Origin of the sequence: Aquiflexum lacus, from assembly GCF_015476655.1 — a bacterium.
GTDB classification, from domain to species: Bacteria; Bacteroidota; Bacteroidia; order Cytophagales; family Cyclobacteriaceae; genus Aquiflexum; species Aquiflexum lacus.
Genome location: NZ_JABFHF010000017.1, coordinates 57,672 through 115,342, shown reverse-complemented (window position 1 = coordinate 115,342; position 57,671 = coordinate 57,672). Strand labels below are relative to the sequence as shown.

At 38.4% G+C, this 57,671-nt stretch carries 51 protein-coding genes and 2 tRNA genes (2 of these 53 cut by a window edge); 26 read left to right on the top strand and 27 right to left on the bottom strand.

All coding sequences use genetic code 11. The annotated features are described in order from the left end of the window. The 4 genes from HMJ38_RS15715 to HMJ38_RS15700 form a co-directional block, all read left to right on the top strand. Positions 1–134, top strand: partial view of a ChbG/HpnK family deacetylase gene (locus HMJ38_RS15715; protein ID WP_194975368.1) — the end only. Its footprint begins 1,723 nt before the window's first position; the window shows 134 of its 1,857 coding nt (coding positions 1,724–1,857); its start codon lies off the left edge, out of view; the stop codon is at positions 132–134. 247 nt (positions 135–381) lie between these two features. After that, a complete protein-coding gene (locus tag HMJ38_RS15710) occupies positions 382–1,065 on the top strand; it encodes a response regulator transcription factor (protein WP_194975367.1) in 684 nt (227 codons plus the stop codon). Next, entirely contained in the window at positions 1,062–2,315 is a 1,254-nt protein-coding gene (locus HMJ38_RS15705; protein ID WP_194975366.1) for a sensor histidine kinase, read from the top strand. The genes HMJ38_RS15710 and HMJ38_RS15705 overlap by 4 nt, the downstream gene beginning before the upstream one ends. Before the next feature lie 70 nt (positions 2,316–2,385). Beyond that, the gene (locus tag HMJ38_RS15700; RefSeq protein ID WP_194975365.1) at positions 2,386–4,722 is read left to right on the top strand and encodes an outer membrane beta-barrel family protein; all 2,337 of its coding nucleotides are present in this window, start codon (positions 2,386–2,388) and stop codon (positions 4,720–4,722) included. Positions 4,723–4,914: 192 nt separating this feature from the next. Here HMJ38_RS15700 and HMJ38_RS15695 read toward each other — a convergent pair whose 3' ends face one another. The 5 genes from HMJ38_RS15695 to HMJ38_RS15675 form a co-directional block, all read right to left on the bottom strand. Next, positions 4,915–8,064 (bottom strand): AsmA family protein, encoded by a 3,150-nt coding sequence (locus tag HMJ38_RS15695; protein ID WP_194975364.1) that lies wholly within the window; start codon positions 8,062–8,064, stop codon positions 4,915–4,917. 78 nt (positions 8,065–8,142) lie between these two features. Then, the gene (locus tag HMJ38_RS15690) at positions 8,143–9,567 is read right to left on the bottom strand and encodes a sulfatase family protein (RefSeq protein ID WP_194975363.1); all 1,425 of its coding nucleotides are present in this window, start codon (positions 9,565–9,567) and stop codon (positions 8,143–8,145) included. Between the two features lie 58 nt (positions 9,568–9,625). After that, positions 9,626–10,195, bottom strand: a complete 570-nt coding sequence (locus HMJ38_RS15685; protein WP_194975362.1) for an NADPH-dependent FMN reductase — start codon at positions 10,193–10,195, stop codon at positions 9,626–9,628. A gap of 139 nt (positions 10,196–10,334) precedes the next feature. Then, positions 10,335–10,778, bottom strand: coding sequence for a DUF1572 family protein (locus tag HMJ38_RS15680; protein WP_194975361.1), 444 nt, complete (start codon positions 10,776–10,778; stop codon positions 10,335–10,337). A gap of 11 nt (positions 10,779–10,789) precedes the next feature. Beyond that, a complete protein-coding gene (locus HMJ38_RS15675; RefSeq protein ID WP_194975360.1) occupies positions 10,790–11,881 on the bottom strand; it encodes a 6-phosphofructokinase in 1,092 nt (363 codons plus the stop codon). A gap of 179 nt (positions 11,882–12,060) precedes the next feature. Here HMJ38_RS15675 and HMJ38_RS15670 point away from each other — a divergent pair, with 179 nt between their 5' ends. The 4 genes from HMJ38_RS15670 (at position 12,061) to mnmA (ending at position 14,838) form a co-directional block, all read left to right on the top strand. Next, positions 12,061–12,465, top strand: coding sequence for a HEPN domain-containing protein (locus HMJ38_RS15670; RefSeq protein ID WP_194975359.1), 405 nt, complete (start codon positions 12,061–12,063; stop codon positions 12,463–12,465). Continuing rightward, positions 12,444–12,761, top strand: a complete 318-nt coding sequence (locus HMJ38_RS15665; protein ID WP_194975358.1) for a nucleotidyltransferase domain-containing protein — start codon at positions 12,444–12,446, stop codon at positions 12,759–12,761. Before HMJ38_RS15670 ends, HMJ38_RS15665 begins: the two co-directional genes overlap by 22 nt. Before the next feature lie 33 nt (positions 12,762–12,794). Further along, on the top strand, positions 12,795–13,532 hold the full coding sequence (locus tag HMJ38_RS15660) for an NYN domain-containing protein (protein ID WP_194975357.1): 738 nt from the start codon (positions 12,795–12,797) through the stop codon (positions 13,530–13,532). A 94-nt stretch (positions 13,533–13,626) separates the two neighbouring features. Continuing rightward, positions 13,627–14,838 carry a tRNA 2-thiouridine(34) synthase MnmA gene (gene mnmA, locus HMJ38_RS15655; RefSeq protein ID WP_194975356.1) on the top strand — a complete coding sequence of 404 codons (1,212 nt, stop codon included), beginning with the start codon at positions 13,627–13,629 and terminating at the stop codon, positions 14,836–14,838. Positions 14,839–15,088: 250 nt separating this feature from the next. On the opposite strand, the gene HMJ38_RS15650 is transcribed toward mnmA, so the two are convergent. Continuing rightward, positions 15,089–16,198: a site-2 protease family protein gene (locus HMJ38_RS15650; RefSeq protein ID WP_194975355.1), complete on the bottom strand. Its 1,110-nt coding sequence runs from the start codon at positions 16,196–16,198 to the stop codon at positions 15,089–15,091. After that, positions 16,188–16,820: an HAD family hydrolase gene (locus HMJ38_RS15645; RefSeq protein ID WP_194975354.1), complete on the bottom strand. Its 633-nt coding sequence runs from the start codon at positions 16,818–16,820 to the stop codon at positions 16,188–16,190. The genes HMJ38_RS15650 and HMJ38_RS15645 overlap by 11 nt, the downstream gene beginning before the upstream one ends. An 88-nt stretch (positions 16,821–16,908) precedes the next feature. Here HMJ38_RS15645 and HMJ38_RS15640 point away from each other — a divergent pair. Next, positions 16,909–16,982, top strand: a tRNA-Ile gene (locus tag HMJ38_RS15640). 99 nt (positions 16,983–17,081) lie between these two features. Here HMJ38_RS15640 and HMJ38_RS15635 read toward each other — a convergent pair. The 3 genes from HMJ38_RS15635 to HMJ38_RS15625 all read right to left on the bottom strand — a co-directional run bounded on the left by HMJ38_RS15635 (position 17,082) and on the right by HMJ38_RS15625 (position 19,553). Continuing rightward, entirely contained in the window at positions 17,082–17,534 is a 453-nt protein-coding gene (locus HMJ38_RS15635) for a phage tail protein (protein ID WP_194975353.1), read from the bottom strand. Between the two features lie 71 nt (positions 17,535–17,605). Further along, positions 17,606–19,189: a phage tail sheath family protein gene (locus tag HMJ38_RS15630; RefSeq protein WP_194975352.1), complete on the bottom strand. Its 1,584-nt coding sequence runs from the start codon at positions 19,187–19,189 to the stop codon at positions 17,606–17,608. A 290-nt stretch (positions 19,190–19,479) separates the two neighbouring features. Next, positions 19,480–19,553 (bottom strand) — tRNA-Pro (locus tag HMJ38_RS15625). A gap of 213 nt (positions 19,554–19,766) precedes the next feature. On the opposite strand from HMJ38_RS15625, the gene HMJ38_RS15620 reads away from it, so the two are divergent. After that, positions 19,767–20,183 (top strand): CBS domain-containing protein, encoded by a 417-nt coding sequence (locus HMJ38_RS15620; RefSeq protein WP_194975351.1) that lies wholly within the window; start codon positions 19,767–19,769, stop codon positions 20,181–20,183. Between the two features lie 370 nt (positions 20,184–20,553). Here the strand turns inward: HMJ38_RS15620 and HMJ38_RS15615 are convergent, their stop codons facing one another. The 8 genes from HMJ38_RS15615 to HMJ38_RS15580 form a co-directional block, all read right to left on the bottom strand. Then, complete coding sequence (locus HMJ38_RS15615; RefSeq protein WP_194975350.1) at positions 20,554–20,970, bottom strand: DUF4174 domain-containing protein; 417 nt, start codon at positions 20,968–20,970, stop codon at positions 20,554–20,556. Positions 20,971–21,016: 46 nt separating this feature from the next. Further along, positions 21,017–22,276: a metallophosphoesterase gene (locus HMJ38_RS15610; RefSeq protein WP_194975349.1), complete on the bottom strand. Its 1,260-nt coding sequence runs from the start codon at positions 22,274–22,276 to the stop codon at positions 21,017–21,019. Between the two features lie 204 nt (positions 22,277–22,480). Continuing rightward, positions 22,481–23,323 carry a transglutaminase family protein gene (locus tag HMJ38_RS15605; RefSeq protein WP_194975348.1) on the bottom strand — a complete coding sequence of 281 codons (843 nt, stop codon included), beginning with the start codon at positions 23,321–23,323 and terminating at the stop codon, positions 22,481–22,483. After that, entirely contained in the window at positions 23,320–24,075 is a 756-nt protein-coding gene (locus tag HMJ38_RS15600; protein WP_194975347.1) for a peptidase, read from the bottom strand. Before HMJ38_RS15600 ends, HMJ38_RS15605 begins: the two co-directional genes overlap by 4 nt. Continuing rightward, on the bottom strand, positions 24,072–25,052 hold the full coding sequence (locus HMJ38_RS15595; RefSeq protein ID WP_194975346.1) for an alpha-E domain-containing protein: 981 nt from the start codon (positions 25,050–25,052) through the stop codon (positions 24,072–24,074). The genes HMJ38_RS15600 and HMJ38_RS15595 overlap by 4 nt, the downstream gene beginning before the upstream one ends. A 175-nt stretch (positions 25,053–25,227) precedes the next feature. Then, positions 25,228–26,655 (bottom strand): circularly permuted type 2 ATP-grasp protein, encoded by a 1,428-nt coding sequence (locus HMJ38_RS15590; RefSeq protein WP_194975345.1) that lies wholly within the window; start codon positions 26,653–26,655, stop codon positions 25,228–25,230. Between the two features lie 146 nt (positions 26,656–26,801). Beyond that, complete coding sequence (gene metG, locus HMJ38_RS15585; protein ID WP_194975344.1) at positions 26,802–28,862, bottom strand: methionine--tRNA ligase; 2,061 nt, start codon at positions 28,860–28,862, stop codon at positions 26,802–26,804. 48 nt (positions 28,863–28,910) lie between these two features. After that, on the bottom strand, positions 28,911–29,525 hold the full coding sequence (locus HMJ38_RS15580; RefSeq protein WP_228780086.1) for a TetR/AcrR family transcriptional regulator: 615 nt from the start codon (positions 29,523–29,525) through the stop codon (positions 28,911–28,913). Between the two features lie 166 nt (positions 29,526–29,691). On the opposite strand from HMJ38_RS15580, the gene ligA reads away from it, so the two are divergent. From ligA to HMJ38_RS15550, 6 genes are all read left to right on the top strand, one after another. Further along, the gene (ligA, locus tag HMJ38_RS15575) at positions 29,692–32,154 is read left to right on the top strand and encodes an NAD-dependent DNA ligase LigA (RefSeq protein ID WP_194975387.1); all 2,463 of its coding nucleotides are present in this window, start codon (positions 29,692–29,694) and stop codon (positions 32,152–32,154) included. Then, positions 32,151–32,651, top strand: coding sequence for a DUF6913 domain-containing protein (locus HMJ38_RS15570; RefSeq protein WP_194975342.1), 501 nt, complete (start codon positions 32,151–32,153; stop codon positions 32,649–32,651). The genes ligA and HMJ38_RS15570 overlap by 4 nt, the downstream gene beginning before the upstream one ends. Next, complete coding sequence (dapA, locus tag HMJ38_RS15565) at positions 32,645–33,499, top strand: 4-hydroxy-tetrahydrodipicolinate synthase (RefSeq protein WP_194975341.1); 855 nt, start codon at positions 32,645–32,647, stop codon at positions 33,497–33,499. Before HMJ38_RS15570 ends, dapA begins: the two co-directional genes overlap by 7 nt. 114 nt (positions 33,500–33,613) lie before the next feature. Continuing rightward, entirely contained in the window at positions 33,614–34,930 is a 1,317-nt protein-coding gene (gene xseA, locus HMJ38_RS15560) for an exodeoxyribonuclease VII large subunit (RefSeq protein WP_194975340.1), read from the top strand. Further along, complete coding sequence (gene xseB / locus HMJ38_RS15555) at positions 34,920–35,126, top strand: exodeoxyribonuclease VII small subunit (RefSeq protein WP_194975339.1); 207 nt, start codon at positions 34,920–34,922, stop codon at positions 35,124–35,126. Before xseA ends, xseB begins: the two co-directional genes overlap by 11 nt. A gap of 103 nt (positions 35,127–35,229) precedes the next feature. Further along, positions 35,230–35,937, top strand: coding sequence for a hypothetical protein (locus HMJ38_RS15550; RefSeq protein ID WP_194975338.1), 708 nt, complete (start codon positions 35,230–35,232; stop codon positions 35,935–35,937). Positions 35,938–36,143: 206 nt separating this feature from the next. On the opposite strand, the gene HMJ38_RS15545 is transcribed toward HMJ38_RS15550, so the two are convergent. From HMJ38_RS15545 to HMJ38_RS15525, 5 genes are all read right to left on the bottom strand, one after another. Further along, a complete protein-coding gene (locus HMJ38_RS15545; RefSeq protein ID WP_194975337.1) occupies positions 36,144–36,641 on the bottom strand; it encodes a UpxY family transcription antiterminator in 498 nt (165 codons plus the stop codon). Positions 36,642–36,903: 262 nt separating this feature from the next. Beyond that, positions 36,904–40,311, bottom strand: coding sequence for an efflux RND transporter permease subunit (locus HMJ38_RS15540; RefSeq protein ID WP_194975336.1), 3,408 nt, complete (start codon positions 40,309–40,311; stop codon positions 36,904–36,906). Between the two features lie 7 nt (positions 40,312–40,318). Continuing rightward, the gene (locus tag HMJ38_RS15535) at positions 40,319–41,446 is read right to left on the bottom strand and encodes an efflux RND transporter periplasmic adaptor subunit (protein ID WP_194975335.1); all 1,128 of its coding nucleotides are present in this window, start codon (positions 41,444–41,446) and stop codon (positions 40,319–40,321) included. 31 nt (positions 41,447–41,477) lie between these two features. After that, the gene (locus tag HMJ38_RS15530; protein ID WP_194975334.1) at positions 41,478–42,836 is read right to left on the bottom strand and encodes a TolC family protein; all 1,359 of its coding nucleotides are present in this window, start codon (positions 42,834–42,836) and stop codon (positions 41,478–41,480) included. After that, positions 42,833–43,441, bottom strand: a complete 609-nt coding sequence (locus tag HMJ38_RS15525; protein ID WP_194975333.1) for a TetR/AcrR family transcriptional regulator — start codon at positions 43,439–43,441, stop codon at positions 42,833–42,835. The genes HMJ38_RS15530 and HMJ38_RS15525 overlap by 4 nt, the downstream gene beginning before the upstream one ends. Before the next feature lie 225 nt (positions 43,442–43,666). Here HMJ38_RS15525 and HMJ38_RS15520 point away from each other — a divergent pair, with 225 nt between their 5' ends. After that, the gene (locus HMJ38_RS15520; RefSeq protein ID WP_194975332.1) at positions 43,667–44,497 is read left to right on the top strand and encodes an alpha/beta fold hydrolase; all 831 of its coding nucleotides are present in this window, start codon (positions 43,667–43,669) and stop codon (positions 44,495–44,497) included. Between the two features lie 32 nt (positions 44,498–44,529). Continuing rightward, complete coding sequence (locus HMJ38_RS15515; RefSeq protein ID WP_194975331.1) at positions 44,530–45,072, top strand: SRPBCC family protein; 543 nt, start codon at positions 44,530–44,532, stop codon at positions 45,070–45,072. 175 nt (positions 45,073–45,247) lie between these two features. On the opposite strand, the gene HMJ38_RS15510 is transcribed toward HMJ38_RS15515, so the two are convergent. Both HMJ38_RS15510 and HMJ38_RS15505 read right to left on the bottom strand, forming a co-directional pair. Then, a complete protein-coding gene (locus tag HMJ38_RS15510; RefSeq protein ID WP_194975330.1) occupies positions 45,248–46,579 on the bottom strand; it encodes a S41 family peptidase in 1,332 nt (443 codons plus the stop codon). A gap of 48 nt (positions 46,580–46,627) precedes the next feature. Further along, positions 46,628–47,017, bottom strand: a complete 390-nt coding sequence (locus HMJ38_RS15505; protein WP_194975329.1) for a Dabb family protein — start codon at positions 47,015–47,017, stop codon at positions 46,628–46,630. Positions 47,018–47,094: 77 nt separating this feature from the next. Between HMJ38_RS15505 and HMJ38_RS15500 the strand changes: the two genes are divergently transcribed. The 8 genes from HMJ38_RS15500 (at position 47,095) to HMJ38_RS15465 (ending at position 56,416) form a co-directional block, all read left to right on the top strand. Beyond that, positions 47,095–48,081 (top strand): aldo/keto reductase, encoded by a 987-nt coding sequence (locus HMJ38_RS15500; protein ID WP_194975328.1) that lies wholly within the window; start codon positions 47,095–47,097, stop codon positions 48,079–48,081. Continuing rightward, a complete protein-coding gene (locus HMJ38_RS15495) occupies positions 48,075–49,373 on the top strand; it encodes a glycosyltransferase family 4 protein (RefSeq protein ID WP_194975327.1) in 1,299 nt (432 codons plus the stop codon). The genes HMJ38_RS15500 and HMJ38_RS15495 overlap by 7 nt, the downstream gene beginning before the upstream one ends. Then, positions 49,348–50,448, top strand: a complete 1,101-nt coding sequence (locus HMJ38_RS15490) for a DegT/DnrJ/EryC1/StrS family aminotransferase (protein WP_194975326.1) — start codon at positions 49,348–49,350, stop codon at positions 50,446–50,448. Before HMJ38_RS15495 ends, HMJ38_RS15490 begins: the two co-directional genes overlap by 26 nt. A gap of 386 nt (positions 50,449–50,834) precedes the next feature. Continuing rightward, positions 50,835–52,640 (top strand): FAD-dependent oxidoreductase, encoded by a 1,806-nt coding sequence (locus tag HMJ38_RS15485; RefSeq protein ID WP_194975325.1) that lies wholly within the window; start codon positions 50,835–50,837, stop codon positions 52,638–52,640. Continuing rightward, the gene (locus HMJ38_RS15480) at positions 52,637–54,475 is read left to right on the top strand and encodes a 2-oxoacid:acceptor oxidoreductase subunit alpha (RefSeq protein WP_194975386.1); all 1,839 of its coding nucleotides are present in this window, start codon (positions 52,637–52,639) and stop codon (positions 54,473–54,475) included. Before HMJ38_RS15485 ends, HMJ38_RS15480 begins: the two co-directional genes overlap by 4 nt. Next, positions 54,450–55,502: a 2-oxoacid:ferredoxin oxidoreductase subunit beta gene (locus tag HMJ38_RS15475; RefSeq protein ID WP_194975324.1), complete on the top strand. Its 1,053-nt coding sequence runs from the start codon at positions 54,450–54,452 to the stop codon at positions 55,500–55,502. Before HMJ38_RS15480 ends, HMJ38_RS15475 begins: the two co-directional genes overlap by 26 nt. A 207-nt stretch (positions 55,503–55,709) precedes the next feature. Continuing rightward, a complete protein-coding gene (locus HMJ38_RS15470; protein ID WP_194975323.1) occupies positions 55,710–56,003 on the top strand; it encodes a type II toxin-antitoxin system HigB family toxin in 294 nt (97 codons plus the stop codon). A 29-nt stretch (positions 56,004–56,032) separates the two neighbouring features. Beyond that, a complete protein-coding gene (locus HMJ38_RS15465; RefSeq protein WP_194975322.1) occupies positions 56,033–56,416 on the top strand; it encodes a helix-turn-helix domain-containing protein in 384 nt (127 codons plus the stop codon). Between the two features lie 61 nt (positions 56,417–56,477). On the opposite strand, the gene HMJ38_RS15460 is transcribed toward HMJ38_RS15465, so the two are convergent. Next, positions 56,478–56,675, bottom strand: coding sequence for a hypothetical protein (locus HMJ38_RS15460; protein ID WP_194975321.1), 198 nt, complete (start codon positions 56,673–56,675; stop codon positions 56,478–56,480). 120 nt (positions 56,676–56,795) lie between these two features. Then, positions 56,796–57,671 carry the 3' portion of an FAD-binding protein gene (locus HMJ38_RS15455; RefSeq protein WP_194975320.1) on the bottom strand. The gene runs 747 nt beyond the window's last position, so the window shows 876 of its 1,623 coding nt (coding positions 748–1,623); the start codon falls outside the window, past its right edge — the gene reads right to left on this strand; its stop codon occupies positions 56,796–56,798.

The window sequence follows — 57,671 nt, the reverse complement described above, 5'->3', positions numbered from 1 at the left end:
ACGGGCTGAATGGACAGTTTATTCTGATTCTTCCAGAAAAGAATGCAGTAATCGTAACCACCGCCAATATTCCAAATATGCAGTCAGAACTCAATCTGATTTGGGAACATTTGCTTCCCGCCTTTAAGGACTAGGAAATATCCTGCTATTCGGTATTTGAAATGCCGAATCCAGATAAATGGGATTTGTAATCCCAACTCCATATTGGGTTTTGTGATCCCGATGTTACTTACTGAATAAACGATCGGAATTACAAATTCCGATTTATCTGTTCTCGAGATTGCAAATCTCGAGAAGCATCTACCACTTCAGATTTCCTTCAGATTTTTAGCCGAATATTAATTCAAATAGGTTTGATACAATTGCATAGCGATTTTGCCAATGAAGATATTATTGATAGAAGATAACCAGGAATTGACCCAAAACATCATTCAATACCTTTCCCATGAGGGGATTATCTGTGAGGTGGCAGGAAACCTTTTTGATGCACAGGATAAAATCCTTTCTTTTGAATATGATTGTGTCCTGTTGGACTTGATGTTACCTGATGGCAATGGTCTGAGTTTTTTGGAAATTTTAAAAAAATTGAAGGTCAGGCCCAATGTTTTGATCATTTCTGCCAAAAATTCTTTGGATGACAAAATCAATGGATTGGACCTTGGGGCAGACGATTATTTACCCAAACCATTTCATTTGTCTGAACTCTTGGCCAGGCTAAAGGCCATTTATCGAAGATCCAAACTGAGTGGTTCTGATGAGGTAAACTTCAATGAAATAGCGATACAGCTTCAAAATCTACAAGCCAAAGTCCATGGAAAACCATTGGACCTGACAAAAAAAGAATTTGATCTATTGGTGTTTTTGATCACCAACAAAAACAGGGTTTTGGGAAAAAATGCCATTGCCCAGCATTTATGGGGGGATTACACCGATAATCTCCCAAGTTTTGATTTTATCTATCAGCATATCAAAAACCTACGAAAGAAAATAGCAGAGGCTGGTGGAAACGATTACCTCACTACCGTATATGGCATAGGATATAAATTTGGAGAACCCCAATCATGAAACTTCTAAACCTACTTACCTCCGTCTATTTGATCATCATTATGTTGGCACTGCTGATTGGAGGTTTTTTCATTTATAGGAAACTGGGGGCAGAAATTGATTTTGAGTTAGGAATGGAGTTGGACAGGCAAATAGAAGCCTATGCAGAAAGAATCCGACAGGGAATCCCACCTGAAGCCTTGGTCAATGAAAGATTGGAAATCAATGAATTGCCATTTCAACTTGAAGAAGAGAATCTGAGTATCCGGGACACGATAGCCTATCACGATCCGTTGAGCAGGGAAGAAAAACAATTGAAAGCGAGCAGGTCATTCAAAATAGAAAACAAGCATTACAGAATTTCTTATTACAATCTCGTGGTTGAAGCGGAGGATATTACCGAAACCGTGGTGTATACCATGTTGGTGGTCTTTTTTATCCAACTGGTATTTTTGGGTTTATTTTTCCGTGGAATTTCCAACTGGATTTTGAGGCCATTCCAGCATACTTTACAAGAAATTCAGCAATTCAATTTTCAAACAAACAAACCCTTGCGTTTTCAGGAAAGCAAAGTATCAGAGTTCAATCACCTCAATGAATTTTTGGAAAGGATGACTCAAAAACTGCTCAAGGATTATAGGCAGATCAAGGAATTTTCAGAAAACATTTCCCATGAAATACAAACTCCAGCTGCCGTGGTAAGTGGAAAATTGGAAAATCTGATGAATTTGGAGATGACGGAAGAACAGGCACATCTGATTTATTCTGCCTATCAAAACAATGAAAGGATCCATCAGATTGTCAGGTCTTTGAGTTTATTGGCCAAACTTGAAAATGAAGAATTTGAGCCACCATCCGAAATTGACTTATCAAAAATCCTTATCAAAAACATCGAATTACTATCTGAACTTATCACTTTGAGTGAATTGAAGCTTCAAACTGAAATTAAACCACAAGTCTTGGTGAAAATGCATCCCTTTATAGCCGAAATCATGATCAATAATTTATTGGGAAACGCCATTAAACACAACTATAAAGGAGGTTGGATAAAAATTCACCTTGATTCTCAGCAAATGATAATCAAGAATTCAGGGTCTTCACTGCAAAATAATCCCAGTGAATTGATCGAAAGGTTTAAAAAAGAAAGTGACAAACCGGAATCAGTTGGCTTGGGTTTAGCTATTGTTAATCAAATATGTAAAACATATCAATTCAGTTTTGGTTATGCTACAGATGTAAGTATCCATACCACAACAATTGATTTCAAATAGCCAACTTCAAAATTGAATCAGATTGTAAGGGTATTTTTGTAATGTAAACAATCAAACCGAGTCTAATTCAATGAAAAGTTTAAAGTATTTTCTTACCGTTATTTTTCTGATCACCCTAGGGATATCCGACATATTCGCTCAATCTTATTCGGTAAATGGCACTATTCAGGATTCAGACACAAAGAAACCTCTGGGTTTTGTTCAAGTTGCACTTTTTTCGTTGCAGGATCAAACAAGACCTGTCAGTTTTTCTGATTCAGATGACGATGGCCTTTTTTCTCTGGAGGCTCCAAAAGGGAAATATACTTTCAAAGCTTTCTTTTTGGGTTACAAAGACTTTGTTCTTGAAGAAATTGAAATCAATGGACCAATTGATTTAGGTGATATCACATTGGAAGGCGATAGCCAAAATCTTGAGGAGGTTGTGGTTCAGACTTCCAAATTGCCTTTCCGGACCAGCATGGAAGGTATTACCATTACACCTGAGAATAATTTGGCCAACGTAGGCGGAACTTTATTGGATATATTGAGAAATACCCCATCGATCATTGTTTCGGAAGACGGTTCCATTTCTTTGAGGGGAAGCAGCGGCACAAACATTTTAATCAATGGCCGTAACTCCTCTTTGACTCAAAATCTTGATCAACTCCCTGCAAGTGCAGTTGAGGAAATCAAAATCATCAATAATCCCAATGCCCGATATGATGCGGAGGCGGAGGGTGGTGTCATTGATATTGTGCTGAAAAAAGGACAAGATCTTGGCACACATGGTGGATTGGAAGCTACTTATGGCACCAGAAACAGGACCAACCTTGGTGCAAGAATGAACCATAGAAGTGCAAGGCTTAACACCTTTGTGGGTTATAATTTCCGGGATTGGAAAAATGTAGGTAATCGTAGTTCTACCCGTAACCTTTTTGAAAACGATGAAACTTTACAACAAAATACAGAAAGTTCCAGTCGAAACGTCGGGCATAATTTGACCTATGGTGCAGACTATTACTTTGGGAACAATGTACTTAGCTATGAAGGAGTTTACCAATCCAGCTTGGATAGGCAAATCAATACCCTTTTTGCGGAACTGGAAAGAGGAGGTAATGAACCGGAAGCTTTTGATTATGTCAGAAGAAACCAGGAAAGCGAAACAGATACAGGACTTGACAATGCCTTGATTTTTGAACACAACTTCAAAGACAAAGGCCATTTATTCAGAGCCACAGCCAGCCATTCTTTTAGAAACCAATTTAAAACACAGGAAATAGATATTTTTAACAATACCTTAGATCCTATTCCGGAAAACAGGACTGGGCAGGAACTTGCCTATATTGATGAGATCAGAAATATCTCTGTTTTGCAGGCAGATTATATCAAGCCTTTGGAATTCGGGAAGTTTGAAACCGGTGTAAAATCTATCATCAGAAAATTCGACAACGATTACCAGTATTTTAGGTTTAATGAACAGGAAAATGGATTTGTGGAAGATGAGCAAATCAGCAACAGATTTATATACAAAGATCAGATTCACGCAGGATATGCATTGATATCAGTCGCAAAACCAAAATTTGAGTATGCAGTTGGATTGAGAGGAGAGATGACTTTGGTGGACACCTACCTCCAAAATACCGGAGATAGAAATAAGCAGAACTATTTCAACCTATTCCCGAGCGTGCAAGGGATGTACAATGTGAGCGAAAAGCATTCGCTTAAGTTCACCTACAGCAGAAGGATTGACAGGCCAAGAGCATGGAGGCTTAATCCCTTTCCGGACATTACAGATAGCCTAAATGTCCGCAGGGGTAATCCGAATTTACAGCCTGAGATGATCAATTCATTTGAAGTAGGTCATATGGCAACGTTTGAAAAGACAAGTTTGACCTCAAACCTTTTCTATCGTAAAGTCAACGGACAACTTGATTTTATCACCATAGTGGAAGATGGAATATCCTATACACAACCGGAAAATCTTTTGTCAGCCCAATCTTATGGTTTGGAATTGATAGGAACAAGTGAGGTTAGTGATTGGTATTCCATCAATGGTGGCTTAACCCTATTCAGAATATCAGTTGATGGATCCAACATCAGCGAAGAGTTTACCAATTCAGGATTTGCTTGGAATGTCAAATTTACGCAGGATTTCAAATTGCCTTATGGGCTAAATTTCCAAATAGCGGGAAATTATGAATCCCCCGAAATAGAGGCCCAAGGTCGTGATTTGGCACAATATTTTATAGATGCCACCCTTCAAAAAAGTCTCTTCAATAAAAAAGGTAGCCTGGCTTTAAGTGTCAGGGATATATTTGATACAAGGAGATTTGCAGGATTTGCAGAGACCAATTCTTTTTCCCAGGATTTTTATTCCAAACAGGAAACAAGAATAGTCCTTTTGTCGGCAAGGTTTAATTTTTAATTGATAAGTGATCATTCCACTCCTTACAACAGGTTTTGGATTTATCAACTCATGATGTTAATCAATAAGGACAGCTAGTTTTGATCCGAATCCTCCAAGAGGTTTGGTATTTTTCATTGTGAAATACTAGTTTTCCATCTATGCAGCTGGATTTACATTGGGTCAATATTCTGATACTTTTTGGTGCAATCCTTAATTCGACTTCCTGTCTCTTCCAAGACTGATCTTATAATCATCTGGTGTACCTTTCATATTCACATTGACAAATCGGACCTTTTTATCCTCATCCCTGTACACGATCGCATCTTCCTGATCAGGATCTACTTCATTTTTGTTTTTGCCTCCAAAGAGAGATTTAAAACCTACTGAAGTCACCATGCCCAATGGGATTCTGATAAAATAATCCATATTCAAATCCAAGCTCTGCTTACCCGATAGCTCAATAAATCCCAAACTCGAATTAATGTTCATACTGGGAATATTCAGTATACCATCTTTCAGATCAAAGGTATTGCTCAGGGTATCAAATTTCACATTGCTGAGGTTACGATCTGAAAAATAACTCGACATCGCACTCAAGGGCGCAAAATTGACAATACTACCTTGATAAATCGTGAGATCCATTTTTGCCTCTGATTTTTCTATTATCGGAGTGAGATCAGGATATACTAAAAACTTACTGGTAATGGTGCCGCTTACTTTACCATGAAGATTTTCATTGATCAGATAATCCTGCCCAAAATTCTCAAACTTGATCAAAAGTTTGTCCAGATCTAGCTTTGAGGCTTCCATCGTACTATAAAAATAAATATGCTCAGGGTCAGATCCATTGAAATAGCCCTTTACTCCCAAGGTGCCATCTGCTGCTCTTAAACCAAGTGTATCCAAATAAATGTAATGATCGGTTGTAGTACGTGCAGAAGCAGAGACATTTTCCAACCAAAAAGTATGGTAATTCATTTTTCCGATTTCAGCTTTGAAGTCCATTTCTGAGAAAGGAAGTTCGAATACATTAAATGCCTCCTGATGATTGGTGTCCACATCTATGCTTTCAAAGCCCATCAATGCATCCAAGTCCAAGGCAAGTGATTTTAAATAGAAAAAATTCCTTTTATTTTTTAATGAATCCGGTTCACCAAGCTGATATCCCATACTTACTTTAAAATCAGAGGCCCCCATCTTTCCTCCGAAATCAGTGACAGTCAGGAAATCAAGTTCATAATGTATTCTCCCACCAAAATCTTCTAATTTTAAGGGATGAACCTTGAATTTCCCATCTAGGTCAGTCAAATAAAAATCGGCAGACTCGAATCCGTCATTATAATGAAGATCCAGACTACCCTTCAAATTCAAACCATCTATTTCTTCTTTTTGATAATCTTCAGGTAGGTAGCTCACCCCATTGTATTTTAGGAGATCACTGATATTCAAATGATTGGATACCAAATCAATTTCAAACCTGCTGTCCCCTTTTGGGTTTTCCTGAAACCATTTTGGATAATTCAGGACTTTCCCTGAAAAATGAAAATCACTCTTGTCTATCTCTCCCGAAAAATCCTTCACTTCCATATTTTCTTCCCCAATCAGAATGTCTGCATGAAAATCATGGAAGGCATGAGGGTATTTCTCCAGCTTGGCATAGAAATCCTCAATAAAAAACTCCCCATGAGGCAAATACTCATAACTCATTAGATTTATCCCTGTTGATTCGAACGCAAGTTTGATTTTAAAATCGTTGATCACCTCATTGATAGCGCTGTCTGAAGGAAGTAATTGATTTAAATCAATTCTGGAAGCGCTTGCTTCCAATTTGGCTTTTATTGGCTTAGAATCTCTGTGCAGCACTGAGGGTAAGTCGCTCATAGTTCCTGAAAGGTGAAAATCTGAATCTGCAATCTGAAAACTCAAATTATCCAAACTTAAATTTCCCTCTTTCATGAATGCATATGCATTTACCGATCTTATTTGGTGTGGATAATCGGGCAAAGAAACATTAAGATCAATGATTTTCAGCTCGCTTTGGATACTGTTTTTAGCATTGCTGATCCCACCTACTCCAGATTCGAAGTCAATGAGTTCATCAAAATCCATATCCACAATCACCTGACCACTGATACCCTGAAGCCCTTCCACTTCAAAAAAATCACCCAGGAATTCCAGATCCAAATCTGCATTTAAATTGATTTTGACAGCTGGGTTTTCAAAATCCTGCACAATCAACCTCCCCTGAAATTTGCCTTGATCAGGTTTGGCATAAAAATTCAACAACTGAAATTCTGAGGTTTTAAGTCTCCTTTCTTTTCCATTTGTAAAAAAACCTGTGAATCTTAAATCATCCACCTTCTTATTGATACCTGTATTGAGGAAATAAGCATTATCACATCCAAATTCAACGGCAATCTTTGGTACATTTCCATTTCCTGCAAATCCTTCAACAGAGCCTTGAAAAAACACATCTCCTTCATTTTCATATTTCTTCAGAAGCATTGCAGTCTCTTTGGGTAAAAAAGCTGCAAGCAGTGAAAAATCAGGTTTTTCCCCTCTCATCTTTATATCCAGATAGATGTCATCTCCCAGGTCTGCTTTACCTTCCAAACCCAAAAGTGCATCTTCCAAATACAACCTAGAAGGAGCAAGTAACAATTCATTGGTGCTTTGATCATAATCAAATTCCAAGTCCAATTTGAAATGTTTTTGAGAAAAAAATGTTGGTTTACTGTCTACAATATAACCCAAAATCAAATCAGAAATCAAATCAATATATATATGTTCATCCTGAAGCTTGATGATTGCGTCAGCTTTCTCCAAATCCACATCAATTGTAGTCGAGTTTGATAAATCATCAAATTTCACTTTTACATTTTTTAGTTGGATAGATGACAAATCGAGATCGATACCGCCTTCATCTAAAGATTCCTCATTTTCATTTAAAATACCTTTGGCCATCAACAGATTGATGTTTCCTTCAGCATCTTTGACGAGATCCAGATTACCGTTTTGGACTTTGAGACTTTTGATTTTGTATTTACCTCTAATGATATCCCAAACACTGAAGCCTAGGTATAAATCCTCTACCGAATATATAATTTTGGAGTCTGTTGTTTTTCCTTCAAAAAAAACTATTTCATTCAGATCGATGGAAACATACGGGAAATTTGTAAATGGTGCAATATGTGAATCTTTTACGGACAATTCCCCAACAAATTGCTCATTCAAAATTCCAATGGCCTTTTGGGTAAGTACCTTCTGTTGGGAATATAAAAGTATGATCGCTACAGATGGAATTACAACAAAAATTGAAAACGCCAAAATCAGTAAAGCTCTTATTTTTTTACTTTTCATGAGGGCAATGCAAGATAGAATACGTTAAATTCAACGTAAATAAATAATTTAGAATACAAAGTAAGCAAGAATTTTGATTCAATTAATCCTTCCCGGTTCTCTGAGATATTTACCCTCATTTCCGGTAAGTGCATCACCCATATCTGCCCGGGCTTTTTCAGCAAGTTTTAAAAACATATCCACTACCTGAGGATTTTCACCAATCACATTGTTTGCTTCGGAGGCATCAGAAGGAATATGGTACAATTCCATTTCTTCCAATTCGATCATGGTATACTTTATCGGAATACCATCATCTCTGAAGTCCTGATCAGGTGCAATAGACCTATAACGATGGGGTAAATATAGTTTCCAATCCCCCATTACAATCGCCTGTAACTCATTACGATTATAATAAATAAAATAAGCTTCTTGTGGTGAGGGTGCTGAACTCTCCATTATCATCGAAGAGATATCCAATCCATCAATGGGTAAGGCTGGCAATTGGGCACCTGTAAGAGCAGCGATAGTCGGCAAAATATCAATACTCATGGCAGGATTTTTCTGGACTTTTCCTTCAGGAATTTTCCCCTTCCATTTCATGATAGTGGGTACTTTCACTCCCCCATCCCAAGAGGTACCTTTACCTTCCTTGAGTGGATATGCTAACCCGGAATGCCCTGAATAAGACAGCCACGGTCCATTGTCTGAGAGAAAAATCACCAAAGTATTCTCTTCCAAACCATTTTCTTTCAACGCTTTGAGCACCTCTCCCACTGACCAATCAATTTCCATGATCACATCTCCATAAAGTCCCCGTTCGGATTTACCCTTAAATTTTTCAGAAACAAACAATGGGACGTGTGGCATAGGATGGGCCAAATAGAGAAAAAATGGATTTTCTTTATTCCGGTTTATAAAGTCCACTGATTTTTCGGTAAACCAAATAGTAAACATGCTTTGATCTGTCCAAACCGTGTCTACCACATTATCATTTTGATACAATGGCAATGGTGGATAGTAGTTTTTAGTTTCTGGATGATTTGGCCACATATCATTGGAATATGGAATTCCAAAATATTCATCAAACCCCTGATTGGTTGGCAAAAACTCGGGATGATGTCCTAAATGCCATTTCCCAAATATTGCAGTTTGGTATCCTAGCGGTTTGAGCATTTCGGCTATGGTTGTCTCATTCGGATTAAGTCCATGATTGCTGGAATGATCCAAAGCCCCATGAATGCCCAATCTATTGGAATAGGTCCCTGTCAGCAAAGCAGCCCGGGAAGCCGAGCAGACGGCCTGGGCCACGTAGAAATTGGTGAATTTCATACCTTCAGCAGCCATCTGATCGAGATTGGGTGTTAAAATGTCCGGAGATCCAAAAACACCTAGGTCGTTATACCCTTGATCGTCTGTGAAAATCACAATAATGTTTGGCTTTTTTTCAACTTTCTCTTCAGAAGCATTACAGCCAAACAAATAGGCGAAAACCAAAACCAGTGGGATTAAAGGAATTCTCATAGATCAGGAATAGTATTATATTCTGCCAAAATAAATGATTTTCATTTTAAAATTACTTTTAGATCAATTGATTTTCGTAGCTTTTTAGCCGATTCAATAGCCATAGGTACTCCGAGATGAATTTCTCTATGTTACCTGCAAAAGCTTCATCTAGAAGATTACCAGCTTCATCGAATTTTTTATCCATTTGTGGAGTGATCATCATAAATGGAGAAGCAATCCCAAATAGTGCCGGGATTAGATGTAAAAGTTTTTGAGCTGCGCGCATTCCGCCCAAGGAACCCAATGAACCTGTGACAATTCCAAAAGCTTTTTGTTTGTAAAAAGATTTGGGAAAATGATCTAAAAGGTTTTTAAGATCAGAAGAATAACCCCCATTGTATTCAGGGGAAACTAAAATAAAACCCTCGGCATTTTTCATTTTTTGAAGCAATGGCAAATATTCAGAAGGAACAACTTCCTCATTTTTCCAAACCACTTGAATAGAAGGGAGGTCAAGCGCTCTGATGTCCAACAAATCCACTGAAATCTCATTTCTGTTTTTAAGGGATTCAAAAAGGTGTTTGGCAAGGCGCAATGACACGCTTTCTTCCCTTGGACTTCCAGAAATTATTAAAATATTAGTCATAGTTTAGTTGAATTGGTTATACCAATAAAATCATTAGACTGCTTAATTGTTCATTCTAAGCCAATATATGCGAGTTCAAATCGGATAGGATTTATCAAGATCATCTTACAAACTCCGGAACAAGTTAAAATTGTGTCAATCAATTATCCAATAATCTCCGATGGTAATTGACCTGTCCAAGATGGTAATTCAAATGGCTGAAAAGATGAAACATAAAATATTCATAGGTCATCGGTTCATCAAAAACCACATGCGGATAATTGCTGTCAAATTTATCCTCTGAAAACATCAATATGGCATTTGAAACCACTTGTATGGTATCATCCAATTGTTCCAACAAGGAATCTCTCGGAACACCAACAGTGGAAAATTCGGCATCCCGGTCTCTGACATATCCTGAATTTCCCATAACAGACCCAATGTAGTAATTCAAATTTCCGATCAGATGTACAGTAAGTGTCCCCGACGAATTGAGAATATCTCCCGAAACTTTCCAGATGTTTTCTTCTTTCTTGTAGCGTTTCAATTCGTGTTTCAATTTATTCAAATCACGGTCAAACAAATTTATCAGGGTATCTTTCATCTTTTCTTCATTTAATCACCGAAAATTATTCCAAGTCCTTTAGCACCGTTTACAATAAAACTGTCTTTACCTACGACGTTATTTTCTTTTGTGGCATCTTCCAATGGTACGGATACAAACGTATTGTTTTTGAAGGCTACCATCTTACCAAAATCGCCTTCCAGTAACATCTCGAACGCCTTGACCCCAAACAAGGAAGCCAAGACTCTATCAAATGCAGTTGGGGTTCCACCTCGCTGTACATGCCCCAAAATTGTCTCTCTGATTTCTGGATGTACGCCCGCATCTTTCAGTTGTTGTGATAGTTGAAGTGCAACGCCACCCAAGCGGACATGTCTGGAACCTTCGTCACCTTCCCTTGAGACGATAGTTCCTTCTTTAGCCTTTGCTCCTTCCGCAATTACAATGTTTACAAATCCTCTCCCCTCGAAATAACGGGATTCTATTTTTTTGACAAGCTTATTGATATCGTAAGGAATCTCAGGAATCAAGCAAATCTCTGCCCCGCCGGCAATGGCTGTATGCAAGGCTATCCATCCTGCATCTCTTCCCATCACTTCCATTATCATTACCCTGTGATGACTTTCTGCAGTAGTGACCAACTTATCAAAACTATCGGACGCAATTTGCACAGCAGTCTGAAACCCAAAAGTCATGTCAGTAGCCGAAAGGTCATTATCGATGGTTTTGGGAACTCCAATGATTGGCAATCCATGGTCGAAAAATGCTTTGGATATTTTCTGTGAACCATCTCCTCCGATATTGATTACTGCATCGAAGCCCAATTCTTTGATTCGGTCTACGTAATCTTTGGTCTTGTCTACAAAAGTCACATTTCCATTTTCATCCTTAACAGGATAATGCAAAGGGTCAGATTTGTTGGTGGTTTTCAAAATAGTTCCTCCCCTCACATGGATGCCGGCAGTTTTTTTGCTGGTCAGTTTTATTATTCTTAAAGGATCCGTAAAAAGCCCATTGAATGCCTCCATACTGCCAAACACTTCCCATTCCTTTGTTTTTTTTGCTCTTTTGCAGATTCCTCTGATTACTGCATTTAAACCGGGACAATCTCCCCCACCGGTTGCTATCAAAAGTTTTTTCATAGATTTAAAAGATTTTTTTCTCTACGCAACTTACGAAAATAGTTTTATCTGGCCCTTCTTTATTGTTTCAAAATGTATTGGAAATTTTATTAAGATTGGATGATATAAGGATAGCAGAATGATTTTTAAGGAAATTATTTAAATTCGTTAATAAAAGAGGAAATTGAAAATCTTTAATAATGACTGAAAGTAAAAAAATTGATGCTAAGAAAGTCGTTGATCATTGGATAAAATCTTCTGAGGATGATTTTCATACGATGAAAATCCTATTTGATGCAAAATCATATCATTGGGCTTTGTTTTTAGGTCATATTTCAACTGAAAAATTATTAAAGGCGGCTTTTACAAAGAAATTTGAAAAGCATGCACCATTTACTCATAATCTTTACAGACTAGCAGAATATCTCGAAGTAACAGTGTCAGACGAATATTCGGATTGGTTGGATGTTATCACTACCTTTAACCTAAATGCAAGATATGATGACCATAAAAAAGAATTTTATCGTCTTTGCAATAAAGACTATGCGTTACTTTGGATGGATAGAATAAATGAATTAAGAAAATGGATCAAAGAGATGCTCTAATTATCGTCCAAAAATATGTTGAGGAATTGAATGAAAAATTTGACCTCGTTAAGGTTATATTATTTGGGTCTTATGCAAAAGGAGATTTTCACGATGAGAGTGATATTGATATAGCAGTAGTTTTGAAAGATTACAACAATTTGCCTGACATGCAACTGGAATTAATGAGGTTAAGAAGAAAATTTGACAGCCGAATTGAACCACATCCCTTCAGAGAATTTGATTTCAATATTTCTAATCCCCTAGTATATGAGATATTGAAGCACGGGAAAGAAATCAAAATAACTGTTTCATAAAACCAACTTATTACTTTTCAAATTTAAACAAAAATGCAAACCGATATTAAAATAGCTGTCTTAATCGATGCCGATAACGTCCCTTCCGGACAGGTCAAGGAAATGATGGAAGAAATCGCCAAATATGGCAATCCCACCATCAAGCGTATTTACGGTGATTGGACCAAGCCTCAACTGGTAAAATGGAAAAATGTCTTGTTGGAAAATGCCATCAACCCCATGCAACAATACGGCTACACCTCAGGAAAAAATGCCACTGATTCGGCCATGATCATCGATGCTATGGATATACTTTATTCCGAGAGAGTCAATGGTTTTTGTATCGTTTCTTCGGACAGTGATTTTACAAAATTGGCCACCAGGCTGCGGGAGGCAGGGATGATGGTGATAGGGATGGGAGAAAAGAAAACTCCCGATCCATTTATTGTGGCCTGCGACAAATTCATTTATCTGGAAATTCTTCAAAAACCGGAAGAAGAAGCACCAGACCAAAACAATAAAACGACCCCCTCACCTCAAGTAGATAAAATCAGTCCGAAAGTGATCAGGCTAATTGCTTCCACGATATCGGATTTGGCGGATGATGATGGATGGGCATTTTTAGGGGATGTGGGAAATCTGCTGCAGAAAAAACAGCCCAACTTTGACTCAAGGAATTATGGATTCCAAAAACTTACCCCTTTGATCAAATCCATCAGTGCCTTTGAAATTGAACAGCGGGAAAACCAAAAAGGCAGGTTTAAATTGATTTATGTGAGAAATAAGCCCTGATTTTTTTCTTTTGAGAACCATTTTGCCAATACTGTTTGTTCAGACAAATATGTGAAACCTCATGGACCTTGAATCCATGAACAATTTCAAAACCATGAAAAAAAATAAAAGGGTAGTCGTAGGACTATCAGGCGGAGTAGATTCTTCAGTTGCCGCTTACCTTCTCAAAGAACAAGGCTATGAAGTCATCGGCATGTTTATGAAAAACTGGCACGATGAATCTGTCACCATCTCCAATGAATGCCCATGGATGGAAGACAGTACAGACGCCATGTTGGTTGCAGAAAAGCTGGGGATACCTTTTCAGGCCATAGACCTCAGTGAAGAGTACAGGGAGAGGATCGTCGATTATATGTTCTCAGAATACAAGGCAGGAAGGACGCCCAATCCGGATATTCTATGTAACAGGGAAATCAAATTCGATATTTTTCTCAAAGCCGCCCAAAAACTCAAAGCAGATTTTGTAGCTACAGGTCACTATTGTCAAAAAGGTGAGCTCGAGGTTAATGGTAAAAAAGTTTACAGACTTTTGGCAGGTGCAGATCCCAACAAAGACCAAAGCTATTTCCTTTGTCAATTGGATCAGGAACAATTGTCAAAAGCATTATTTCCTATAGGTCATCTCCAGAAATCAGAGGTCAGAAAAATCGCCAAAGAACAAGACTTGATCACTGCCGATAAAAAAGACAGCCAGGGATTGTGTTTTATCGGAAAAGTAAGGTTGCCTGATTTTCTACAGCAACAGCTACAACCCAAAAAAGGCCCAATTGTAGTAGTTCCTGAAGAGCTGCCCATATATGATTCCAAAAGAATTCCAGCAGGTTTTTCTTTTGAAGACTTTGATTTGGAAACATTGGACAACCTTTGCCTACCAATCAAGTACACGGCTGATCAAGGCAAAAAAATCGCCGATCATAACGGTGCCCATTATTTTACCGTGGGACAAAGAAAAGGTTTGCAGGTAGGCGGAACAGGAAAGCCTTTGTTTGTAATTGCTACAGATACGAAAGAGAATGTCATTTACACAGGATTAGGGGAAGACCATCCCGGACTGAACCGACATGGACTCTTTGTACCCAACAAGGATATTCACTGGATAAGGGAAGACCTCAGACTACAAGTCGGCCAATCTGCAAGGTATCAGTCAAGAATCAGATACCGGCAGCCTTTAACTTGGGCAACTTTGATCATGAAAGAAAACGGACTCTATATCCTATTTGATCAAGCCCAAAAAGGAGTTGCCTCAGGTCAGTTTGTGGCATGGTATGAGGGTGAGGAAAGTATTGGTTCGGGGGTGATTTTTTAAGGGTAGAAGGATGAGGGATGAAGTTAGAGGGTAGATTTTAGAATTTAGATTTTAGATTTAGGTGAATCCCAAATTTAAGGTTCATAGCTTTTGGCATGGATTTTAGAATTGACAAATTACCCAATAGGAAGTACACTCATACCCAAAAAATACCTACTGAAACTGTAAACTGAAACTGCTTACTAAGTCTGGACACTGAAAACTGCTCACTTGAATACTGCCTATTGCAAACTGAGACTGTCTACTGAAATCAACTGATCTGAAAAGGCTGCGGGGTAAAGCAAAGAACAAAAATCACAATGGCCACCCAGCCAATGATTTTTCTATTGCTGTTTAATTCCTTAAAACCATTGACCTCCGGATGCTCTAACCCCATTACTCTACCCAGCAAAAAAGCAAATAAGAGCCAACCGCTATAACCTTGAAGGTTGGGGAATATATATACCAATGTATATTGAGTAGCAGCTAACAGTAAAATAATTGTCCATTTGGTCTGATTTTCCAGACTTGCTTTACGGTAGCAGATGTATAAAAAACCAATATAAAGTGGTATACTGATAATCAACGTATTCAAATCATCAAATGGGTTGAGTATACCCAAACCTGCATAAAATACAAAAGCAGTATAGAAAATCAGAGAGATCTCTTTATGCTTTTTTGGAAACAATCCAAAGACCACATGACCACCATCCAATTGGCCAATAGGCAATAGGTTCAAGGCGGTAAAGAACAAAGCCAGGTATCCTGCAAATAAGTATGGATAATGGATGATCTCAGACATATTGGGCATTTTATCTGGATCCGCGATTATTTTTTCCATGCCATAAAAAAGTAGATTATACCCCATTTCAAGGTTGAGATAACCTTCTTCCTCTGAATGACCCTGAAAGTCAGGGTCTAGATATTCAGGATGAATCTGATAAATATAATCAGCATCAGGCAAGTGGGTAAATCCATATCCCAGGACAAAAAGAGCAATTACAAAACCAGCCAATGGTCCTGCAACGCCAATATCGAAATATTTTTTTCTGCTATTGACAAAGCTTTTCATCCTGATGATGGCACCGAAAGTTCCCAAAGAAGGTGAAATCACCAGCCATCCCGGAATAAAATACGGCAGTGAGGATCTAACTTTATGATGGATAGATGTAAACAAATGTCCAAGCTCATGGATAAGAAGAATTCCGATAAATGGAATGGAAAAATGAAGTGATTTTAGAAAATATTCAAAGGTCAAAGCATTTTCACCCCCTGCAATCAAAGACTTACCAAACAGCCACTCCCCTCCTGCCAAAGTTGCTGTAATTATGGTAGCCAGAAATAATGAACCGTGAATTAGGTATTCTTTTTTAGTGTACATCCGCAAAGAATTGAATCAGCGCTTTTGGGTGCGTAATATGATAAGTCTGTAAACCAACTCTTTTGGCGCCTTCAAGGTTCGCCAAAAGGTCATCAAAAAATAAAACTCTACTGGGTTCTACCTGAATTTCATTGATCACTGCTTCGTAAATCGCTTCATCAGGCTTTGCCAAGCCCATTTCATGGCTTAGAAATACCCTATCAAATAATCCTGAAAGGCCATCAACAGAAGTTTGATCTTTGAGCATTTCATTGAATTTCAAAATATGGATTTCATTTGTATTACTCAGAACTGCTGTTCCAAAATTACGGTTGAGCTTGCTGATAAGATCTATTCTTTCCTGCGGTATATCTCTCAACAAACTATTCCAAATATGATCGATCTGATCATTTGAAAAGCCCTCTTGATATAATTCCCTAACGGCATTTCTAAATTGATCGGAATTTATCATCCCCTTTTCATAATCTTTGTGGAAGGCGGAAGGAAAAAACTCTGAAGTAAGATCATGTTTGTCTACAGGCAGTATTTTTTTCAACTCCTTGATACTGAAATCATAATCTATATCAATGATAACATTGCCGAGATCAAAGATCAAAAAATCAATATTTTGCAATTTTTTCATTTGTAATCAGGTTGTAAAATTAAAACCAAATATGTAACATTGCAGTCCCAAAAGCAAGGCTAATTATATTAAATCGCCTTATTTAAGAGGGCCTATAACTCAGCTGGTTAGAGTATCTGACTCATAATCAGAAAGTCCCTGGTTCGAGCCCAGGTGGGCCCACAAGCCGTTCAGAAATGAACGGCTTTTTTTATGGCATTCTTAATGGCTTTAAAAATTTTGTAAATCAGTGCTTAAATAAAAAGTCAAAATACCCTTTAATCAACCATTCTCAATCATAAGCCCTTCATGGAAAATCTCAATGGTCTCCACAGCTACCTCATTTGTATAAGATTCCAGATCAGAAAATACAATTTTGGTGGGCCAAGCATTTAAAAGAGTCCATACCATAGTTGGGTTACCCTCTTCATCACAAAGCGTTATAAATACATTTTGACGCTCTACGGTATTCATTTTGATCTTATTATACCAATCCCAAAATTTGTTATCCTTGGCAAAAACACCTTTGATTAAAGTCACTGTATTGTTTTTGACGGTTCCGGGCATATTGATAGCCGAAAAAACCGGGCTATTGCCATGCTGGTATTCTAATGGCTGTGCTTTTACTTCCACTCCACTTACCTCTTGGAAATAAACCTCAATTGAACTTCCCAAATTGACTTTGAAGTAAAACTTGGGTAGTGGCCAATTGCTGTCTTGTGCTTCTCCTGCCATAATTTTAATATTTTATAATTTTTGATTATATGAATTTTGAAATGAAAGATGAATTTGAAATCGATCGGCAATTATGATTTTTGCATCTGTTGCTCGAAAGTAACCACGATAAATTCTGCCGGTCTAACAATCGCCAGTTTGACTGAGACCAACATCTTGCCTTCCAAGATATCCAATCCTGTCATAGTCGCTCCCAAACCTACCTGTACGTCGAATGCATCTTCCGGTGAAGAACCTGCCAATGCACCCTGCTTCCATTTTTCAAACAGAAAGTTGACAATCATACTTTTCACTGTGATCCAGGTATTGGCATCATTTGGTTCAAAAACACAAGGCCGGAGAGCCAATTTGATGGATTGCTCCAACATGATCATTGTTCTTCGGATATTAACATATCGCCAATCCAAACTATTGCCGTCCAAAGTTCTACCTCCCCAAACCAATGTACCAACTCCTGGAAATGTCCTGATGGCATTGATGGATTTTCCGGAAACAGCATTGACATTTAGATCTTCCTGCTGATCATGGGTGATATTAACTGATGGTTTGACCACCGAATTCAGGGAAACATTTGCAGGTGATTTCCATACCCCTCTACTATTATCTACCATGGTATAGATTCCGGCCATGGCAGGTGCAGTAGGCATTAAATTCATAATAGCCCTGATTTCCTCCAAGATAGTCGAATAGGTAGGGCTTGTAGCCACTAAGCCTAAATGATGATTATTTTCTTTGTTTTTTATATAAGATTTTAGTGTCGCATCATCAATATCTGTCAGATTAGGCTGCTCTTTCTGTAGTGCCGCTTTGAACTCATCGTCGGTTTTTGGAAAGGATGCTATAAGTGATTTAGCTCTTTCTTCGGGCAGAAGAGTTGACAAATTCAATTTGGGATCGATGTTTTTAAATGTAACCTCCCCTTTTTGAACCACACTTGTTTCAAGCCAAGGATAGTAAGTAGCAGCATAATTCAAATAGGCAGAACCGATCTTTTCTCTAAAAACTGTTATGATATCTTCACCTTCATCCCTACTCATATAACCATCAAAGAGGTCGAAAATACCTACCCTGCTTTGCATTTTGTAACAATGGGCCAATACCTGTTTGTAAACCTCATAACAATCTTCGCCTAACAAAACTGCCTCCGGAATCACTATCATAGTCGGTTCCTGTTCCTTGACCAAAGCCAATAAACCTCCTTCAATAAGCTTCCCGTTTGCGTCTTTACTTTGACCTAAAAGCTGATCTTTATCAATTTTCAAAGATGGCTTTCCTTTGTAGGTATCTACAGCAACGACATAACAGGTACCACCACCATTGGCAAAGAACAATCTGATACTGTTGTAAAAAAGCAAATTGTTGTCATCTGCATATTTGATGGACTTTTCAGTATCCCCAATTGTCACTTTGGCCCTGTCACCATCCTGTGGGTCGGTGAGATTGAAAATAGGAGAAAATGCTCCTCCAAAGAGTTCCAAATATTCGGCAAACGATGTAATCCTGGTCGGTTTATTAACCAAGGATTTTCCGTTTCTGGAAGCCTTTTCTGTATACCCGATAAATGCGGGAATAGCAGTAGCAACTTCAACAACGGATCCGGGAAAGGCACTTTTTTTTTCAGTGTAAACACCTGGTTTCCTTAAGTTATGGGTCATTATTGTATCGTTTACCTGAAAATGAATAAGTGTTTTACTTGGCTTTCTCCAAATAAAAAATGAAGTAATATTAAAGTTAAATAATCTGATTCAAAGCTGTTTAAAAATTTAAAAAAAAAACCACATCTCTGTGAGCTTTCATTCGTCGGAGTGACTGTCCCGATAGCTATCGAGGATCGAAACTTCATGACGGTAGTCAGGCCAGCGACCTTCCCGACCCAAGTCGGGACACGCTACCAAGCTGCGCCATATCAATAAAAAAGCCCACATCTCTGTGAGCTTTTTATCTGTCGGAGTGACTGGATTCGAACCAGCGACCCCTTGCACCCCATGCAAGTACGCTACCAGGCTGCGCTACACCCCGAATCGGTTTCGAAATTAGTATTTTCATTTAATAATTTGAAATCAGTTACGGATTTATTGCATGCTACTTTTTGAAATAGACAATAACTCTTTGAAGATAAGACAATTTGATTTTGGCAAAAACAATTAAAATCAATCCAAAAAATGACTTTCATCAGGATTTGAAGGGACTATACTCACTAGCTTAGCAATACTAAAACTAATCAAAGTAGCCATGAAAAAGCGAGAACCAGTTAAAGATGTTATGACTTCAAATGTCTTTACCGTTCAGGAGAACGAGAAATTGGCCCAAGTCATTGAATTGTTCAGAAAACATAAAATAAGACATCTCCCAGTACTTTCCGGAAAGAAAATAACCGGTATGATCAGCAGGACAGATATAAACAGACTTACATTTGGTGCATTATTTGAAAATCAAGATGGCGCGGACGAAGCTGTTTTGGAAATCCTCAGCATTCCCCAGGTAATGACGTCTAAACCTAAAGTGGTTTCGGTTACAGACTCTGTAAAAGATGTCGCTGAAATCTTCGCCAACGAAGAGTTTCATGCACTCCCTGTGGTGGAAGGAGAAGAATTGAAAGGAATTGTTACCACTACTGATATCATCAGGTATTTGCTTCAGCAGTATTGAATATCTCTTGTGCTTCTCAGTAAAATGCTGAAGAAATAACGAGTGTTTTACGCACTTCTTTACAACAGTTTTTGCACATCACAGCAGCAGGATTCAGTAGCTTCGCATGCCTATATGCTTCCATGGAATTATTGAATGGACCTAAATAATCTCTCTCCAAAATATTGGGGATATTTGGACACTCACGGTCATGAATTTCGAACTGACCATCATTATTGTTTTTCGTAGCGAGATAAAAGAATTTCATCAAATTAAGGGTTTTTTATAATCAAATCTATAAAAGAGTTTGATAAAAAAAAGCCCTTATTCGCTTTATTTTAATGTTTTTATAAGAAAAATGAAATATTTTTTTCAGGAAATAACCATCGATTTAACCGCCACCTTTCTTCATTTCTGACCTTCGCATAGGCATCGAATCAACAGTTCTAAAAATAAAATCCCAATCCAGATCCCCCTCTTTTTTGACTTTCACACCACCATCCAAACCAATCAAAACCCAACAATTTTTGGTGTACCCCATTCGGTATTTTGATGTGACTGAATTTTTATGTTCTGCAGAAAAAGTAAAATCAGAATTAGATAAAACCTCATCTTCATTAAAAATAAAATAGATAAGTTTTCTGTCCTGAAGTTCCTCCTTCAAAAAATCAAAATCCAGGTTTTCATTTTTAGAAGAATCAGGAAAAAACAAAACTACTCTGTTTTTCCATTTTAGGTTATCTAAAGTAATCTCGTCCCCAAATGAATTGGAAAATATTGCAAGTAAAATAAAATAAAAGAAAGCCATATCGATTTAACAACCAAAGCTAAAATTATGTTCTTTTGACTTTAAATCAAATTCCACTTCCCCTCCTAAGTTCAATTACCGTGATTTCCGGCCAAATCCCTACCCTTCCAGAAAATGCATGAAATCCAAAGCCTCTGTTTACATACAAGTACCTTTCAGACTCTTGAGCGAGTCCAGCCCAGTTTGGGTAACGATATTGAACAGGACTCCATTTCAGAATTGGCGTCTCTATTCCAAACTGCATGCCATGAGTATGCCCGGACAAAGTCAAATGTACCTTATTTGAATGCTTTTTGATCTCTGCATCCCAATGGGAGGGATCATGTGAAAGTAGGATTTTGAAATCATCAGCATTGGTCCCTTCAAGCGCTTTTTCAAGATCACCTTTAGACTTAAATCCAATACCCCAGTTTTCAACTCCCAATATTTTTAGCTTTTGCCCATCTTTTTCAATGGTGACATTTTCGTCTAAAAGTAATCTGTAACCTAATCTCTCATGCTGTGCTTTCAATTTTCTGAAATTCTCCTGTTTGGCTTCCTTGCTAGGCCAACTCACATAATCGCCATAATCATGATTTCCCAATATCGAAAATTGACCATAAGGAGCTTTAATCTCTCCAAACTGTACTAAAAAGGGTTCTATTTCCTCCGCTTTGTGGTTCACCAAATCTCCGGTAAATACAAAGAGGTCTGAATGCTGTGATTTGGCAAGTTCTATCCCTTTTTGGACAGCTAAAGCATTTTTAAAACTACCCGAATGAATATCTGAAATCTGTGTGATTGTAAAACCATCAAAGGCTTCGGGTAAGTCTTCAAAATAGATAACCTCTTTATGCACCTTGAAATTATGCTTGCCGAAATTTATGCCATAGACGAAACTAAAGAAAGGAATTGCTGCCACAACAATTGCCAATATGCTTACCCAACTGCTACGCGTTGGAAAAGTAAAATCCTTGGCACCACTGAGAACGTAACCAATTCCCGCCTGAAAATTTCTGACAATATCTTCACCAAATAAAAAAACGACACACACCAGTTGGGTGACCACTACGGTCAAAAACACATTGAGCATTGATTGTGTTGAAGAATTGATTTCTCCCTCAACAAAAATTTTCAAAAAGGTGACAATTACCCAAATGGTTATACTTCCAAATAATATCCAATAACCAATATGGATTACCTGCCTTACTCGATCAGCTTCTATGGCTGTGGTTAGCGTTTTTACTGCCTGAAAAACATACCAATTAAGGAATGTTGAGAAAAGAAGTACAGCTGTCAAGAAAATAACTGCTCCGAATTGATTCATGGTAATGGTTTTAACTTAGCAGGTATACACTTATTGTTTGGAAAAAGTTTGCAATATTTTTATTTGGATCAGAATAAAAATGAATTTTCAAAAACAAATGCATTTCTAGATGTAGGACTCATCATTTTTAAAAGTCGTTTGATATCGGAAGATGGATGTAAAAAACCTGATAGGTTATTTTTTATAATCCAAAATATTTTACGCTCATTCAATCTCATTTATCCAAACCTCAGAAGTAAAGCTCGAAGGGGCTAATCCACCATAAGTCCCTGAAATCGGCAAGGTATGAGAAGGATGAAAACTATTGGCCAATGGGATGTAATGATGGTCGGTAAAAAGACCCAAACTTGGATCTAATCCTACCCAACCCGCACCGGGAAGGTATACTTCTATCCATCCATGAAGCTCATGACCGGCATCGACTTCTGGATTAAAAGCATAGCCACTCACAAACCTTGTAGCCATCCCCAAATTCCTTAACATCACCATCAGCATCCAAGACAAATCCCTACAAGATCCTTCTTTACTTGAAAATGTCTCCATAGGGGTTAAAAGACCTGGTTCGTAGCGCAATCCATGAGACCAATTGTTGTGAATTTCATCCAAAAGACTGACCAAAAAGGAAACAAGGTCCGCTGATTGCCCCATAATTGACAGGCCGAAAGCTTTTAATTCAGGTTCATTCTCGGCATTTTGATAAATTTTCAAAAACTCTCCCGTGTTTCCGTGATATTCGAAATTATTAAATGGATACGGGATATTTGGAGAAAGTATAAAAGTGAATGGATTAAAGTCAAATGTTTCAATTTCCAAATCAACATCGACTTCCAATATATCGGTTTCAATATTAAACCACACTTGAAAAAATGGGTTTCCCTCCGCATTTATCCTTTGGTTTCTACCCATTGGTTCCGGAAAAATCTTCCATTCAGCTTTTTTGATTTGGAAATAGGTCCTTTGCTGAGGAATCAAAAATAGCTGATGGGGATTGAGTGGAACTTTCTCCCCATATTGATACTTGGTCTGATGTTGGATACGAAGTCTCATGAGCTTCCGTTGGAAAATACATTCATTTCTTCTTCTTGTTCAAAAGCCCTTTTTAATATTTCTGCCGGCAGTTCCTGTATGGCTGATTTGAGTCTGCCATTCCAAAAAACAGAAATATGTTCTAACTCTTTTTTTTCAAATCGCTTTTCTATAGTATGGTAGCTATTATTTTCGAGGATGACAGTATCCAAAGGAAAATCCACATCATTGGCGGATATCAAGGTAGCATCAAAAGCCAAAAAAGCACATTTCAACGCGTAATCAAGAGAGTCCTCATAGCTTAACGAACGGCGTAAAACAGGATTTCCTGCACCGGTATTCCCTATGATAACAAAAGGCGTTCCTTTTCTGATTTCAATCCAATTTCCCTGCGGATACAAAAGATACAATTTGGGTTCTTTGTCATCTTCCAATTGTCCTCCAATGACGGAAAACAAGTTGAATGATAATCCCGATTCCTCCAAATATTCCTTATCCTCTTTGGCCACACGCTTGACCTGATTGCCAAATTCATTGACTGCCTTGTAAAGCTTATTGAAATTGTGATCCTGTTCTTCGATCACTTCTGTAAAATATGTAATGGCTTTGTCCCTTACAGATCGTAACCCAGATGTCATAATGAAAAAAGAATGCTTTTCACGATTTACTGTATATACTTTTTTGGAAGTTGTAGTTTCATTTCCCGATGTAATTCTGGTGTCTGAAAGGCCTATCAGGCCATGTTTGGTTTTGATTCCTAAGCAAAAGGTCATTCTTGTATACTATGTTGGCTGGTAAAGTTATCCTTTATTTGAAAGAAGTTCGCATCTATTTTATTTGATATTCTATTTATTTTTACCTGAAGGTCATCGATATATTCATGAAGTCCATCATGGATGATTTCGTTGACATCTGCAAATTCGAGTTTGGATCTCAAAGCTCCGATTTCATTTTCAGCACTATTTCTTACTCCTCCATTTAATCCCCCGGTAATTTTATTGAGGCAGTTTTCAGCTTCAATCAGACAAAAGAAGACAGATCTTGGAAAATATTTATTCAAGAGCAGCAAACTGATCACTTTGTCCGGTTCAATGGTTCCATACAATCTTCTATAAGTATTAAAGGCGGTAACGGACTTCAGCAAAGCTGTCCAATGTAAAAAGTCTAGAGGGGTGCCTACCATATTGGGAGAAGGTAACAACATGTGGTATTTTACATCCAATATTCTACTGGTTTTATCAGCACGCTCAAGGTAAAGCCCCAACTGTCTGAAATACCATCCCTCTGTCCTTGCCACAGTACTTTCGGATAGTCCATAAAGCAATAAGATTTGGTTTTTCACACTTTCAAAGAAAACCCTTGGATCTTCCCTGTTCCAGTCTTTCTTTCCTGCACGTTTCTGAACAAAATGATACAACTCATTGAGTTTTTCCCATGTTTCTTTCGTGAGATTTTCTCTGATAACCCTGGCATTTTCCCTTGCAAAGGAAATAGATGAAATAATTGAATTGGGATTATCCGTATCAAAAGTCAAAAAATATATCACTTCCTTACGATCAAAACCTTTATGTTTTGAGGTGTATAATTGACCATCTCCTGTGGCAAACACCAGAGGTTCCCATTGTTCCTTAAGATCAGGAGGAAGGTCCAGCATCAGGTTAAAATTTACATCAATGAACCTGGCATAATTTTCGGCCCTTTCAAGGTACCGACCAAGCCAATATATGGAATTTGCAACTCTACTTAGCATTTTTGATTTAAGATTTTAGACATGATATATGAGACATGAGACGTGAGAATTATCTCCCGCAAGGTTGGTTTGTGAATTCCAGAATTAAGGACAAAAACCTAAATGATTTTTAAGACTCTGTGGTACATAGTACTTGGTACATTGTACTTGGTACATTGTACTTTGTACTTCCAACTTACTTATACAACACCCAAGTATCCTTACTTCCCCCACCTTGTGAACTATTGACTACGAGTGAACCTTTGGTCAAGGCTACTCTAGTGAGTGCACCGGGAATGACTTCAATTTCTTCACCATAAAGGATGTATGGTCTTAAGTCCACATGCCGGCCTTGAAGGCCTTCATCTGTCAATGTTGGCACGGTAGAAAGAGATAAGGTAGGTTGTGCTATATAATTGGTCGGATTGTCTTTGATCAACCTGCGGAATTTGTCATGTTCTTCTTTGGAAGCTTTTGGACCTATCAGCATACCATAACCTCCCGCCGCATTTGTTTCTTTTACAACCAACTGTTCAATATTTTCCAGCACATAATTTCTATCCTTTTCTTCCCTGCACAAGTATGTGGGCACGTTGTTCAGAATAGGTTCTTCATCCAAATAGTATTTGATGATTCTAGGGACATAAGCATATACTGCTTTGTCATCAGCCACTCCTGTTCCGGGGGCATTTGCCATGGCAATATTTCCAGCCTTATACGCCTCAAACAAACCGGGAATCCCCAACATTGATTTGGGATTGAAGGCCAAAGGGTCCAAAAATGTATCGTCAATTCTCCTGTATAATACATCTATCTGTTCAAGTCCCTTGGTAGTCTGCATATAGACCTTATTATTTTTGGTGATTAAATCAACTCCTGAGACCAGTTCCACTCCCATTTGAAGAGCCAGATAAGAGTGCTCAAAATATGCTGAATTGTAAATCCCGGGAGTTAAAACGCCAACAACCGGATTGGTCTTATTGGATAAAAACTGGAGCATTTTCAGCAATTTGGCAGGATAATCAGATACTGGCATCACCCCCAATTGATTGAATAAATCAGGATAGGCTCTTTTGATGATTTCCCTGCTTTCCAGCATATAAGATACCCCTGAAGGACAACGGAGGTTATCTTCCAAGATATAATATTCACCGTTTTTGTCCCTGACCAAATCAGTACCTGTAATATGGCACCAAATGCCTTTAGGAGGTGTCAACCCAATGCAGGGTTCTAGGTAATCCTTTGAATTTAATATAAGGTCCTCCGGAACGACCTTGTCCTTAAGAATTTTTCTATCATTATAAATATCCTGTAGAAATAGGTTTAAGGCATGTATCCTTTGTTTTAAACCCGCTTCCAATTTTGCCCATTCTTTATTTGGGATAATTCTAGGTACAATATCCAAATGCAAAATCTTCTCGGTTCCCTGATTGTCATGATAAACATTAAAGGTCATACCCATTGCCACTTGGGTTTTATTTGCGGAAAACTGCAAATGTGACATTCTTTTTGAAGATGTTTTGCCCAGAATATTCAAAAAATCTTGATAATGCGTTCTGCATTTACCCTCCTCTGCAAACATTTCATCATAATTCTGCCCAATCTGGTATTGATTAGTATCCATAAGCTCAATTTTTTTAAAATTAAAAATGATTATGTTGAATATAGTATTTTTAAAAGTCAAACAAAAAAATCCACCTATAATATATTGATATAAAAAAAGCTTTGGGTCCATTTAATCCCAAAGCTTTTCATCAAAGTGTTCACCAATCAGGAAATTGTCGAACCGTTACCCGTATGTTCATTCGGCTGCAAAAGCCTAAGCCTGCCATCCCTATCTTCCGCCATCAAAATCATCCCTTCAGAATCCACACCCATCATCTTCCTTGGCGCAAGATTGATCAACATGGTCACTTGTTTCCCAATCAAATCCTCAGGCTTGAAATGTTCTGCTACTCCGCTCAAAACGGTTTTCACACCCAAGCCTGTTTCCACCGTTAGCCGCAAAAGTTTTTTGGATTTGGGCATAGGTTCGGCACTGAGCACTTTCACCACACGCATATCCAGCTTTGCAAAATCGTCATAAGTGATCATGTCCTTCATCGGGGCAGCTACAGCATTGGCCAGCTCATTCTGTTTTTTGGACTCCATTAATTTATTGACCTGAGCCTCTACGACATGGTCTTCTATTTTATCAAAAAGAAGTGCTGCAGGATTGATGCTTATTCCGGTTTCCAAAATATCACTATTTCCAGCATCTTTCCATCCCAAACCTTCCATATTGAACATACCATATATTTTGGCAGCTGTAAACGGTAAAAAAGGCTCCGCGACAATCGCGAGATTAGCAGCGATATTCAGCGCAATATTCAGGATAGTCCCTGTCCTGCCTTTGTCATCTTTGATGGTTTTCCAGGGTTCAGTATCTGCAAGGTACTTATTTCCCAATCTGGCAAAATCCATCACGTATGAAAGTGCTTCCCGAAATCTATACCGCTCGATAGAGGCTGCGATCTTATCAGGAAAAGCTTTCAGAGTTTCAATAGCATCTTTATCAATATCATTCAAGGCACCCAGTTGAGGCACTTTACCATCGAAAAACTTATGAGTAAGTACTACAGCCCTGTTTACAAAATTCCCAAAGATGGCTACGAGCTCCGAGTTATTTCTCGATTGATAATCTTTCCATGTAAAATCATTGTCTTTTGTTTCAGGTGCATTTGCTGTGAGGACATATCTTAATACATCCTGCTTATCAGGAAACTCCTCCAAATATTCATGAAGCCATACAGCCCAATTCCTTGAGGTAGAGATTTTATCCCCCTCAAGATTTAAAAACTCATTGGCAGGTACATTATCCGGTAAAATAAACTCTCCATGGGTTTTTAGGATAGCAGGGAAAATAATGCAATGAAATACAATATTATCTTTTCCGATGAAATGAACCAGTTTGGTGTCTTTTGATTTCCAATAAGGTTCCCAATCAATGCCTTTTTCAGCTGCCCATTCTTTTGTTGAGGAGATATAGCCTATTGGGGCATCAAACCAGACATATAGCACTTTACCTTCTGCCCCTTCCACGGGTACAGGAATCCCCCAATCCATATCCCTTGTCATGGATCTTGCCTGTAAGCCATCTCCTGCTTCCAACCAAGAACGACATTGTCCAAGCACATTATTTTTCCAGTCATTTTGATGCTCAACCAAAATCCAGTTTTTCAAAAAATCTGTGTATCGGGCAAGATCCAAAAACCAATGTTTGGTTTCCTTCAGGACAGGTGTATTGCCACTGAGCTTGGATTTTGGATTGATCAAATCTGTTGGGCTCAAGGAAGAACCGCATTTTTCACATTGATCGCCATAAGCATTTTCATTCCCACATTTGGGACAGGTACCCTCAATATACCGATCAGCCAAAAATTGTCCCGCCTCTTCATCAAAATACTGTTCAGTGGACTGTTCTAAAAACTCTCCTTTTTCAAAAAGATTTCTGAACAATCCTGAAGCTGTTTCATGATGCACTTTGGAAGAAGTCCTCGAATAATGGTTGAAACTGATGCCAAAATCGACAAAACTTTTTTTCATCTGTTCATGATACCTGTTTACCACTTCTTGAGGAGTAATACCTTCCTTTTTTGCTTTGATGGTAATGGCTACTCCGTGTTCATCAGAACCACATACATAGGCCACTTCTTTTCCGAGTGATCTCAAGTAACGGACATAGATATCAGATGGAATGTAACATCCGGCTAAATGTCCTATATGTAAAGGCCCATTGGCATAAGGTAAAGCGGCGGTAATGGTATATCTGTTAAACTTGCTGTTTTCCATAGGACGCAAATATAGAAATTAGATTGAATGGGTGATTTGAAATAAATGTCAAATTTGCCGGAGTTCCTTCTGGGCCTCTTCTGTAAGTATTCCTGAATAAATGATTTGAATGGCCTGATCATAAATCTGGGCAGGACTTAGATTAAAACTCGCTATCATTTCATCCGGAAACTGGCTTAAAAATTTTTGATCAATCAAGTTCTGTATAGCTGAAGTATAGACAAAGACCACAAAGGCGATATTGGTGTTGGGCTGCACATATCCTTTTTTGATACCTTCCTGTATGAGTTTCTGAAATCTTAAGTAACCGGATTCTCTGATATATCCCAACAGTTCTTTCCAGGTTTCGGGTGCAAATTCCCTAAGCTCCTCCAATATTTTTGGATTGATTGGCGCGATATCCTTGGCCACATTGGCCAGAAGTGATTTCAGCTTTACCGTGTATGGAATCAATTCGTTATCTAAAAGAGTATTGACTTTGATTGAAAGTTTTGTTTTTAGCATATCAAACGCTGCTGCAAGAAGCTCTAATTTCCCGGGAAAATATTTGTATAAGGTTTTTTTGCTGATGCCTAGTTTTTGGGAAATTTCGTCCATAGTGGTATTTCTATAACCTTTTTCAATAAAAAAATTGTAGGCTACTTGCAGAATTTCGGTTTCCATTTCAGACTTCTTGCTCATCGTACAGATTATCATTACAAATATAGGGATTCCCTATCACTTAAACCCAATTACATAAAAACTGAAGCTACACGAAGTATTGCTTTGAGATTCTACCTACAAAAGTTAATTTTGGTCACCGTTCAATTATTTTTCCAAACAATATATGATGACACCGATAGAGGCTCAGGTAAGAATTGCTGAACTCAGTAAACTGATCAATTACCACAACTACCTGTATTATCAAGAGGATAGAACTGAAATATCAGATTTTGAGTTTGACAAACTTTTAGAAGAGCTCATGCTATTGGAAAAACAATTCCCCGAATACCTTGAGCCCGATAGCCCAAGTCAAAGAGTGGGGGGAACTATCACCAAAGAATTTGAGACTGCTGAGCACCAATCTCGAATGCTTTCATTGGGAAATACCTATTCAGAAGAAGAATTAGTGGCTTTTGATGAAAGGGTGGCAAAAGGACTTGGCCATCGAAATTATGAATATTTCTGTGAGCTGAAATTTGATGGTGTGGCCATTTCATTGGTATATGAGAAAGGTAAATTGATAAGGGCTGTCACACGTGGTGACGGTACAAGAGGTGATGTGGTGACTGAAAATATAAAAACGATCAGGAATATCCCTATGAGTATTCATGGGAAAGACATACCCGAAAAATTCGAGGTCAGGGGTGAAATATTTCTTCCTTTAAGAGAATTCAATAAAATCAATCAAGAAAGAGAGGCTAATGGAGATCCCCTACTCGCTAATCCTAGGAATGCCGCATCAGGAACAGTGAAAATGCAAGACAGTAGCATTGTAGCTAAAAGAAGGCTTAACTGTTACTTCTACCAACTTTCGGCAGATGAACTGACTGTAAACCGTCATGATGATGCCATACATTTGCTGGAAAAGTGGGGATTCAATGTCTCTCCAACCTATGCCAAATGTGATAACATCAGCAACGTCCTTGCATACATCGAAGATTGGAAAGAAAAAAGGTTTGAATTGCCTTTAGATACTGATGGGGTAGTTTTGAAAATCAATGGGTATGACCAAAGAGAGGAACTTGGTTTTACAGCAAAAATCCCTAAATGGGCAATTGCCTATAAATACAAAGCTGAAAGTGCCGAAAGCCAACTCTTGTCAATCACCTATCAGGTAGGACGAACCGGCGCCATTACACCTGTGGCAAATCTATCCCCTGTTCACTTGGCAGGTACAACCGTCAAAAGAGCATCTCTTCACAATGCCAATGAAATCGAAAGATTGGGCTTACATGAAGGAGATTATGTCTTTGTGGAAAAAGGCGGTGAAATCATCCCAAAAATTACTGCTGTATCGATTGTCAAAAGGAAACAGGGTGCCAAACCCATAGAATACATTGACCATTGCCCAGAATGCAGCACACCTTTGGAAAGAAAAGAAGGGGAAGCAAAGCATTTTTGTCCAAATACAGCCAATTGTCCGCCACAGATTTTGGGAAGAATTGAGCATTTTGTGCATAAAAGAGCTATGGATATAGATTCCTTAGGCACTGAAAGAATAAGGACACTGATCGATCAGGGGTATATTGCAAACCCAGCTGACATTTATGACCTTGAGGAAATCCAAGATCAATTGTTGGGACTTGAAATGAGTCAGGATCAATATGAAAAAACAGATGACGGAATCCTCTATATATCTCTGACCAAAGCATTTTTTGCTTTGACAGAAGGAATATCCCTTACAGCCATACAGAGATTTTCTGATGGGCAGTTGGAAATTCCTCTTGCCGAGGTATTGGAAAACTTCAAGTCTTTTATCAGGACCTCAAATAAAAAAGTCGCACAGAATATTGCAACCATCGTTAAACTAGAAGAGATACTGGAAAATTCAGACATTCCTAAATTGGAAGATTACCTACCTGTTTCAGTTGTTTTATACCTTTTGGTAGGAACTCAGGCAAGTTTGGGAGAATTAAAAGCTGCTGCTCGCCATGAAGGGACTGTCCATGCAATTTTATTGAAAATGGCACTCAATCTGACCAAAGAACAGGAAGAAAAGGTGAAAAAACTGAAAGCCAATACATTTCAGGAAGGTGTTATTTCAAATATGATTGATGGTATTCATGCTTCCAAATCCCAGTCTTTTGAAAAAGTGCTTTTTGCACTAGGAATCAGAAACATAGGCGAAAATACAGCACAAATTCTGGCCAAGCACTTCAAAAACATAGATAATCTTTCAAATGCAGGACCTGATGATTTACTTGCAGTCAATGGCGTAGGTGAAACCTTGGTCAATAGTATTCAAGATTATTTTTCTGAGAAAGCAAATTTGGTCATCATTCAGAGATTAAGGGAAAAAGGATTAAACTTCGAAAGTTCAGAAGTTGAGAAAGAATTACTTGGAGATAGTCTACAAGGAATGAAAATATTGGCATCAGGAAAACTGAACCATTTCAAGCGAGATGAAATAATTGATTTTATTGAAGCAAATGGAGGTCAATATATAAAGTCGGTTTCAAAAGCGTTGGATTTTATCATTGAAGGTGAAGAAATGGGACCAAGCAAAAAAGAAAAAGCTCAAAAGCTAGGTGTAAAAATGATCACAGAAGAAGAATTTCTAAGTATGGTCGGTAAAACCATAGAGACATGAAATTCATCAAAAATATTTTTGTAAACTATCAGCTCAAAAGATCCTTAAAAAGGAAAAAGGACTATGATGTCAAAGTTCCTGCTAATCCAAAATGCATTGGAATACTTGCTCAAAATGCAGATGAATTCAAAGAAACGAAAGAGTTTGTCAGAGACCTTTGGGGATATCAGGTAAGAATGGTAGGGTGGTTTTACGATGAACAAAATCCTGAAAATGAATCTATTTCTCCTAAGCATTTTTCTTTATCAGGACTTCCGGGAGACTATTGTAATGGATTTTTGGATGAAAAGTTGGATTTTATATTGGTGCCTTCTTCATCCCTTAACCCATATTTGCTTTATTTGCTGCTCAATAACAAGAGCAGGTTTAAGATGGGCTTTCTTTCAGATGAAAACAAAATCTATCTTGACTTTATGATCAAAAAGGAAGGCGATGATTTGAATGAAAACTTAATCAAGTTGTTCGCTTATTTTGAAAAACTAAAACAAGCATGTTGAAACTACACGGAACTGGAGTTGCGTTGATTACTCCTTTCAATGACAATAGCAGTATTGATTTTCCTGGATTGGAAAAATTGATTGAACACGTCATCCATGGTGGCGTGGATTATTTGGTGGTAGCAGGGACTACTGCTGAAAGTGCCACTTTATCCAAAACAGAGAAGAAAGAAGTTTTGGAGGCTTGTATCAAATACAATGCAGGAAGATTGCCAATTGTGTATGGGTTAGGAGGTAACAACACACAGGCCATACTTGATGAAATTGAAGAAACTGATTTTTCTCAAATTGATGCTGTCCTTTCGGTTAGCCCTTATTACAACAAACCAACTCAAGCCGGAATTATAGCACATTATTCACTCATCGCAGATCATAGTCCTGTTCCAGTCATTCTGTATAATGTACCTGGGAGAACAATGTCTAATGTTTCTTTTCAGACCACAATACAACTTGCCCAACATCCCAATATCATTGGAATGAAGGAAGCTAGTGGGGACCTTTCTCAATGCATGAGGATTGCAGCGAGAATGCCGGAGGATTTCCTGCTGATCTCCGGAGATGATATTTTGACACCATCCATGAGAGTCATTGGTGGACAGGGTGTAATTTCGGTTTTAGCCAATGCCTATCCGGAAATCTTTAAAACCATTTGCCATGGAAACCTTGATGAATCAAAAAAAGCTGCATTTAGACTTTTGGACATCAATCCTTTGATGTATGAAGAAAGTAATCCTGTAGGCCTGAAATTTCTGATGAAAGAATTGGGGATTTGTGGTCATACAGTAAGATTACCCCTATTGCCTGCTTCTGAAAGTTTAAAGGAAAGAATCAAAAATTTAAAGTTATAATGGAAACCCTTCCAAAAAAAAACTGGTCGAATCAAACCAATCAAGGGTAATCGATAAAAGTACCAATCTTGCGCCTTCTGCCTACCGGCAGGCAGGCGTCTTCCGTCTTCCCCCATGCAATCAGCCATCTCGCTTCTAGAACTTAACCAATTGGTCAAAATGACATTGGATACCCAATTGGAACCAACTTATTGGGTGGTAGCTGAAATAGGTGAACTCAAGCAAGCAGGCCAGGGACATGCTTATTTGGATCTGGTCGAAAAACAAGGAAATACCATTTTGGCAAAAATGAGGGCCAATATTTGGTCTTACTCTTATCGCAGCATTTCAGGAAAGTTTCAGGCAGTAACGGGACAAAGTCTTAAATCCGGAATGAAAGTTCTGGCGCAGGTAACGGTGACTTTTCATGAAATATACAGCATCAGTCTGAATATCAAGGATATTGATCCTAATTTTACATTAGGAGAAAGGGCGAAGATAAGACAGGAGGTAATTGAAAGGTTGGGGCGTGAAGGGATGATGGACTTGAACAAAAGACTTTTGCTTCCTGCTGTTCCCCAGTCGATTGCCGTTATCAGTTCTGCCTCTGCAGCCGGTTATGGTGATTTTACAAATCAACTTTTAAACAACCGCTTTGGGTATCAGGTCAATACCAAACTATATCAAGCCACCTTGCAGGGTTCTGAGGCAGTGTCCACAATGCTCAATGCATTCAAAAATATTTTTGCCGATCATCCAAAAGAAAAGTTTGATGCCATTGTACTTATCCGTGGTGGAGGTGCCCAATTGGATTTGGACTGTTTTGATGATTATGCTTTGGCCCTTGCAATCGCAAAAAGTCAAATTCCGGTCATTACGGGTATAGGTCATGAAAGAGATGAGACCATTGCTGACATGGTAGCCCATACCAAAATGAAAACCCCTACTGCTGTTGCCGAATTCATCTTGTCAGGGTTCAGGGAATTTGAGGAAAAATTACATGATTTATTAAAAGTCCTGAATCGGAACAGTGCGCAGCAGTTGAATTGGGAAGACAGGAAATTACTGGATCTGGAAAACCGTCTAAAAAGTCAGACTAAAAACATGATAAACAGGGAGTATGATAAGTTGTCAGGAAAAATACGCCAAATCAGACTTTCTTCAGGTGGACTCCAAAAACTGGAACAGATCAAAGTTGCCAACCTGAACCATAGTCTTCAAAAAACTTGGAAAACATTTATGGATAATGAATCCAGAAAACTTGGTCAATTTGAAAAAGACATCCTTAAATCAGACCCGAATACATTTTTTCAAAAAGGATATACACGGACTGAAATCAATGGATTACCCGTTCACAAGCTTGAACCTAAACCAGGACAGGAAATCCGCACCTATCTTAAGAATAAAACTATAACAAGTACCATCAACGAAATTGAAGAACATGGAAAATAAAACAATCGGATACGACAAAGCTGTTGCTAGAATTGAAGAAATTGTAAATCTTTTGGAAAATGGAGAAAAGGGAATGGATGAGCTTTCGGACTTGGTCAAGGAAGCTACTACCCTGGTCAAATTTTGTAAAAATAAATTAAGAACAACCGAAAGCGAGATCTCCAAAGCTTTGGAGGACAATGAGGAAAACCATTGATATTTGGAATATTTTTCTAATTTTAACCATCTATCTCTAAGTTCAAACCAAGGATTGGCAGGTGTTGCATTTTTGGTTTGATGTACTACAATTTTCCGTAAAAATGAAATTTCCAACTTCACCCCCGCTGTTCATCCTCCTATGGATCGGTATGTTTTTTTCTTCATTTTGTACAGCTCAAAGCTTCTATCGTGATGGGAATTTGAGGACTAATTCGATTTTTATCGGAGTCGGTCCTTCCTTCATGTATGCGGACAATGGGGGCATTTTTAACGAGAGTAATTTCAATTGGAATCCTGCCATATCATTAGGTTTCAATAAAAAAGTGCATAACAGGATTGCCTTACAGGTAACTGGTGGAATGCAATTTGTCCAAAGTGGAGGTAGGATCAGAGATTACGCCATGAAAAGCTGGGAAGATGCCGGAGGTGCCTTCAGGTTTAAAGGTCAGGCATACTTTGCCGATTTTATGCCTATCTTCTACGTAATTCCTTATGACAACCATATGAACAGGGGTAAATTCAATACTTATTTCGGTTCTGGAATCGGGGTTGTACATGTCAACAGAAAAGAGGCTTTTTCCTTTGACCAGGCCGCACCAGAGTTCTCTGCCCAGGCCACTACTCCCTATATTCCAGCGCTTGTAGGATTTAGCTATAGTTTGGACCAATTCTCTGATCTTTCATTGGAAATTAAAGGCCTGTTTACTTTTTCAGATGAACTTGATGGCAACGTTGGGTACAACCAATTCAACGACCACCTATTCCAAACCCAGATTGTTTACAAAAGGCTATTGAGAAGTTCATATTGACAGGCCGGTTTTCTGACAACTCATCCATAGTGGGAATAATGGCTTAATATTCTTGTCTCTCACCTCCCGATTCTGAGATCTCGGCTCCAGATTCTTGACTCCTTTCTCTTGTCTCTTGTCTCTTGACTCCCCGATACTCGGGGCAGGCTTTGGTTCTTGTTCTCGTTTCTCACCTCTCGCCTCTCGGCTCTCATATCTCACGTCTCCTATACCACCTGCAAAAACTTCCTTTCAATGCTCACCAACAAATTCTGATTGATTCCCGGCACCCTGATGATAAAATAATCACTGTTGCCTTTATTGACACATTCTCCTTCCATCCCCTGTAGCGGGCCGCCAAGGATTTTCACTTGTTCTCCTTTGGCAATTTCTGATCCGTCTGTTTCTACGGCAACTCCTGTATCCAAAATGCGCTGAATGGTATCTATCTCCTCTTGTCTAACGGTGGCATGTTCACCTGAAAAATTTACAAATTTCACTGCTCCGGGAACCTGAAGTGTCTCCCATAAATTGGGTTTGGTGGTTTTTACAAAAACATATCCATTGAACAGGGCTTTTTGGACTTTCTTTTTTCGATCGCTCCATTGCCTTAATTCCTCAATCATGGGTAGGTATACTTGCAATCCCTTCTCTTTTAATCTTTGAGCTACTTTTTTTTCTGATCTTGAGGTTGTGTATAGGACAAACCACTTCAATTCCGCCATACAAAAATTTTTTTCTTAAGATGTAAAAATATGGATTTCTAAAGAAGTAAAACAGCCTAATTGATTTTTTGAAACTTATTGAAACAGTTTTATTTATTTTTTTGGAAAAGAAATGGTTCTGATTTTATTAATGTTAAATTATCTTAAAAGAATCAATTTCTTCATTTTTCACAGACAGAACTTGCTCTAAAAATTAAAAACCTCCGGGATAATGTCCCGGAGGTTTAAACATTTAAAAACCACCAACCTTTATTTAATCATGCTATTTCAATCTACGAATCAACATGTTTAATTTATCTGCCAATAAATACATGACAGGTACAATCACTAACGTCAGGAAGGTCGCAAAGGTTAGACCAAATATTACGGTCCAAGCCATTGGTCCCCAGAAGTCAGCGTTATCTCCTCCCACAAAAAACTGTGGGTCAAAAGAACTTAGCAAAGTTCCGAAATTGATATTCATTCCTATGGCCAAGGGTATCAATCCCAAAACTGTGGTGACCGCAGTCAACAACACAGGTCTTAATCTTGTCTTTCCACCGGAAACGATACTACTTAACAACTCATCAAGTGGCAGAAATTCATCTTCCGGCGTATTGAGTTCATCTCTCCGCCTTTCTCGTACCAGATTGGTATAATCAATCAGTACAATGGCATTATTCACCACAACCCCTGCCAATGAAATAATACCTATTCCCGTCATGATAATCACAAAATCCATATTGAAAATAACGAGCCCAAGGAATACACCAATAGTACTCAAGACGACCGATGCCAATATGATAAAAGGTGTAGTCACTGAATTGAACTGGGCTACAATGATCAGGAATATCACAGAAATGGCAATAAATAGTGCCCTCATAAGGAAAGCTTGAGACTTTGCTTGTTCTTCCTGTTCCCCCGTAAATTTGACTGTTATACCATCAGGCACATCAGCTTGAGCAACCAGTTCCTTCAATTGATTATTGATTTCGGTGGGATTATACCCATCTGTCACATTGGAAAATATTGAAATCACTTTGTTCAAATCTTTCCTTTTGACAGAACCATAGGTAGAACCATATTCCAATTCAGCAACCGCAGAAATAGGAACCTCTTTTTTATTTCCGAATTTATCCCTAAAGTTTATTTTTTTGTTGATCAAAGAAGACAGGTCATACCTATATTCGTCCTTAAGTCTCAATTGGATGGGATAATCCTCCTCTCCTTCTTTGAACTTGGAAACTTCAAGACCGAACAAGGCTGTTCTCAACTCATTTGCAATAGAAGTTGTGGATAGGCCAAACCTTCTCGCTTTCTCCCTGTCAATTTTTAGCAAAACTTCTGGACTTCCAAGTTCCAAATCAGATTTCAATTCCTCTATTCCCGGGATATTAGCATTTGCCAGGTAATCTCTAAACTCGCTCACATAGTCAATCAGCTTTTCATAATCTTCGCCACTTACCTCAATATTGACTGCTTTACCGACAGGGGGACCATTCAATTGCTTATCCACAGTAATCAAAACACCTGGATATTTTTCAACAAGATCCCTGATTTCACCCATAATACTATTGGTATTGATACCTTGCCGGAATTGATATTCCACAAAACTGATTGTAATTTTTGCTTTATGGGGTGTATTGGCAATGCTTGGACCCTCAGACTGATCTCCTGTACCCTGCCCTACTTGTGTAATAACAGCATCTACAATTCCGTCGTAGGGCTCTAATAACCGTAGGAGCTCGTCTTCCATTTCTATCATAAAATCATTGGTGGCCTCGGTATCGGTACCTATCGGATTCTCTATGAAAACATTGACCAAAGCAGGCTCATTATCCGGAAAAAAGAGGATTTTTGGAGCCCTTATACCCAATAGCACTAGAGATAAAAACAAAAGCATAAAAGTTCCGAAAAGGAAGAAGTATGGATTTTTTCCCCTCAAAGCAAAATTTAAGGTCTTTTCATAAAGGTCTTCCAAATAAACCAAAAACACATTCTGAAACCACCGTATTGCACCCCTCAAGACAAAAACATTGAATATTGTCAATACAGCCGCAATCATAAATATATTACCAAAAGTCAAGGATCCGACCAGATACGATATGATGGACATCACTAATAATATCAAAGCAATGACCAAAGGTTTCTTTTTAGATTTTTTCTCATCAAAATCCTGCACTTTCATATACAATGAAGTCAATACAGGATTCACCACCAAGGCAACGAACAAGGACGATGACAGTACGATGATCAATGTAATCGGAAGATATTTCATAAACTCACCGATCAGGTCATCCCAAAAAGCCAAAGGCAGGAATGCTGCCAGGGTTGTAGCCGTGGAAGTAATAATAGGCCAAGCTACTTCACCAACCCCTTCTTTTGCAGCTCTAATTGGCGATTTACCTTCTTGCATCAAGCGATAGATGTTTTCTACTACCACGATTCCGTTATCCACCAGCATACCTAAAGCAAGGATCAATGCAAACAATACCATCAAGTTGAGTGTAATACCAAGTGAATTCAGGATCAAAAAGGAAATAAACATGGAGAGTGGAATCGCTATTCCCACAAACAGGGCATTACGAAACCCAAGGAAAAACATCAATACCAGTACAACCAAGATTACTCCAAAAATAATACTGTTTTCTAAGTCACTTACCTGAGATCTTGTCCTCGTAGACTGATCATTGGTCACAGAAATTTCAAGGTCTTTTGGGAACCTGTCTACTTTTGCTTTTTGCAGGATTTCTTTTATTTTATCTGATGCATCCAAAAGATTTTCCCCGCTTCTTTTGACCACATTCACAGTTACGACAGGAAGTTTATTGCTCCTGGCATAACTTTCCCGTTCTTTGTAAGTATCAGAGATTTCAGCTACATCAGAAAGATAAACTATCTTATCATTTTCTGTTTTGATTATAATGTCTTTTAGTTCATTGGGATCTTTGAATTCTCCTGTAATTCTCAAGGCTCTTCTAAATTCTCCAGCAAGAATATTCCCCCCCGATATGGTGACATTTTCCTGTGAAACCGCATCCGAAATATCGCTGAAAGAAACTCCCATAGATTCCATTTTATATATGTCGGCATCAATCCTAATTTCCCTTTCAATAGTGCCTCGGAGTTCAGCTTTTGAAATTTCAGGTAACTTCTCGATTTCATCTTCAAGATACTCTCCAAACTTCTTCAACTCCTCTTCGGTGTAATTTCCCGAGATATTGATGTTCATGATCGGGAAATCTGAGGTGTTGATTTCAATCACATCAGGATCCTGATCTAGGTCTGAGGGCAGTTCACTTTTCGATTTATCTACAGCATCTTTTACATCTTGTATGGCCTTTGAAATTTCTACGCCAGGATTGAATTCAATGACAATAGAGGAAAAATCCTGAACTGAAGTGGATTTGATACTTTTTACATTATTGATTGACTTAAGCTCTTTTTCGATGGGTCTGGTAATCAGGTTTTCCATATCAACCGGTGAATTTCCGGGATAAGCTGTCCCTACATAAACTGTAGGAATGACGATCTCGGGGAAACTTTCCTTGGGCATGGTCCTATAGGCCAAAAGTCCCAAAACACTGATTATCAAAACCAATATGACGACAGAGGTCTGATTATCAACGGACAAGGAGCTTATTCCAAATTCACGAATAACCCCTTTTTTCTTTTCTTCTACCTGTGACATATATCCTTTATTGAGCAATGTTTACAATGAAATTATCACCAACTTCTCTGAATCCTTTGTCAATCAAAATTTCATTTCCTGACAGTCCTTCCAGAATTTCACTCTCTTCCTTATAGGTCTTACCTCTTTTCACATATCGTTTTTTACTCATATTGTCTTCAACTGTAAAAACATAGTCTCCCTTATTGTCCTGTAGAATAAGGTAATTGGGTACAGTTACAGCATTTTCATTTTCATAATCCTTGATACTCATCACTGAGAGCATGTTAGGTTTTGCAAAAGGAAGAATGGGAAGAATTACCTCAACCTTGAATGTTCTATTATTTTGGTTGATGACCCCACCTACAGCAGAAACTTTTGTTTTGAAATTTTCCTCTACAGATGGGAAATAAATATCAACGGAATCTCCTTTGTTCAAAATACCGATATATCTTTCAGACACATCAGCTTCAACAAAAAGATCACTATCTCCGACGAAGTGGAACAAGGGTGTACCAGGCTGTACCAATTCCCCAGCCCGTACAAGAACTTCTTCTACGGTACCATTAAATGGTGCTCTGATCAAAGTCCTTGATTCTTGTATCTTTAAAGAAGATAAATTCTTTTCCAGCGTTTCTTTTCTATTTTTGGCTTCCAAAAACTGTACTTCTGTACCTATCTGTTGCTTCCATAGTCTCTCTTGTTTTTCAAAAATGATAGTAGCCAATTCCAATTGCTTCTCGACTTCTTCCATATTTCTTTGAATGCTTTCAGCATCAACCCTTGCAAGGACCTGACCTTTATTGACACGGATGCCTTCTGATGCATTGACTTCCTGAATCCTTCCTGAAACTTCACCAGAAATATTCACATCTTGCTTGGAAAGGACTGAACCTGTAACTTCCACAAAATGCTCAAAATGTTTCTTTACAGGTTGAATGGTAGAAATCAATACCGACTTTCGATTCGTAAGTCCAAATTCCGGATCCAATGCTCCTATTTCTTTTTCAAGGTCTTCTATAGTAGTCCTGAGAAGTGCTGCCTCCTGGTTCATTTTCGCCAGATCTTCTTTCTTCTGGGTCAACTCATCCTTTTGTCCACAAGCCGATGCCAGAAAAACCAGCCCAATTATCAAAAATGTAAAATTCGTTTTCATATATTTTGTATGTTTTTTCTTTGTAAATTTTTTATAGTAATCCTAAGGCTTTTTCCAAATCCACTTTGGCAATAAGGGCATCATAGAGTGCAGAGAAATAGTTTGTTTCAGCTTCTTTGAGTGCAGAGTCAGCTTCAACTACCTCCAGGTTGGAACCAACACCTTCTTCATATTTAATCTTGGACATGCTAAATACTTCCATGGCGAGTTCCCTGTTTTCTTCCTGGACTTTTAATGCCTGAATACTGTTTTTAAGATTCAGTTTAGCCTGAAATTTTTCGATAGCTATATTTTCTTCAAGAAAAACTTCCTGATTTTTCAATTGATTGAGCTGATGTCTTTTCTGTTGTATCTGTGAACTTTTCAACAATCCATCAAAAATCGGAATGCTTACTCTCGCTCCTATAAATGCACCTGTAAACCACCTGTCCCTATCCCAAATCAATCCCGGAGACTGTGCTGCACCGTTTCTTTGGTAAGTTCCAAAGAAATCAATTTTGGGTATATAGTTGGAAGTAGTAAATCTGAGGTCTAACTCAACCAAATCCTTATTTGTTATTAACTGATCCATTTCAACCCTTCGTGTTCCTTCGAATTCAATCAAGGAATTTAAATCTTCCTGTCGGTTCAATTCCACCAAAGACTCACTTAATTGAATCTGATAACTTAAGGGTATACCTGCCTGTAACTTTAATAGCTCTACACTGATATCGTAAGCTGCAATTACTTTGTCCAATTCTGTTTGGATATTATTGCGTTGTACTTTTATCCTGGATACATCAATTTTTTCTGCAAAACCGGCTTCATACATTGCCGATGTCTCTTTCAATAAGGTGTCGAGACGGTTTAGATTTGCAGAAACGAGTTCCTTCCTTCTCGCATTGACCAAAACAGTGAAATAAGCCTTTTTAACAGACTCTTTTATATCATTCTCAGTCTTCTCCTTATCAAACTCGGTAAGCATTTTATAGGTCTTGGCAGCTTTGAGCCCTACAAAGTATGAACCGTCAAATATCATCTGTGTAGCCTGAACAACCAATGCAGAACTGTAATTTACGCCAAACTGTAAGGGTAAAACATCTGAATCAACATCAGGTTGAAAAAAACCACCCTCATTGGGCACAAAAACGATTGGAATAGCCACATTATGGGTAATATCATAAGTGGCATTGATCTGAGGCAATCCCTCAGACCGTCTCTCAATAATCTGGGCTTTGGCAATCAACGTTTCAAGTTGTGCATTCTTGGCGTCCACATTGTTCTCGAGCGCGTAATTTAAACTTTCCTGAAGTGTCAGTTGGAGGACATTTTGAGAAAATGCCTGTAAAGACAACGACATGGCAAAAAGGAATATCCAAATTCCCTTCAGCTTTTTGGTTGTGGTTTTCATATTGCTGTTTCTTTTTGGTTTTGATAGGCCATTTTTCCTTTATCTGTAAAAATTCCATAAAGGAAATGTTCGAAAATATGTAATTGTAATTCTACTTGGTTGTATTTGGAAGGTGGAAACTTCAAAGGATCAAAGGTCAACATCATTTGTTCCATCCGCATGAGCGCAATGATCTCAGAGTTTATCTCTGTCCTAATTACTCCCTCAGACTTGCCTTTTTCTAATAATTCTATGATTTCATTAACAATATGTTTGTTTTTGAATTCCTCGAACAATTGCCAACATTGAGGGAAGTAACGTTGGATTTCATTGAGAATCATGGGATTGAAATCGGAAAATCTTCTTCTGATATATGCCGTTAATCCCAAAAGATGATCGATGACTCCATCTTGAAATTTTGGAATCTGTTCCATGGCTTTTTTATCATTCCTAATAGCTGAGTCAAAAGTCTCATAAACCAGTTGATTTTTATCTGTAAATTCCTGGTATATGGTTTTTTTGGAAACGCCTGCCATCCGTGCAATATCATCCATAGTGACAGACCTTATCCCATACCGCATAAACTGCTCTGTGGCAGTCTCAATTATCTTCTCTTTTGTATCCACATTATTTAGATTTGAGGACAAAACTCTGGAAACTATTGGATAGTTCAAAGTTTCTTAAGTTTTTTTTTAATATTTTATTTGGTGCTTTAAAAATTTTCAAACCAAATTATTTTTCAAATTCTATAAAAGTAGAAAATACAATTTTTTATATCGAATTATATTTTTTAGGTATTATATATTATTGTTAAATTGTACCTTTACCTATCAATAATTTTATATTATTCAATGGAGTTTTTAGAGACTGATTTTGGTCACTTGGCATACACAAAACATGGGCATGGAAAAAATATCAGTTTACTTTTCCATGGATTTGGACAAAACATGAAAGTATATGAACCATTTTTGGACCTGATCAAAGAGGATGACTGTTATTTGGTTTTTGACATGTTTTACCATGGGCACAGTAGTTGGAAATCGATAAATCAAAAATTGACAAAAGCAATTTGGAGAAAAATACTTTTGCAACTGATGGATAAAGAAGGCTTTGAAAAATTTAATCTAATCGGCTATAGTATGGGTGGAAAGTTCTGCTTGATATCTTATGAACTTTTCCCATGCCATGTCAAATCACTTCTATTAATGGCCCCAGATGGCATCAAAACCGGTTTTTGGTATAATATGGCTACCTTTCCCGGATTTTTAAACAAACTTTTCAAGAGAGTCGTTTTTCATCCACAAAGGTTTTTCAGCATTATGGATTTCCTGCATAGCTTGGGATTACTCCAAAGTAGCCTGATCAAATTTGTGAAGTCCCAAATGCATACCAGGACCATGCGGGCACAAGCCTACTTTACCTGGAATGTATTTAAGCCCCTTAAGCCAAATCTTAAACATATCATAAGTGTGCTCAATATCAATCAAACTCCCTTTACTTTGTTGACCGGAAAATATGATAAGATGGTGACCTCTAAGAATCTACGGGGATTCAGTTCAAAAATAACTCACTTAAAGAATGTTGAACTTCCTTGTGGGCATAATACTTTGATTGAAGAAACAGCAAATTTTCTGGCGCTACAAAAAAACCGGAAATTGAAAAAGATAAAAACCACATATTAAAACTTACGAGAAAAACCCAAAACCAGTAAGCTATGAAAATTTTAAAAAATATGACTATTATAATAGTCATAATTATCGCTATTCCGATGATAGGGGCCTTGTTTACAGCTAGAGATGTATCAGTCGAAAGAGAGATAACAATAAACAAACCTCATCATGAGGTATATGGATATGCTAAATACCTTAAAAACCAAGATAACTTTAGCAAGTGGTCACTCACTGACCCTGATATGCAAAAGGAATATAAGGGTACAGACGGCGAAGTAGGTTTTGTCTCTTTTTGGAAAAGTGAAAATCCTGATGTCGGTTCAGGTGAACAGGAGATATTGGCAATACAAGAAGGTAAAAGAATTGATTACGCACTAAGATTTTTCGAACCATTCGAATCAAATGATAAAGCGTTCATGGAATTTGAATCCATCAATGAGAATAATACCCTGGTAAGATGGGGATATGAAGGACATATGGCCTATCCCATGAATGCCCTGCTCTGGGTAATGGATATGGAAAAAATGGTCGGAGATGATTTTCAGACCGGACTCGAAAATCTCAAAAGAATTCTGGAGACCAAATAAAAAAACCAGCGGATTTAATGCCGCCGGTTTTTTCAATCAATTCACTCTGAATCAATTATACTACTCAGGATTCTAAACTTTTATTCTCCTGATTTTCAACCTCGTTTCTTGCGTCTCGCTTCTCGCTTCTCGTCTCTCGCATCTTGGTTCTTGCTTCTTGATTCTTGTTTCTTAACTAATAAACCGGAAACTCCTTCTGCAATCCTTCAAATGCATCTATCATTTCCCATTTAGGCTTATAATAGTCATGCATTATTCTTCCTGTAATCGTTCCATTACTGATAAAGTCCAAAGCTGCCTTTAATCTCTTTTCTTCACGATTATCCCAGTTCCTGGTCAGGTCATCCCCCACTTTGAAATCTGCTGGAAATCCATCAAAGAAATCAGCCCTGTTTTCAGCATTGGCAGTAGCAAATGTAATGGGCACCAATTCCACATTATTGGCACTTAGGGTTCTGTTAAAGGAGGATAAAGGAAAAGAACCCACTGGTTTGCCATAGGTATCATCTCCAATTAAAACTATATCCATGTATGGCGCAAGGCAATTGATCAACAATTCAGAAGCAGAGGCGGAACCTCTAGAAGTAATAACGATAAGTCTATTGAGCCTTAGATTCCCTGTTTTTGAGAAATTTACGCTTTTATTATAATTGCTTTTTTTGCTATTGTGTCTGTCCATATACATCACTTTCCCACTAGCAGAACTTGGAGCAATATAATTTAGAATTTGGGCTGTCACGGCAACAGATCCTCCCCCATTCAGTCTAAGATCTATAATTAGTTCATCAATATTCTGGGCCAGAAAAAAATTAAAACTATCCTCAACTTCTCTGCTTCTTGTAGGACTCAGGCCTTGAGTCGCTCTAAAGCTTTGATAAACCCAATGACCTATTTTTTTACCAGCCATTTCATATACATCTTGATGCAATACAGAATTGGTTTGAAATGCTTCTTTTATGATCGTGCGGGTGGTTTCACTCCCGTCAGGAAGTCTGAACTTAAAAGTATTTGAAACACCAACCTCGTTTGGACCCAATTGAAAATTATACCCCCCATTAGCAGTTTTGTATCCGGATACAGCTTTTCCATTGATTTCCAAAAACTGCCATCCCCTCTGCCAACCATCTTTACCCGCAGGACCATCGTTGTAAACAAAAGTGACAAACCAATTCTCATCCTGATCGATTCCCAATCCAAAACCATGAACGCCTGTTACTTGTCCGGTAAATGCAGCATTAAAGGCTTCCCTAGTCGTCAAGTATGACCATCTATCCAATTCTTTAAAGCGTAATGCTTCCAAGACTTCTTCATTTGAAGAAAAATTGGCAGAATTGAAAGTCTCCGGTAATTTATCCTCCCAATAATAGAATTCTTTCATGCTTTCGAAAATGGCATTTTTGACAACATTTTCTACTCGTCCAGGCTCTACATCATCTGATTCGGGATTACATGAGAAAATAGTGACTGCTAAAATCAGCAGGATCGAGAAGATATTGAAATTTTTCATTGATAAGGAATTCTAAGGACTATTAACGCACTATTATGTGCAAATGGATTAGATTACAAAGTCATATACCTGAACTTTGTTCCATTTGTTCGAATTTCTTTCGATAAATTTCAGATGCATCGGATCTACCTGATACTCATTTTGATCTTCGATACTGTCAAAAAACAAAGTGCAAGAAACCTGATAACTATGGTCAACCACATCCCTTGCTTCGGTCGGTGCCGGAGTACCTAGATAGAATTTAGCAACTGATTTACATTTCCCCAATACAGCCGCCTCTGTTTTGAATTCTTCAACTGATACTCCTTCATTCAACCAGAAAAATACCTGGTGGATCATTTTTTGTGTTTTTGCTTGTTCTGCCATAAGATTAATAGGTAAGGTTGCCGCCGCTCCTGCGACTGTTAAGGTTTGTAGAAACTTTCTTCTTGATTTCATTGGTGATTCTTTAAGGAACTAAAGATAAAAATTTAAATTGCTTTCTGAAATGCACACCGCAAATAATCAAATCAACGATGGAATATAGAAAGTTAGGCAAAACAGGTTGGCTCGTATCTGAAATTTCACTTGGGACATGGCAGGTGGGGGGAGGTTGGGGAAAGCCTTTTGACGCTAAACATGCCAACCAGATTATCCGAGCCGCGATTGATCAGGGGATCAATTTCATAGACACAGCTGATGTTTATGATGATGGATTGAGTGAAGCCGCTGTAGGGAAAGCAGTTCGAGAAACACCCGACCATATTTATGTAGCAACCAAATGTGGAAGAAAAATACAACCTCATAACAATGAAGGGTATACGCCAAAAACATTGCGTACCCATGTAGAAAACTCTCTTAGAAATACTGGGCTAAATGTCTTGGACCTGATACAACTTCACTGCCCTCCTACTGAGGTCTATCAAAGGGAGGATATTTTTGAATTATTTGAAAGACTAAAAGAGGAAGGGAAAATCATTCAAATGGGTGTAAGTGTAGAGACGGTCGATGAGGCCATTGCATCGATGCAGTATGAAATTGTTTCTACCATTCAAATCATTTTTAACCTCTTCAGATTGAAGCCTGCCGAAGAATTATTTACTCAAGAAAAAATCAATGATTTCGGGATAATTGCAAGGGTTCCATTGGCAAGTGGTCTTTTGACCGGGAAATATAACGAGACCACCAAGTTTGATCCTGATGATCACAGAACCTTTAACCGAGAGGGTGAAGCTTTTGACAAAGGTGAGACTTTCTCAGGTGTTAACTATGAGACAGGTCTGAAGGTTGTCGAGGAACTGAAATCTCTTTTTGGAGAGGACACGTCTTTGGCTGAATGGGCCATTAAATGGATTTTGATGCATCCTCAGGTAAGTACAGTCATCCCAGGGGCATCTAAAATAGATCAAGTATTATCCAATGTAAAAGCCTCAGAACATCTTCCTATATCTCCCTACAAAATGGATGCTGTCAAGGACATCTATGAGAAATACCTGAAGAAGGAGGTTCATGGATTGTGGTAGAGACCAAAAAAGTCCTTATCATCACGTATTATTGGCCGCCGTCAGCTGGTTCGGGGGTTCAGCGGTGGTTGAAGTTTGCAAAGTATTTACCGGATTATGGTTGGGAACCTGTGATTTTCACACCGGAAACCCCTGATTTTGATCTGAAAGATGAAAGCCTCTTAGATGAAATCAATCCGCAATTAGAGGTGATTAAATTCCCGATTTGGGAGCCTTATGGTGTTTTTAGAAAACTTAAAAAGGGGAAATTAGCGGATCCTTCCAAAGTATTGGAAAAAAAGAATAAATCATTCAGCGACAAGTCTGCTATTTGGTTAAGAGCCAATGTGCTGATTCCTGACCCCAGGGTTTTTTGGGTAAAGCCCTCTGTTGACTTTTTAAAAGATCTTGTAGAACAGGGGCAATTCAATGCCATCATCACCACAGGACCCCCTCATAGTCTCCATCTTATTGGATTGGGTTTAAAGCAAAAGACAGGAATAAGCTGGTTGGCAGATTTCCGAGATCCATGGTCAAAATGGGAATTTTTGGATACCTTACCCATGTTGGACTGGGTCAAAAAAAAACATGAAAAACTGGAAATGGAAGTCTTGGTTTCCGCTGACAAAATCACTACCATTAGCCCAACCTTTCAAAAAGACTTTGAAAACATTTGCCAAAGAAAGGTCCACCTTTTGACCAATGGTTATGATTCGGATGATTTACCTGCAAATTGGAAATTCTCAGTTCTAAATAAAGAGACGATAGAAATTCTCTACACAGGTGTGATTGACGCCATCAGAAACCCTTTGCCATTCCTTGAAGCCTTCAAGGTAGTTTTTGAAAAATCAAACCAAAAAGCAACACTACGCTTTGTTGGAAAAGTATCGGAAGCTGTCATCAATCATCTTTCGCAAGATTCATGGTTGAAGGAAAATGTTAAGTTAGAGGGCTATGTCTCCCATGAAAAGGTATTTGATTATTACCAAAATGCGCACCTATTACTACTTATCCTGACAGACACCAAAAATGCCCAAGGCAATATGCCGGGCAAACTATTTGAATACCTTTCAACGGGCAGGCCGGTTTTGGCACTTGGGGATCCTCAAGGAGATTCATCCGCTATACTTTCTTCCTGTCAAGGTGGGGAAGTAATCGCACATACCGACACTACAAAAATCAAAGATTTCCTGACTAACTTTAGACCCCAATCAGAATTTAAAGTTTCTGAAGAAGTAAATCAATATTCCAGAAAAAACCTCAGCCAACAACTTGTCAAATTATTAGATGAGCAATCCGATTCCCTTTCTTGATTTAAGTTTGATTCCATTGGATCTAAAGAATGCGCTTAAGGAAAAATTTTCGCAAATGTTGGAAAAGGGCGTCTTTTCAGGCGGCGAAGAATCGGTCCTACTTGAATCAAAACTGAAGGAGTATTTAGGTGTTCCTTTTGCGTTAGCGTGTTCCAATGGGTCAGATGCTTTAGAGTTGGCCTTAAGGACATTGGAGATTAGTATAGGGGACGAGGTAATTGTTCCGGCCCTTACATGGGTTTCTACCGCAGAAGCTGTTATTATGTCAGGCGCCAAACCTGTTTTTGCAGACACTGATGATCATGGATTAATTGATTTAGGGAAATTGGATTCTTTAATAACTCAAAAGACCAAAGCAATCATTCCAGTTCACCTCTATGGAAAAATGGTGGATATGGAAAGATTAATTGAATGGTCTAACCCAAAAAATATCCGGATTGTAGAGGACGCTGCACAAGCTTTTGGAGCATTTCAAAACGGTATCAGCGCAGGGAATTGGGGAGATATTGGATGTTTTAGTTTTTACCCGACCAAAAACCTTGGCGCATTGGGAGAAGCAGGAGCCCTGATCACAAAAGATGAAAATTTACATTTGAGGTTAATGCAGTTTGCCAACCACGGTCAGACCGCCCGTGATGAACATCACAGTGTAGGTCGAAATGCCAAAATAGACAGTATTCAGGCCGGATTTATGAATGTGAAAATGGATTACTTCGAATCTTGGCAAAAGAAGCGAAAAATACTAGCCTCCATCTATTTGGATAGCTTGAAAAATGTTGTCGGTCTCACGCTTCCTGAAGATATCCTTGAGTCCAATCATAATGCACATTTATTTGTAATTCAGACAGATAATCGGAATAACTTAAAGTTATTTTTAGAAAGTAAAGGTATTGGAACAGCTATTCATTATCCCACCATCATCCCAAAAATGCTCCCTTATCTTGATGGGAAGGAATATCCGAATGCTGAAAAATTATCTAAGTTTATTTTGTCCCTACCACTGAATCCTTGGATGACGGAGGACGATGTTTTATCCATCAGTAATGAAATCAGGAGATTTTTTGAAATAGCATAAGTAACCTACATTATCAAAAAAATTTTATTTTTTTCCATATCCACTTCTTTAGGAAAGTGATATAAACATAAAGTGGATTAAATATTCAATCTACGCATCTTGAACACCTACTGATCACTGGAAAATCCCGTCTTCGGACTTCCGACTTCTATTACTTATAATCCACAAAATACATATCGATATTACCCTTATTTTTTGCAGCTATTTCACTCCTGTTGTATGTTTTCCTCATAAGGCGGGTCCTTGGAACTAACAGTACCATCAGTGAAACCTGAATAAATTTAATTATTTCTTTCTGTGGTTTATTAAAAATTCTGAAATTTAGTACATTTAAAAATCATTTATTTTGGATTTCGAAATTTCAAGCCAATAGAATTCCGTCAAACATGAAACCCACAGATACCAAAAATCCCGAATACTACCACAAAGTAGTGGACTGTCAATACGCATGTCCCGCACATACACCTGTTCCGGAATATATCAGGTTAATAGCTGCTGAAAAATTCACTGAAGCCTACATGATCAATTGGGAGTCAAATGTATTTCCCGGTGTATTGGGAAGGACCTGTGATCGCCCTTGTGAACCTGCCTGCCGAAGAGTTCGGGTAGAAGAAGAACCTGTAGCCATTTGTAGGCTAAAAAGAGTTGCCGCTGACAACAAAGGCGATGTCAAGAAACACATGCCCCAAGGCCCCTTCCCTCCAAACGGAAAGAAAATCGCTCTGATCGGAGGTGGTCCTGCATCCTTGACAATGGCAAGGGATTTGGCACCTTTGGGATATGAAATCCATCTTTTTGATGAACAGATTGCCGGAGGCGGAATGATGCGAAGTCAGATCCCTTCCTTTAGGCTACCTGAACAAGTCCTCAATGAGGAAGTGAATTATATATTGGACTTGGGTATCCATACCCAATTTTTAACTTATGTCAAAAGCCTGAAAGAAGTTTTAAGCCAAGACTATGATGCCGTATTTGTAGGCACCGGTGCTCCAAGAGGTAGAGATCTACCAAAACTACCCGGAAGAAAGGAAGCAGATGCGCATATCCATATTGGAATAGAATGGCTGGCCAATGTTGCATTTGAACACACCAAGTCCATCAACAAAAAAGTAATCGTACTAGGTGGTGGCAACACTGCCATGGATTGTTGCCGGACTTCAAGAAGACTTGGCGGAAAAGATGTCAAAGTGGTGGTAAGGAGTCCATTTGAGGAAATGAAGGCATCACCTTGGGAGAAAGAAGATGCAATCCATGAAGACATAGAAATCATTGACAATCATGTTCCCTTGAGTTTTGAGCATGAAAATGGAAAACTTACTGGAATGAAATTCCAAAAAGTAAAAGCTGTCTATGATGAGAATGGCAAAAGACAATTGCTTCCGACAGGAGAGGATGATGTGTTTATCGAGGCAGATGAGGTATTGATCGCCATCGGTCAGGAAAATAGTTTTCCTTGGATCGAAAGAGATTTGGGATTGGATTTTGACAAGTGGAACATGCCGGTAGTTGATGAGGTGACATTCCAATCAACCAACTCAAAAGTTTTCTTCGGAGGTGATTCAGCCTTTGGTCCTAAAAATGTAATCACTGCAGTAGCCCATGGCCATCATGCAGCAGTTTCCATCCATCTTTTTTGTGAAGGCGAAAGTCTCTATGATAGGCCTTCTCCCTATACCAATCTGGTCAGCCAAAAAATGGGCATCCACGAATGGAGTTATGATAGTAGTGTGGCCATTGACCAAAGATACCTTGTTCCACAGGCAAAAAAATCTTTGACCTTAAAAGACAGAAAAAAAGAGGTTGAATTGGGTTTTGAAATTGCCACAGCCTATCGGGAAACACAAAGGTGTCTCAACTGTGACGTGCAAACGGTATTCAAAGAGGATCGCTGTATTGAATGTGATGCCTGCATGGATGTTTGCCCTACCTCTTGCATCACCTTCACCACCAATGCCGAAGAACCTGAATTGAGACAAAAACTTTTGGTTCCTGCTGAAAATCTGGAGCAGGACCTTTTGGTGTCCTCAGAACTAAAAACAGGTCGAGTCATGGTCAAAGATGAAGATGTCTGCCTTCACTGTGGACTTTGTGCCGAAAGATGTCCGACCTCAGCTTGGGATATGCAGAAGTATTTTTATTCCGTCACCAAAGCCAATCAAATGTCAACCGCTTTTCCCCCAATAGAAAAATGAGTCAATCCATTAATGATTTTATTGTCCGTTTCGCCAACGTAAACGGAACGGGTTCGGCGAGTGCCAATTACCTATTTGCAAAAGCAATTTTCAGAATGGGTATACCTGTTACACCCAAAAACATCTTCCCTTCCAATATCCAAGGCTTACCCACTTGGTATGAGGTAAGGGTAAGTGAAAAAGGCTATTTGGGAAGAAGAGAAGGCATCGACCTGATGGTATCTGTCAATCCACAAAGTATGGCACAGGATGTCAAGAGCGTCAAGTCGGGGGGCTATTTCATGTATGACAGTACCAAAAAGCTGCCTGAAACGCTTGTCAGGGAGGATATTCATTATTTGGGTGTACCGATGATGGAAATGTCAAATCAGGCATTTTCTGATCCTAGAAAACGCCAATTGCTAAAAAACATCATTTATGTTGGCGCTTTGGCCAAATTGATCAATCTGGAAATAGAAGAAATAGAAAAGTTGGTCGGTGAACAGTTTGAAGGAAAAGCCTCATTGATTGAAGCCAATCACATTGCCTTAAAATTAGGTATGGACTTCGTAGAAGCAAACTTTGACTTTCCACTTCCATTTAGACTGGAAAGAAAAAATCTATTAAAAGGTAAAATTCTTATTGATGGCAATACTGCCTGTGGTTTGGGTGCAGTGTATGGTGGGGCAACGGTCATGGCATGGTACCCTATTACACCTTCCACCTCAGTAGCAGAAGCTTTTGAACATTATTGTGAAGAATACAGAACTGACCCCGAAACCGGGGAAAAAAAATTTGCGATTATTCAAGCAGAGGATGAACTGGCGGCCATGGGAATGGTCATTGGTTCCAATTGGAACGGGGCAAGAGCATTTACTGCCACAAGTGGCCCGGGAGTTTCTTTGATGAATGAATTCATTGGCTTGGCCTATTTTGCAGAAGTCCCCGCAGTCTTGGTAGATGTGCAGCGGGCAGGACCAAGTACCGGAATGCCTACAAGAACGCAGCAACCGGACCTGATGCTTGCAGCTTATGCATCCCATGGAGACACCAAACATGTTTTGCTTTTGCCAAGCACGCCCAAGGAATGTTTTGAAATGACAGCGCAAAGTTTTGACCTAGCAGAGAGACTGCAAACACCCATCATGGTGATGACTGATCTGGACTTGGGAATGAATGACCATATCAGTGAACCTTTTGAATGGAATGATAAAAGAAAATATGATCGTGGTAAAGTATTGAATGCCGAAGAACTGGAACACGTTGGTAGATTTGGAAGATACTTGGATGTAGATGGAGATGGTATTCCATTTCGAACTTATCCCGGAACCCACCCTACAAAAGGAGCTTTTTTCACCAGGGGTACTTCACGGGATGAATATGCTGCATACACTGAAGATGGAGCAGCCTATAAAAGAAATATGGACCGATTGATGGTTAAATGGAAAACTGCAAAGAAAATAGTCCCTTCTGCAAAGTTGTATCAAAAGAAAAATCAGAGCCCTTATGGAATTTTATTCTTTGGTACCTCAACCTTTTCATCCGAAGAAGCAAAAGACTTACTTCTACAAAATGACATTGTCGTGGATGCCATTCGGATCAAAGCATTCCCCTTTGGTGCTGAGGTGTTGGAATTTATCAAAACTCATGAATTGGTTTTTGTCATAGAACAAAACAGAGATGCACAGATGCGCAGCATGATGATGATAGAGATGGAAACCAATCCTGCCAAACTGATACCTGTCCTGAATTATGATGGCATGCCGATTACAGCAGATGCCATCAAAAACCAGATTACAATCTACCTTCAACAAACTAAAAACCTAGACCATGAGTTATCTAAAACCACAGTTTAAACACCCCAAACTGCCAAAAAATAAAATTGGATATACCATTAAGGAATATGAAGGTCCTTTGTCTACGCTTTGCGCTGGCTGTGGCCATGATAGCATCAGTGCGGCCATTGTACAGGCCTGCTTCGAGATGTCAGTAGAACCACACAAAGTTGCCAAGATTTCCGGAATCGGATGTTCTTCCAAAACACCAACCTACTTTTTGGGCAATTCCCATGGCTTTAACTCTGTCCATGGCAGGATGCCTTCTGTTGCCACAGGTGCGAGCATGTCCAATAAAGACATGGTATATTTTGGGGTTTCCGGAGATGGTGATTCTGCATCCATTGGCATGGGGCAATTTGTCCATGTGATCCGTAGAAATCTCAACATGGTCTATATAGTCATGAACAACGGCTGTTACGGGCTGACCAAAGGCCAGGATTCTGCCACTGCTGATCAGGGTTCTAAAAGCAAAGCAGGCTCCGTCAATCCATTTCAGGCCATCGATTTGGCAAGTTTGGCGATAGAGTTGGGTGCTCCATTTGTGGCCCAGAGTTTCAGCGGGGATAAACAACAATTGGTACCCATCATTAAAGCAGCCATGCACCATAAAGGTTTTGCCTTTATCAATGTCATTTCGCCTTGTGTAACCTTTAACAATAATGCCGGGTCGACCAAGTCTTATGATTATGTCAGACAGCATATAGAGGCAACTTCTACCTTGGATTTTGTTCCTGAAATGCCAATCATCACCACCAAATACGATCAGGGCAAATCCACTAAAGTAGCATTGCATGATGGTTCTATCATTCAGCTTAACAAACTGGCAACAGATTGGGATCCCGAAGACAGGGTATCTGTTGTAAACGCCCTGCAACAGGCAAGACTGAAAAATGAGATTCTGACCGGCCTCCTTTATGTCAATACAGAATGGAATGACCTTCATGGTACTTTGAAGACCTGTAAAACCCCACTAAATAAATTGACAGAAAAGGATTTATGTCCAGGAGAGGAAATTTTGGAGGGAATTAATCGGAATTTCAGGTGAAATGATTAATTGACTCTGAATCAATAGGATATTTTAGGTTAGGAAAGTTAGGTGCCCAATGTTAAATTATATTAAAAATAGTTGGTAACTTACCAACTATTTGATAATTTTACTAAATTTTAAAATTAAAATTGAGTAAGAATCGTAAAAAATATCAGTTTAACTAGATAAGAATAGGTTATTAGAAAACGATGTAAAATTTAAATAATGAAAATCATATTGTCCAGAAAGTTGGATAAATTTGTTATAAAGCATGCTGATTCAGCCAAAAGCCTTAAAGTATGGAAAATGATAACTTCAAAGGCAATTTGGAAAAAAAGTACAGATGTTCTTCAAGATTTTCCCAATGCCAAGATCATCAAAAATAATAGGGCTAGATTTAAGATTGTCGTTAACAAATATCGGTTGATTATTGAAGTTGAATATGAGGATGGAATTGTTGAAGTTAGGTTCATCGGTACCCATTCAGAATACGACGAAATTGATGCCGAAACTATTTGATTAAAATAGAAATTAAAGATTAGAAAAAAATGAGCTACCAAAATTGGTTTTTGATTGAGACAGACCAAGAATATGAAAATGCCGTAGCGAGGTATTCAGAAGTTAAGCATGCACCAAAAGGAACAATAAAACATAAAGAAAAGCTTCTTTTGGCGCATCTTATTTCTGAATTTGAGAATCAAAATTCTGATTTACCTGATGTAGATCCGATTGAAACAATTAAAATCAGGATGGAGGATTTTGGCTACAATTCAACAGACTTGGCTAAAGTATATGGTGATAAAGGGACTGTAAGCAAAGTGCTTAACTACAAACAGGCACTATCTATAACTATGATCCGTAAATTCAGCGAATTGCTTCACATTCCAGTAGATACCCTAGTTAAAAAATATGATCTTAACATTGGCTCTTGATGTAAAATCGAGCACATAAAAAATATAAAAACCGAATCCTTGATTCGGTTTTTTTTAACTTTTAATCCTTTTTGATCTCAACTTCCAGCTTTTTGGTTTTTACCGAGCCTCCATCAGAACTGATTTTTATCTGGGTATCTGCTTCTTTTTCAGTTTTGACTTCGATTGTAGTCTCTTTTACTGTTTCCTTTGCAGGTTTGTTATTGCAGCCAAAGGCCAATGATAAGGCTAGGAAGCCTAATACTCCAATGATTTTCATAATGCTATTTATTATTTTTGTAGGTGGAAAAGAAGATCCAAAAATGAATTATTTGGATTGGGTGATTCTTACTCCGGTAGAAAGGTGATGATAATAAAGGGCATTAGCTAAATATTGTTTTTATCCATGCCAACATTCGTCCAATCCGCAGGACTGCATCAGTTCATTGTTGAATATGTTTTGTGTTTCAGGAGTCATCACCCTTGATCGTTGTTTTTTCCAAGCATCCAATCTTTCTTTTCCATAGATATACTGCAACCTTTCTGGTGTAAGTACCCTGTTAATTTTTCCCCAATGAATACTATATTTGATACCTTCTGCCTCCAAAGCTTCCAACATCATTTTATAAAACTGATGATTAATTGCTGCATCTACCCCATCCAATTCCATCACCACAGATTTTGGAAATTTAGTAAATCCTAGCGTTGCGTCTGACCCTTTTACAAACCTAAAGGCAAGAATACCTGCCAGTTTGCAGGACTTATTGATCTCAAGACAATGTTGCAAGGCCTTAACCACGTCTTTGGTATCCAGACAAATGGCTGCACTGAAGACTTTCCCTCTAAATCGGGTATTTGTAAAAGTTTCACTAATCGTCCCTATCAGATCCTCCGGCCTACTGTATGCCATATCAAATAAGGAATTGACCAACTTGGGTACCAAGGCACGGTTGAGAAACCCTACAGTAGATTGGACTCCATCCAAAGCCGATTGGATCAAACCCAATGTATCATCACCATAAGTAAATCCATCCGTGATATGGTCAATCTTTTTATAATCATCTCTGTAGGACACTTTGAACATAGACCTGAAATAGGCACCTTTTTCCGGGTGGTTGAATTCAAAATCATGTGGATTGACCGCCATTTCAAAATGGTAAAGATGATTGGCAGGATCATTCCAAGTGTATTTGAGTTTATCCTGGATCAAATCAAAATCCATATTGGTTACTGCTTCAGCCATTTTTTGATCAAAAGGTATGCGTTGCAGTTTTTG

Bases quoted from the DNA above. Each gene is read 5' to 3' on its own strand.
- HMJ38_RS15710 (WP_194975367.1), top strand. From the start codon at position 382: ATGAAGATATTATTGATAGAAGATAACCAGGAATTGACCCAAAACATC.
- HMJ38_RS15705 (WP_194975366.1), top strand. From the start codon at position 1,062: ATGAAACTTCTAAACCTACTTACCTCCGTCTATTTGATCATCATTATG.
- HMJ38_RS15700 (WP_194975365.1), top strand. From the start codon at position 2,386: ATGAAAAGTTTAAAGTATTTTCTTACCGTTATTTTTCTGATCACCCTA.
- HMJ38_RS15695 (WP_194975364.1), bottom strand. From the start codon at position 8,064: ATGAAAAGTAAAAAAATAAGAGCTTTACTGATTTTGGCGTTTTCAATT.
- HMJ38_RS15690 (WP_194975363.1), bottom strand. From the start codon at position 9,567: ATGAGAATTCCTTTAATCCCACTGGTTTTGGTTTTCGCCTATTTGTTT.
- HMJ38_RS15685 (WP_194975362.1), bottom strand. From the start codon at position 10,195: ATGACTAATATTTTAATAATTTCTGGAAGTCCAAGGGAAGAAAGCGTG.
- HMJ38_RS15680 (WP_194975361.1), bottom strand. From the start codon at position 10,778: ATGAAAGATACCCTGATAAATTTGTTTGACCGTGATTTGAATAAATTG.
- HMJ38_RS15675 (WP_194975360.1), bottom strand. From the start codon at position 11,881: ATGAAAAAACTTTTGATAGCAACCGGTGGGGGAGATTGTCCCGGTTTA.
- HMJ38_RS15670 (WP_194975359.1), top strand. From the start codon at position 12,061: ATGACTGAAAGTAAAAAAATTGATGCTAAGAAAGTCGTTGATCATTGG.
- HMJ38_RS15665 (WP_194975358.1), top strand. From the start codon at position 12,444: ATGGATCAAAGAGATGCTCTAATTATCGTCCAAAAATATGTTGAGGAA.
- HMJ38_RS15660 (WP_194975357.1), top strand. From the start codon at position 12,795: ATGCAAACCGATATTAAAATAGCTGTCTTAATCGATGCCGATAACGTC.
- mnmA (WP_194975356.1), top strand. From the start codon at position 13,627: ATGAAAAAAAATAAAAGGGTAGTCGTAGGACTATCAGGCGGAGTAGAT.
- HMJ38_RS15650 (WP_194975355.1), bottom strand. From the start codon at position 16,198: ATGTACACTAAAAAAGAATACCTAATTCACGGTTCATTATTTCTGGCT.
- HMJ38_RS15645 (WP_194975354.1), bottom strand. From the start codon at position 16,820: ATGAAAAAATTGCAAAATATTGATTTTTTGATCTTTGATCTCGGCAAT.
- HMJ38_RS15635 (WP_194975353.1), bottom strand. From the start codon at position 17,534: ATGGCAGGAGAAGCACAAGACAGCAATTGGCCACTACCCAAGTTTTAC.
- HMJ38_RS15630 (WP_194975352.1), bottom strand. From the start codon at position 19,189: ATGACCCATAACTTAAGGAAACCAGGTGTTTACACTGAAAAAAAAAGT.
- HMJ38_RS15620 (WP_194975351.1), top strand. From the start codon at position 19,767: ATGAAAAAGCGAGAACCAGTTAAAGATGTTATGACTTCAAATGTCTTT.
- HMJ38_RS15615 (WP_194975350.1), bottom strand. From the start codon at position 20,970: ATGGCTTTCTTTTATTTTATTTTACTTGCAATATTTTCCAATTCATTT.
- HMJ38_RS15610 (WP_194975349.1), bottom strand. From the start codon at position 22,276: ATGAATCAATTCGGAGCAGTTATTTTCTTGACAGCTGTACTTCTTTTC.
- HMJ38_RS15605 (WP_194975348.1), bottom strand. From the start codon at position 23,323: ATGAGACTTCGTATCCAACATCAGACCAAGTATCAATATGGGGAGAAA.
- HMJ38_RS15600 (WP_194975347.1), bottom strand. From the start codon at position 24,075: ATGACCTTTTGCTTAGGAATCAAAACCAAACATGGCCTGATAGGCCTT.
- HMJ38_RS15595 (WP_194975346.1), bottom strand. From the start codon at position 25,052: ATGCTAAGTAGAGTTGCAAATTCCATATATTGGCTTGGTCGGTACCTT.
- HMJ38_RS15590 (WP_194975345.1), bottom strand. From the start codon at position 26,655: ATGGATACTAATCAATACCAGATTGGGCAGAATTATGATGAAATGTTT.
- metG (WP_194975344.1), bottom strand. From the start codon at position 28,862: ATGGAAAACAGCAAGTTTAACAGATATACCATTACCGCCGCTTTACCT.
- HMJ38_RS15580 (WP_228780086.1), bottom strand. From the start codon at position 29,525: ATGGAAACCGAAATTCTGCAAGTAGCCTACAATTTTTTTATTGAAAAA.
- ligA (WP_194975387.1), top strand. From the start codon at position 29,692: ATGACACCGATAGAGGCTCAGGTAAGAATTGCTGAACTCAGTAAACTG.
- HMJ38_RS15570 (WP_194975342.1), top strand. From the start codon at position 32,151: ATGAAATTCATCAAAAATATTTTTGTAAACTATCAGCTCAAAAGATCC.
- dapA (WP_194975341.1), top strand. From the start codon at position 32,645: ATGTTGAAACTACACGGAACTGGAGTTGCGTTGATTACTCCTTTCAAT.
- xseA (WP_194975340.1), top strand. From the start codon at position 33,614: ATGCAATCAGCCATCTCGCTTCTAGAACTTAACCAATTGGTCAAAATG.
- xseB (WP_194975339.1), top strand. From the start codon at position 34,920: ATGGAAAATAAAACAATCGGATACGACAAAGCTGTTGCTAGAATTGAA.
- HMJ38_RS15550 (WP_194975338.1), top strand. From the start codon at position 35,230: ATGAAATTTCCAACTTCACCCCCGCTGTTCATCCTCCTATGGATCGGT.
- HMJ38_RS15545 (WP_194975337.1), bottom strand. From the start codon at position 36,641: ATGGCGGAATTGAAGTGGTTTGTCCTATACACAACCTCAAGATCAGAA.
- HMJ38_RS15540 (WP_194975336.1), bottom strand. From the start codon at position 40,311: ATGTCACAGGTAGAAGAAAAGAAAAAAGGGGTTATTCGTGAATTTGGA.
- HMJ38_RS15535 (WP_194975335.1), bottom strand. From the start codon at position 41,446: ATGAAAACGAATTTTACATTTTTGATAATTGGGCTGGTTTTTCTGGCA.
- HMJ38_RS15530 (WP_194975334.1), bottom strand. From the start codon at position 42,836: ATGAAAACCACAACCAAAAAGCTGAAGGGAATTTGGATATTCCTTTTT.
- HMJ38_RS15520 (WP_194975332.1), top strand. From the start codon at position 43,667: ATGGAGTTTTTAGAGACTGATTTTGGTCACTTGGCATACACAAAACAT.
- HMJ38_RS15515 (WP_194975331.1), top strand. From the start codon at position 44,530: ATGAAAATTTTAAAAAATATGACTATTATAATAGTCATAATTATCGCT.
- HMJ38_RS15510 (WP_194975330.1), bottom strand. From the start codon at position 46,579: ATGAAAAATTTCAATATCTTCTCGATCCTGCTGATTTTAGCAGTCACT.
- HMJ38_RS15505 (WP_194975329.1), bottom strand. From the start codon at position 47,017: ATGAAATCAAGAAGAAAGTTTCTACAAACCTTAACAGTCGCAGGAGCG.
- HMJ38_RS15500 (WP_194975328.1), top strand. From the start codon at position 47,095: ATGGAATATAGAAAGTTAGGCAAAACAGGTTGGCTCGTATCTGAAATT.
- HMJ38_RS15490 (WP_194975326.1), top strand. From the start codon at position 49,348: ATGAGCAATCCGATTCCCTTTCTTGATTTAAGTTTGATTCCATTGGAT.
- HMJ38_RS15485 (WP_194975325.1), top strand. From the start codon at position 50,835: ATGAAACCCACAGATACCAAAAATCCCGAATACTACCACAAAGTAGTG.
- HMJ38_RS15480 (WP_194975386.1), top strand. From the start codon at position 52,637: ATGAGTCAATCCATTAATGATTTTATTGTCCGTTTCGCCAACGTAAAC.
- HMJ38_RS15475 (WP_194975324.1), top strand. From the start codon at position 54,450: ATGAGTTATCTAAAACCACAGTTTAAACACCCCAAACTGCCAAAAAAT.
- HMJ38_RS15470 (WP_194975323.1), top strand. From the start codon at position 55,710: ATGAAAATCATATTGTCCAGAAAGTTGGATAAATTTGTTATAAAGCAT.
- HMJ38_RS15465 (WP_194975322.1), top strand. From the start codon at position 56,033: ATGAGCTACCAAAATTGGTTTTTGATTGAGACAGACCAAGAATATGAA.
- HMJ38_RS15460 (WP_194975321.1), bottom strand. From the start codon at position 56,675: ATGAAAATCATTGGAGTATTAGGCTTCCTAGCCTTATCATTGGCCTTT.